Annotated in this window: 55 protein-coding genes, 1 tRNA gene and 1 pseudogene (1 of these 57 running past the window's edge); 37 read left to right on the plus strand and 20 right to left on the minus strand. The window is 68.2% G+C overall.

Features of this window, described 5'->3' with window-relative positions:
- Positions 1-111: 111 nt before the first annotated feature.
- The gene (locus tag ACIBVP_RS17865) at positions 112-1,128 is read right to left on the minus strand and encodes a LacI family DNA-binding transcriptional regulator (protein ID WP_396107227.1); all 1,017 of its coding nucleotides are present in this window, start codon (positions 1,126-1,128) and stop codon (positions 112-114) included.
- A 148-nt stretch (positions 1,129-1,276) separates the two neighbouring features.
- Between ACIBVP_RS17865 and ACIBVP_RS17870 the strand changes: the two genes are divergently transcribed.
- From ACIBVP_RS17870 to ACIBVP_RS17940, 15 genes are all read left to right on the plus strand, one after another.
- The gene (locus tag ACIBVP_RS17870; RefSeq protein WP_396107228.1) at positions 1,277-1,978 is read left to right on the plus strand and encodes a cupin domain-containing protein; all 702 of its coding nucleotides are present in this window, start codon (positions 1,277-1,279) and stop codon (positions 1,976-1,978) included.
- 359 nt (positions 1,979-2,337) lie between these two features.
- Positions 2,338-3,204: an ABC transporter permease gene (locus ACIBVP_RS17875; RefSeq protein ID WP_396107229.1), complete on the plus strand. Its 867-nt coding sequence runs from the start codon at positions 2,338-2,340 to the stop codon at positions 3,202-3,204.
- A 43-nt stretch (positions 3,205-3,247) separates the two neighbouring features.
- On the plus strand, positions 3,248-4,273 hold the full coding sequence (locus ACIBVP_RS17880; protein WP_396107230.1) for an ABC transporter substrate-binding protein: 1,026 nt from the start codon (positions 3,248-3,250) through the stop codon (positions 4,271-4,273).
- Positions 4,270-5,055 carry an ABC transporter ATP-binding protein gene (locus ACIBVP_RS17885; RefSeq protein ID WP_396107231.1) on the plus strand — a complete coding sequence of 262 codons (786 nt, stop codon included), beginning with the start codon at positions 4,270-4,272 and terminating at the stop codon, positions 5,053-5,055. Before ACIBVP_RS17880 ends, ACIBVP_RS17885 begins: the two co-directional genes overlap by 4 nt.
- Before the next feature lie 20 nt (positions 5,056-5,075).
- A complete protein-coding gene (locus ACIBVP_RS17890; RefSeq protein ID WP_396107232.1) occupies positions 5,076-6,224 on the plus strand; it encodes a Gfo/Idh/MocA family protein in 1,149 nt (382 codons plus the stop codon).
- Positions 6,221-7,366 carry a dihydrodipicolinate synthase family protein gene (locus ACIBVP_RS17895; RefSeq protein WP_396107233.1) on the plus strand — a complete coding sequence of 382 codons (1,146 nt, stop codon included), beginning with the start codon at positions 6,221-6,223 and terminating at the stop codon, positions 7,364-7,366. Before ACIBVP_RS17890 ends, ACIBVP_RS17895 begins: the two co-directional genes overlap by 4 nt.
- Positions 7,363-8,172, plus strand: coding sequence for a sugar phosphate isomerase/epimerase family protein (locus ACIBVP_RS17900; RefSeq protein ID WP_396107234.1), 810 nt, complete (start codon positions 7,363-7,365; stop codon positions 8,170-8,172). The genes ACIBVP_RS17895 and ACIBVP_RS17900 overlap by 4 nt, the downstream gene beginning before the upstream one ends.
- Positions 8,169-8,798, plus strand: coding sequence for a hypothetical protein (locus ACIBVP_RS17905; protein ID WP_396107235.1), 630 nt, complete (start codon positions 8,169-8,171; stop codon positions 8,796-8,798). Before ACIBVP_RS17900 ends, ACIBVP_RS17905 begins: the two co-directional genes overlap by 4 nt.
- On the plus strand, positions 8,795-9,406 hold the full coding sequence (locus ACIBVP_RS17910) for an ATP-binding cassette domain-containing protein (RefSeq protein ID WP_396107236.1): 612 nt from the start codon (positions 8,795-8,797) through the stop codon (positions 9,404-9,406). Before ACIBVP_RS17905 ends, ACIBVP_RS17910 begins: the two co-directional genes overlap by 4 nt.
- Positions 9,403-10,659, plus strand: a complete 1,257-nt coding sequence (locus ACIBVP_RS17915; RefSeq protein ID WP_396107237.1) for a hypothetical protein — start codon at positions 9,403-9,405, stop codon at positions 10,657-10,659. The genes ACIBVP_RS17910 and ACIBVP_RS17915 overlap by 4 nt, the downstream gene beginning before the upstream one ends.
- Positions 10,660-11,076: 417 nt before the next feature.
- Positions 11,077-12,864: a cytochrome c oxidase subunit I gene (gene ctaD, locus ACIBVP_RS17920; protein WP_396107238.1), complete on the plus strand. Its 1,788-nt coding sequence runs from the start codon at positions 11,077-11,079 to the stop codon at positions 12,862-12,864.
- Between the two features lie 16 nt (positions 12,865-12,880).
- Complete coding sequence (serB, locus tag ACIBVP_RS17925; RefSeq protein WP_396107239.1) at positions 12,881-14,110, plus strand: phosphoserine phosphatase SerB; 1,230 nt, start codon at positions 12,881-12,883, stop codon at positions 14,108-14,110.
- Positions 14,110-14,871, plus strand: a complete 762-nt coding sequence (locus ACIBVP_RS17930; RefSeq protein ID WP_396107377.1) for a peptidyl-tRNA hydrolase — start codon at positions 14,110-14,112, stop codon at positions 14,869-14,871. Before serB ends, ACIBVP_RS17930 begins: the two co-directional genes overlap by 1 nt.
- A gap of 42 nt (positions 14,872-14,913) precedes the next feature.
- Positions 14,914-15,279, plus strand: coding sequence for a DUF4333 domain-containing protein (locus ACIBVP_RS17935; protein ID WP_396107240.1), 366 nt, complete (start codon positions 14,914-14,916; stop codon positions 15,277-15,279).
- Positions 15,280-15,485: 206 nt separating this feature from the next.
- Positions 15,486-15,956, plus strand: a complete 471-nt coding sequence (locus tag ACIBVP_RS17940) for a carboxymuconolactone decarboxylase family protein (protein WP_396107241.1) — start codon at positions 15,486-15,488, stop codon at positions 15,954-15,956.
- Positions 15,957-16,001: 45 nt separating this feature from the next.
- Here ACIBVP_RS17940 and ACIBVP_RS17945 read toward each other — a convergent pair whose 3' ends face one another.
- The 7 genes from ACIBVP_RS17945 to ACIBVP_RS17975 form a co-directional block, all read right to left on the minus strand.
- Positions 16,002-18,968, minus strand: coding sequence for a family 16 glycoside hydrolase (locus ACIBVP_RS17945; protein ID WP_396107242.1), 2,967 nt, complete (start codon positions 18,966-18,968; stop codon positions 16,002-16,004).
- 194 nt (positions 18,969-19,162) lie between these two features.
- Complete coding sequence (locus ACIBVP_RS17950) at positions 19,163-19,606, minus strand: iron chaperone (RefSeq protein ID WP_396107243.1); 444 nt, start codon at positions 19,604-19,606, stop codon at positions 19,163-19,165.
- Positions 19,607-19,664: 58 nt separating this feature from the next.
- On the minus strand, positions 19,665-20,123 hold the full coding sequence (locus ACIBVP_RS17955) for a hypothetical protein (RefSeq protein WP_396107244.1): 459 nt from the start codon (positions 20,121-20,123) through the stop codon (positions 19,665-19,667).
- On the minus strand, positions 20,120-20,299 hold the full coding sequence (locus tag ACIBVP_RS17960) for a DUF397 domain-containing protein (RefSeq protein ID WP_396107245.1): 180 nt from the start codon (positions 20,297-20,299) through the stop codon (positions 20,120-20,122). The genes ACIBVP_RS17955 and ACIBVP_RS17960 overlap by 4 nt, the downstream gene beginning before the upstream one ends.
- Before the next feature lie 14 nt (positions 20,300-20,313).
- Positions 20,314-21,159 carry a helix-turn-helix domain-containing protein gene (locus ACIBVP_RS17965; RefSeq protein ID WP_396107246.1) on the minus strand — a complete coding sequence of 282 codons (846 nt, stop codon included), beginning with the start codon at positions 21,157-21,159 and terminating at the stop codon, positions 20,314-20,316.
- 53 nt (positions 21,160-21,212) lie between these two features.
- Positions 21,213-21,536, minus strand: coding sequence for a hypothetical protein (locus ACIBVP_RS17970; RefSeq protein WP_396107247.1), 324 nt, complete (start codon positions 21,534-21,536; stop codon positions 21,213-21,215).
- A gap of 12 nt (positions 21,537-21,548) precedes the next feature.
- Positions 21,549-23,582, minus strand: coding sequence for an ATP-dependent DNA helicase (locus tag ACIBVP_RS17975; protein ID WP_396107248.1), 2,034 nt, complete (start codon positions 23,580-23,582; stop codon positions 21,549-21,551).
- A gap of 127 nt (positions 23,583-23,709) precedes the next feature.
- Between ACIBVP_RS17975 and ACIBVP_RS17980 the strand changes: the two genes are divergently transcribed.
- Entirely contained in the window at positions 23,710-24,348 is a 639-nt protein-coding gene (locus ACIBVP_RS17980) for a hypothetical protein (RefSeq protein WP_396107249.1), read from the plus strand.
- Between the two features lie 24 nt (positions 24,349-24,372).
- On the opposite strand, the gene ACIBVP_RS17985 is transcribed toward ACIBVP_RS17980, so the two are convergent.
- The 3 genes from ACIBVP_RS17985 to ACIBVP_RS17995 are packed head-to-tail and all read right to left on the minus strand — an operon-like array spanning position 24,373 to position 26,598.
- Positions 24,373-24,696 (minus strand): DUF6204 family protein, encoded by a 324-nt coding sequence (locus tag ACIBVP_RS17985; protein ID WP_396107250.1) that lies wholly within the window; start codon positions 24,694-24,696, stop codon positions 24,373-24,375.
- A 58-nt stretch (positions 24,697-24,754) separates the two neighbouring features.
- Positions 24,755-25,318, minus strand: a complete 564-nt coding sequence (locus ACIBVP_RS17990) for an isochorismatase family protein (RefSeq protein WP_396107251.1) — start codon at positions 25,316-25,318, stop codon at positions 24,755-24,757.
- Entirely contained in the window at positions 25,315-26,598 is a 1,284-nt protein-coding gene (locus tag ACIBVP_RS17995; protein WP_396107252.1) for a nicotinate phosphoribosyltransferase, read from the minus strand. Before ACIBVP_RS17995 ends, ACIBVP_RS17990 begins: the two co-directional genes overlap by 4 nt.
- 45 nt (positions 26,599-26,643) lie before the next feature.
- On the opposite strand from ACIBVP_RS17995, the gene clpS reads away from it, so the two are divergent.
- From clpS to ACIBVP_RS18055, 12 genes are all read left to right on the plus strand, one after another.
- On the plus strand, positions 26,644-26,931 hold the full coding sequence (clpS, locus tag ACIBVP_RS18000; RefSeq protein WP_396107253.1) for an ATP-dependent Clp protease adapter ClpS: 288 nt from the start codon (positions 26,644-26,646) through the stop codon (positions 26,929-26,931).
- Positions 26,928-27,497 carry a DUF2017 domain-containing protein gene (locus tag ACIBVP_RS18005; protein ID WP_396107254.1) on the plus strand — a complete coding sequence of 190 codons (570 nt, stop codon included), beginning with the start codon at positions 26,928-26,930 and terminating at the stop codon, positions 27,495-27,497. Before clpS ends, ACIBVP_RS18005 begins: the two co-directional genes overlap by 4 nt.
- A complete protein-coding gene (locus ACIBVP_RS18010) occupies positions 27,490-28,515 on the plus strand; it encodes a P1 family peptidase (protein WP_396107255.1) in 1,026 nt (341 codons plus the stop codon). The genes ACIBVP_RS18005 and ACIBVP_RS18010 overlap by 8 nt, the downstream gene beginning before the upstream one ends.
- Positions 28,516-28,524: 9 nt before the next feature.
- Positions 28,525-28,962: a Mov34/MPN/PAD-1 family protein gene (locus ACIBVP_RS18015; RefSeq protein WP_396107256.1), complete on the plus strand. Its 438-nt coding sequence runs from the start codon at positions 28,525-28,527 to the stop codon at positions 28,960-28,962.
- 27 nt (positions 28,963-28,989) lie between these two features.
- Complete coding sequence (locus ACIBVP_RS18020; protein WP_396107257.1) at positions 28,990-29,262, plus strand: MoaD/ThiS family protein; 273 nt, start codon at positions 28,990-28,992, stop codon at positions 29,260-29,262.
- A gap of 2 nt (positions 29,263-29,264) precedes the next feature.
- Positions 29,265-30,215 carry a PLP-dependent cysteine synthase family protein gene (locus ACIBVP_RS18025; protein WP_396107258.1) on the plus strand — a complete coding sequence of 317 codons (951 nt, stop codon included), beginning with the start codon at positions 29,265-29,267 and terminating at the stop codon, positions 30,213-30,215.
- Between the two features lie 62 nt (positions 30,216-30,277).
- A complete protein-coding gene (locus ACIBVP_RS18030) occupies positions 30,278-30,742 on the plus strand; it encodes an SRPBCC family protein (protein ID WP_396107259.1) in 465 nt (154 codons plus the stop codon).
- Positions 30,739-31,449: an aspartate/glutamate racemase family protein gene (locus ACIBVP_RS18035; protein ID WP_396107260.1), complete on the plus strand. Its 711-nt coding sequence runs from the start codon at positions 30,739-30,741 to the stop codon at positions 31,447-31,449. Before ACIBVP_RS18030 ends, ACIBVP_RS18035 begins: the two co-directional genes overlap by 4 nt.
- Before the next feature lie 41 nt (positions 31,450-31,490).
- A complete protein-coding gene (locus ACIBVP_RS18040; protein WP_396107261.1) occupies positions 31,491-32,144 on the plus strand; it encodes a rhomboid family intramembrane serine protease in 654 nt (217 codons plus the stop codon).
- Positions 32,069-32,890 (plus strand): glutamate racemase, encoded by an 822-nt coding sequence (murI, locus tag ACIBVP_RS18045; RefSeq protein WP_396107262.1) that lies wholly within the window; start codon positions 32,069-32,071, stop codon positions 32,888-32,890. The genes ACIBVP_RS18040 and murI overlap by 76 nt, the downstream gene beginning before the upstream one ends.
- Before the next feature lie 11 nt (positions 32,891-32,901).
- Complete coding sequence (locus ACIBVP_RS18050) at positions 32,902-33,681, plus strand: MBL fold metallo-hydrolase (protein ID WP_396107263.1); 780 nt, start codon at positions 32,902-32,904, stop codon at positions 33,679-33,681.
- Between the two features lie 141 nt (positions 33,682-33,822).
- Positions 33,823-34,443 (plus strand): TetR/AcrR family transcriptional regulator, encoded by a 621-nt coding sequence (locus ACIBVP_RS18055; protein ID WP_396107264.1) that lies wholly within the window; start codon positions 33,823-33,825, stop codon positions 34,441-34,443.
- 18 nt (positions 34,444-34,461) lie between these two features.
- Here ACIBVP_RS18055 and ACIBVP_RS18060 read toward each other — a convergent pair.
- A pseudogene (locus ACIBVP_RS18060) lies at positions 34,462-35,466 on the minus strand (YbhN family protein); the annotation flags it as partial.
- Between the two features lie 113 nt (positions 35,467-35,579).
- On the opposite strand from ACIBVP_RS18060, the gene rph reads away from it, so the two are divergent.
- Both rph and rdgB read left to right on the plus strand, forming a co-directional pair.
- Complete coding sequence (rph, locus tag ACIBVP_RS18065; RefSeq protein WP_396107265.1) at positions 35,580-36,344, plus strand: ribonuclease PH; 765 nt, start codon at positions 35,580-35,582, stop codon at positions 36,342-36,344.
- Positions 36,341-36,952, plus strand: coding sequence for an RdgB/HAM1 family non-canonical purine NTP pyrophosphatase (gene rdgB, locus ACIBVP_RS18070; protein WP_396107266.1), 612 nt, complete (start codon positions 36,341-36,343; stop codon positions 36,950-36,952). Before rph ends, rdgB begins: the two co-directional genes overlap by 4 nt.
- A gap of 4 nt (positions 36,953-36,956) precedes the next feature.
- On the opposite strand, the gene ACIBVP_RS18075 is transcribed toward rdgB, so the two are convergent.
- The 4 genes from ACIBVP_RS18075 to ACIBVP_RS18090 form a co-directional block, all read right to left on the minus strand.
- Entirely contained in the window at positions 36,957-37,898 is a 942-nt protein-coding gene (locus ACIBVP_RS18075) for a hypothetical protein (RefSeq protein WP_396107267.1), read from the minus strand.
- 130 nt (positions 37,899-38,028) lie between these two features.
- Positions 38,029-38,496, minus strand: a complete 468-nt coding sequence (gene bcp / locus ACIBVP_RS18080) for a thioredoxin-dependent thiol peroxidase (RefSeq protein WP_396107268.1) — start codon at positions 38,494-38,496, stop codon at positions 38,029-38,031.
- 33 nt (positions 38,497-38,529) lie between these two features.
- Positions 38,530-38,772 (minus strand): hypothetical protein, encoded by a 243-nt coding sequence (locus ACIBVP_RS18085; RefSeq protein WP_396107269.1) that lies wholly within the window; start codon positions 38,770-38,772, stop codon positions 38,530-38,532.
- 431 nt (positions 38,773-39,203) lie between these two features.
- On the minus strand, positions 39,204-39,377 hold the full coding sequence (locus ACIBVP_RS18090; RefSeq protein ID WP_396107270.1) for a hypothetical protein: 174 nt from the start codon (positions 39,375-39,377) through the stop codon (positions 39,204-39,206).
- An 869-nt stretch (positions 39,378-40,246) separates the two neighbouring features.
- On the opposite strand from ACIBVP_RS18090, the gene ACIBVP_RS18095 reads away from it, so the two are divergent.
- Positions 40,247-40,320: transfer RNA gene (locus ACIBVP_RS18095), tRNA-Leu, on the plus strand.
- A gap of 88 nt (positions 40,321-40,408) precedes the next feature.
- Here ACIBVP_RS18095 and ACIBVP_RS18100 read toward each other — a convergent pair.
- On the minus strand, positions 40,409-40,828 hold the full coding sequence (locus tag ACIBVP_RS18100; protein ID WP_396107271.1) for a very short patch repair endonuclease: 420 nt from the start codon (positions 40,826-40,828) through the stop codon (positions 40,409-40,411).
- A gap of 172 nt (positions 40,829-41,000) precedes the next feature.
- On the opposite strand from ACIBVP_RS18100, the gene ACIBVP_RS18105 reads away from it, so the two are divergent.
- Together ACIBVP_RS18105 and ACIBVP_RS18110 are read left to right on the plus strand one after the other, a co-directional pair.
- Positions 41,001-41,972: a DNA cytosine methyltransferase gene (locus ACIBVP_RS18105; protein WP_396107378.1), complete on the plus strand. Its 972-nt coding sequence runs from the start codon at positions 41,001-41,003 to the stop codon at positions 41,970-41,972.
- Positions 41,973-42,000: 28 nt separating this feature from the next.
- Positions 42,001-43,095, plus strand: coding sequence for a DNA cytosine methyltransferase (locus ACIBVP_RS18110; protein WP_396107272.1), 1,095 nt, complete (start codon positions 42,001-42,003; stop codon positions 43,093-43,095).
- Between the two features lie 6 nt (positions 43,096-43,101).
- Here ACIBVP_RS18110 and ACIBVP_RS18115 read toward each other — a convergent pair whose 3' ends face one another.
- From ACIBVP_RS18115 to ACIBVP_RS18125, 3 genes are all read right to left on the minus strand, one after another.
- Entirely contained in the window at positions 43,102-43,884 is a 783-nt protein-coding gene (locus ACIBVP_RS18115; RefSeq protein WP_396107273.1) for a DUF6339 family protein, read from the minus strand.
- A 125-nt stretch (positions 43,885-44,009) separates the two neighbouring features.
- Positions 44,010-44,978, minus strand: coding sequence for a hypothetical protein (locus ACIBVP_RS18120; protein WP_396107274.1), 969 nt, complete (start codon positions 44,976-44,978; stop codon positions 44,010-44,012).
- Complete coding sequence (locus ACIBVP_RS18125; RefSeq protein ID WP_396107275.1) at positions 44,975-47,062, minus strand: helix-turn-helix transcriptional regulator; 2,088 nt, start codon at positions 47,060-47,062, stop codon at positions 44,975-44,977. The genes ACIBVP_RS18120 and ACIBVP_RS18125 overlap by 4 nt, the downstream gene beginning before the upstream one ends.
- Before the next feature lie 419 nt (positions 47,063-47,481).
- On the opposite strand from ACIBVP_RS18125, the gene ACIBVP_RS18130 reads away from it, so the two are divergent.
- The 4 genes in view from ACIBVP_RS18130 to drmB are tightly spaced (at most 10 nt apart) and all read left to right on the plus strand, a layout consistent with a single transcriptional unit that may run on beyond the window.
- On the plus strand, positions 47,482-52,296 hold the full coding sequence (locus ACIBVP_RS18130) for a DEAD/DEAH box helicase (RefSeq protein WP_396107276.1): 4,815 nt from the start codon (positions 47,482-47,484) through the stop codon (positions 52,294-52,296).
- Entirely contained in the window at positions 52,293-54,194 is a 1,902-nt protein-coding gene (locus tag ACIBVP_RS18135; protein ID WP_396107277.1) for a UvrD-helicase domain-containing protein, read from the plus strand. The genes ACIBVP_RS18130 and ACIBVP_RS18135 overlap by 4 nt, the downstream gene beginning before the upstream one ends.
- Positions 54,191-57,418, plus strand: a complete 3,228-nt coding sequence (locus tag ACIBVP_RS18140; RefSeq protein ID WP_396107278.1) for a helicase-related protein — start codon at positions 54,191-54,193, stop codon at positions 57,416-57,418. Before ACIBVP_RS18135 ends, ACIBVP_RS18140 begins: the two co-directional genes overlap by 4 nt.
- 10 nt (positions 57,419-57,428) lie before the next feature.
- A protein-coding gene (gene drmB / locus ACIBVP_RS18145) for a DrmB family protein (protein WP_396107279.1) crosses the window boundary here: on the plus strand, positions 57,429-57,671 show its 5' portion. It continues 1,608 nt past the right edge of the window; 243 of the gene's 1,851 nt are visible here — the first part of the coding sequence; the start codon lies at positions 57,429-57,431; its stop codon lies off the right edge, out of view.

Here is a 57,671-nt window from a genome sequence, read left to right on the forward strand (position 1 = left end):
CACCCCCCCGCGCCCGCGCGCGCCCCTACAATCTGGTCTGTGGCTTTCCGCCCAAACCCCCCCCCCCCCCACCCCCACAACTCGATATGTGCCAGAGCGCGACTCGCGGGGTTAGGGGCGGGGTGGGGCCAGGGATTCGCGGTGGATGACCTCCGCGGAGACCTCTTCCACTCGGGGGGCCTGGTGTGGGGCTTCCAGTGCCAGCGTGATCGCTCGTGCGCCGATCTCCACCAGCGGCAGGCGGACCGTGGTCAGCGGTGGGGTCACGTCACGGGCGATCGGCATGTCGTCGAAGCCCACGACCGACACGTCGCCCGGCACCGACAGGCCCCGTTCACGCAGGACCGACAGCGCGCCGATGGCCATGGAGTCGTTCAACGCGACGATCGCGGTCAGCCGCGGGTCCGCGTCCAGCAGGGCCGCGGTGGCCACCGCCCCGCCGTCACGGTCGAACTCCGCGTACGCGATCCGCTTCGACGGCAGCGCGCGGCGGTGCTCGCGGGCCGCACGGCGCAGCCCGGCCAGGCGGTCGGTCGTGGTCGTGAGCTGCTTCGGAGCCGCCACCACGCCGATGTGCTTGTGCCCGGCCTCGAAGACGGCGGCCCCGATCAGGTAGCCGCCCTCCTCGTTCGCGGGCATGACCGCGTCGCCCGCCAGCTTGTGCCTGCCGACCACCGACACCCGGCCGCCGGTCGCCATGTACGCGGACAGCTTCGCGTTCAGCGACTTCGTGAAGGCCGGGTCGTGGTAGCCGGAACCGGCCAGGATGATCGCCTCGACCTGGTGGGCACGCAGCAGCTCCACGTACTCCAGCTCACGGTCGGGGTCGCGGTACGAGTTGCAGATGATCACCAGCCTGCCCTGCTCGGACGCGACCCGTTGCAGGCCGCGGGTGATCTCCGCGAAGTAGGGGTCCGACACGTCGTGGACGATCACCCCCACTGTCGTCCGGTGGGAGCGCGCCAGCAGCTGCGCGTGCGCGTTCGGCACGTACTGCAGCTCCTGCACCGCGCGCAGCACACGCTCGCGCAGCTCCTCGGACACGATCTTGGGGCTTCCGTTCACGATCCGTGACACGGTCGCGGCAGAAACCCCGGCTTTGCGCGCGACATCGGCAAGCGTCGCCATGCCAGACCTCCGCCGTTGACACCTGTTCTTTGCCCGCCTAGCGTCAGCCTACAAGGGAAAGCCCTTTCCCTGCGGCTGGAGGGGCGATTACCGCCAGTGTCCATTGTGCGGCCCCGCGACAGCAAGGCCGCCACGCCGAGGGGTACCGATGCGTGATCCACTGCCGGGTGCGGTAGGCGTTTCGAAACTCTGCGTATACGACACGGTTACTCCCGACGGCCTCCACGGCGGCACGCCGCACCTGCACCTCTGCTGCACGGAGGCGTACGTGGTCGTCGCCGGCTCCGGCCGCGTGCAAACGCTCTCCGGCCAGGACGGCTTCGTCGAGCACGACCTGCGTCCCGGCACGGTCCTCTGGTTCACCCCCGGCACGATCCACCGCCTGGTCAACGACGGCGGCCTGGAGATCATCGTGCTGATGAGCAACACGGGCCTCCCAGAGGCGGGCGACGCGGTGCTCACCTTCCCGCTCGACGTCGTGCGCGACCCCGCGCGGTACGCCTCAGAGAGCGCTCTCCCGAACGGCGGCGCGCCGGGCACCGACGTCACCACGGCCTACCGCCGTCGTGACCTCGCCGTCCAGGGCTTCCACGGGCTGCGGGAGAGCGGTCTCCTCGACGAGTTCTACGAGGCGGCGATGAGGCTCAAGCAGCCGCTCCTCGACGACTGGCGCAAGCGCTGGGAGAGCGGCGCCCGGGAGGCCGCGGAGCAGACCGGTCGCCAGCTCGCCGCCCTGATCGAGAGCAACCCCGCTCACCTGCGTGAATCACGTGTGAGCAGCAAGCCCGGGCCGGACGAGGAAGGGCGCCTCGGCATGTGCGGACTCTTGAACACCTACCGTTACGATTGATCACAGGAAAGCCCTTGCCTCCGCCGGGTTTGGACAAATAGCATCCTGGGAAAGCGCTTGCCTGGCAGTGCGGCCCTCGGCGGGAGGACATCAGTGGGTTACCGGAGAGGCGTTCCCGCGTCAGCGACAGCCCTGGTCCACGACGTCCGGCTGATCGTTGGCGACACAGCGCGACCGCGTCACCCCGCGGCAGCGCGCACGATGACTGGCGGCGGGCAGACGTGGACCGAGGTGACCGCCCGGTCGTGGACCCAGGTAGCACGCACGAGTTGTTCCTGGTGGCAAGGAATCCCGGTACGACCGGCGACCTGTTCAACGTGGACTGGTTCGAATTCCAGCCGGAGGTATAGGTGTCAAGCATGGTGACCAACGAGACCCGGGCCGACCCGGCGCCACCGACGCCGGTGGTGGAGCCCGCGAAGCGGACCGGCATCGGCACGCGGCTGCTGCGCTTCCTGGACGCGATGTGGCGGCCGGTCGCGCTGCTCGCGCTCATCTTCGTGGCGTGGTGGGTGGTGACCGCGCAGGGTTGGGTGGCGAGCTACCTCGTGCCCACACCGGGGCAGGTGTGGGAGCGGACGGTGGAGGACTGGTCCTCGCTGATGTACCACTCGTACGTCACGCTGTACGAGACGGTCGTCGGCTTCCTGCTGGCGACGGTGCTCGGCCTCGCGACCGCCGTGGCGATCGCGTACTCGAGGACGCTGGAGAAAACGCTCTACCCGATCGTCCTGTTCGCGCAGGTGATCCCGAAGATCGCGATCGCGCCGCTGATCGTGGTGTGGTTCGGCAACGACCTCGCCCCGAAGATCATCCTGGCGGTCCTGATCGCGTTCTTCCCGGTGGTCGTCTCGGGGGTCGCGGGCCTCCGGTCGACAGATCCCGAGTTGCTGGAGCTGTCCGCCACGATGGGTGCGAGCCGGTGGCAGACGTTCCGCAAGATCCGCTTCCCGAACGCGCTGCCGCACCTCATGGCCGGCGAGAAGGTGGCGGTGACGCTCGCCGTGGTCGGTGCGGTGGTCGGCGAGTTCGTCGGCGCCAGCGAGGGCCTCGGCTACCAGCTGATGATCGCGAACGGCAACCTCGACGCGCCCCTGCTGTTCGCCGCGCTGATCCTCATGTCGCTCATCGGCATCCTCCTGTTCGTGATCGTCGAGGTGCTGGAGGCGCTGCTCATCCCGTGGCACGCCAGCCGCCGGTCCGCCACCCCGCTCACCACATCCTGAGCCGAGGGTCACTCCGCAAGCTACGTTCCGAAAGGCAAACCCAATGAAGCGTTTACTCACAGGCATAGCGGCAGCGGCGCTGCTGATCGCGGGATGCGCTCCGAGCGGCCAGGGCAGCGGTGGCTCCGGCGGGAACACGAACGCCCCCGCCGACGCCACCGAGGTCACCTTCACCCTCAACTGGGTGCCCTACGGTGAGCACGCGCCCTTCTACTACGGGATCCAGAAGGGCTACTACGCCGACGAGGGCATCGACCTGAAGATCGAGCCCGGCAGCGGCTCCGGCAACACGATCAAGGCAGTCGCGCAGGGTCAGACCATGTTCGGCTGGGCTGACACGCCGCCGCTGCTCAACGCGATCAGTTCCGGCATGCCGGTCAAGAGCGTCGGCGTGTTCCTGCAGAAGGGCCCGTCGTCCGTGGAGTTCCTGTCGGACAAGGGTTTCAAGTCCATCAAGGACCTCAAGGGCAAGCGCGTCGGCGGCACCCCGGGTGACGCGATGTACGCGACGTTCCCCGCGCTGCTCGCGGCGAACGGCATGAAGGAGTCCGACGTCACGGTCGTGAACATGGACGCCGCCAACAAGATCGCGCAGCTCGCCGAAGGCCAGGTCGACGCGATCATGGGCTTCTTCCACGACCAGGGCCCGACCATCGAGGCCCGCACCGGCAAGCAGGTCGACCACCTGCTGTTCGCCGACTCCGGGCTGAACCTGCTCGGCACCGGCATCGTGGTCAGCGAGGAAACCCTGTCGTCGCAGAAGGACCTGGTCGGCAAGTTCGTGCGTGCCACGCAGAAGTCGTGGGCGGAGGCCGTGAAGAACCCCGAGGACGCCGCGAAGGCGATGGCTGAGCTGGCCGAGAACGAGCCGCCGGAGGAGGTGCTCGTCAAGCAGCTCCAGCTCGCGGAACCGTTGCTGCAGCTGGACACCGCGGGCGCGCCGGGCGTCAACAGCGACGACCAGTGGGCCGACACGATCGGCATCATGGCCGACAACGCGGGCCTGAAGGACGCGGGCGAGCCGTCCCAGTACTGGGACGGTGCTCATGCCAAGGCTGACGGATCATGACGGCCGTCATGACCGGCACGGCGGTCGACGTCCAGAACCTCTCGGTGCGGTTCCGCTCCAAGCGGTCCACCACCACGGCCCTCGACGACGTGACCATGCGGGTCGAGGCGGGCGAGTTCATCTCGATCGTCGGTCCGTCCGGCTGCGGTAAGTCCACTTTGCTCAAAGTGGTCGCGGGACTGGTGAAACCGAGCGACGGCACCGTGTCACTGTTCGGTGCGGGGGTGAACGGTCCACAGCGGAACATCGGGTTCGCCTTCCAGCGCGCGGCACTCCTCGAGTGGCGGGGCGTGCGCAAGAACATCCTGCTGCAGGCCGAGATCCGCGGTCTCGACAGGGCGAAGGCGGCCCGCCGGGCCGACGAGCTGATCGAGCTGACCGGTCTCAAGGGTTTCGAGAAGGCGTTGCCGCACGAGCTTTCCGGTGGCATGCAGCAGCGGGTGGCGCTGTGCCGCGCGCTGCTGCACGAGCCGCCGGTCCTGCTCATGGACGAGCCGTTCGGCGCGCTGGACGCGCTCACGCGGGAGCAGCTCAACGCCGAGCTGAACAAGATCTGGCGCGAGACCGGCACGACGATCCTGCTGGTCACGCACTCCATCGCCGAGGCCGTGTTCCTCGGCACTCGGGTGGAGGTGATGAGCCCGCGCCCGGGCAGGCTGATGCGGACCCTCGAGGTCGACCTGCCGAGGGAACGGGACTACGCGCAGGTGATGACTGACCCGAGGTTCGGGACGCTCACCCGCGAGATCCGTCAACTACTGGGCGCGCACGAGTCGCACTAGTCCTCAACAGGAGTAATCACATGTCTCGTAGGTCGATCGGCATCGTGCTCAACGGCGTGACCGGACGCATGGGCTACCGCCAGCACCTGGTCCGCTCGATTCTGGCCATCCGCGACGACGGCGGCCTCCCGCTGCCGGACGGCACGGTGCTGTGGCCGGAGCCGGTGCTGGTCGGCCGCAACGAGCGCAAGCTCGCCGAGATCGCGGAACGGCACGGGTTGTCCGACTGGACGACGGATCTGCACGCGGCGCTCGCCCGCGACGATGTCGAGATCTACTTCGACGCGCTCACCACCCAGAAGCGCGAGAAGGCGATCAAGCAGGCGATCGACGCGGGCAAGCACATCTACACCGAGAAGCCCCTCGCCATGGACCTCGCCGGCGCGCTCGAACTCGCGCGTGCCGCCGAGACGGCGGGGGTGCGCAACGGGGTGGTGGCCGACAAGATCTTCCTTCCCGGGCTGCGGAAGCTGAAGCGGCTCGTGGACGGCGGGTTCTTCGGCCGGGTGCTGTCGGTCCGCGCCGAGTTCGGGTACTGGGTGTTCGAGGGCGACTGGCAGCGCGCGCAGCGTCCGTCGTGGAACTACCGGGCCGAGGACGGCGGCGGGGTCGTGCTGGACATGTTCCCGCACTGGCACTACGTGCTGGAGAACCTGTTCGGGCCGGTCCGCGCGGTGCAGGCGACGATCCGCACGCACATCCCGCGCCGCTGGGACGAGAACGGCGAGGAGTACGCGGCCACCGCCGACGACGCGGCGTACGCGATCTTCGAGCTGGACGACGGGGCGGTCGCGCAGTTCAACTCGTCCTGGTGTGTGCGGGTGTTCCGCGACGAGCTGGTCGAGTTCCAGGTGGACGGCACGCACGGGAGCGCCGTCGCCGGTCTGCGCCGCTGCCGCGCGCAGTCGCGTGCCGCGACGCCGATGCCGGTGTGGGACCCGGACGCGCCGCCGAACGTGGACGCGCGCGGTGACTGGGCCGAGGTGCCGGACAACGAGCACTTCGACAACGGGTTCCGCGTCCAGTGGGAGCGGTTCCTGCGCCACGTCGTCCTCGGAGAGCGTTTTCCGTGGGACTTCGCGGCCGCCGCACGCGGGGTGCAGCTTGCCGAGCTGGGCCTGCGGGCGGCGACCGAGGGCAGGCGCATCGAGATCCCGGAGCTGCCATGACCTCGCTCGTGCTCCCGGGCGGCGAGCGCCACGAGCTCCGTGGTGGAGCGCTCTCCGACACCGGCACGACCCCGTCGACCAGCCGGATCGCGTACGCGGCCGCGCACGTCGTCGCCGATCCGCTGGCGGAGAACGTGCCGGGTGCGCCCGCGGTGCTGGACTGGGACGCCACGCTGAGTTTCCGGCACCACCTGTGGCGGCACGGCCTCGGCGTCGCGGAGGCCATGGACACGGCGCAACGCGGCATGGGCCTGGACTACCCGGCCGTCCGCGAGCTGGTGCGCCGCAGCGCCGCCGAGGCCCGTTCGGTCGGCGGCCGGATCGTGGCGGGTGTCGCGACCGACCAGCTCGACGGTCCGGCGACCGTGCCGCAGGTGTTGGACGCGTACCGGGAACAGCTCGCGGACGTGCTGGCGGCGGGCGCGGTACCGGTGCTGATGTGCAGCAGGCACCTGGCCGCGGCGGCGTCCGGGCCCGAGGACTACATGTCGGTGTACTCCGCGCTGCTGTCCGAGGTGGACGATCCGGTCCTGCTGCACTGGCTCGGTCCCATGTTCGACCCGGCGCTGGCGGGCTACTGGGGGTCGACCGACCTCGACGAGGCCGCGGACACGGTGCTGTCCCTGCTCAAGGACCACGCGTCCACGGTGGACGGCATCAAGATGTCCTTGCTCGACGACGAGTTCGAGATCGCTCTCCGGCGCGGGTTGCCGTCGGGCGTGCGCATGTACACCGGCGACGACTTCAACTACCCGAGCCTCATCGCCGGTGACGAGCACGGCCACTCGGACGCGTTGCTGGGCGTGTTCGCCGCGCTGGCCCCGGTGGTCGGCCCGGCACTGCACAAGCTGGATCGCGGTGACGTGTCGGGCTTCCGCGCGGCGCTCGACCCGACCGTGCCGCTGGCGCGCCACCTGTTCGGCGCGCTGACGCAGTACTACAAGACGGGCGTCGTGTTCCTGTCGTGGCTCGCCGGCCACCAGGACCACTTCGTGATGGTCGGCGGGCTGCAGTCGGGCCGGTCGGTGGTGCACCTCGCGAAGCTGCTCGTGCTCGCGGACGAGGTGGGCCTGCTGCCCGATGCCGACCTGGCGGCCGCGCGGGCACGGTCGTTCTTCGCGACGGCGGGGGTGACGCAGTGAGAGCGCTCTCCTTCAACCAGGCCACCGCGAAGTACTGGCCGCTCGCGGACGTCGTCAAGGGCTGTGCGGCCGCGGACGTGCGGCACGTGGGCCTGTGGCGTGAGCCGGTGGCGGAGTACGGGCTCGGGAGAGCGCTCTCCCTGGTGCGGGACGCGGGCCTGAGCGTGACGTCGCTGTGCCGTGGCGGTTTCTTCGGCGCCGACGACTGGCACGACGACAACCGCCGCGCCCTCGACGAGGCGGCGGAACTCGGTGCCCCGGCCCTGGTCCTGGTGTGTGGCGGGCTGTTCGGGAGAACGCTCTCCGAAGCTCGTGCCAGGGTCGCGGCCGGGCTGGAGGCCCTGGCGCCGCACGCGTTGGACGTGGGCGTGACGTTGGCCGTGGAACCCATGCACCCGATGTTCTGCGCGGACCGGAGCGTGGTGGCGACGCTCGCCGGCGCACTGGACCTGTGCGCCCCGTTCCCGCCGGAGGCGGTTGGCATCACGCTCGACACCTACCACGTGTGGTGGGACGAGCAGGTCCTGCCGCTGATCGGCGCGAACGGCGACCGGATCGCGTGCTTCCAGCTGGCGGACTGGGTGGTCCCGCTGCCCGAGGACGTCCTCGTCGGCCGCGGCCTGCCGGGCACCGGACACGTCGACTTCGCCCCGCTGGTCGAGGCCGTGCTCGCGACGGGCTACGACCGCCCGATCGAGGTGGAGGTCTTCAACGCGGGCCTGTGGGCGCGCCCCGGCGAGGAGGTGCTCCGCGACACCGTCACCGCGTACACGTCGGTGATGGGCATGGCATCCTCGGCTGGGTGAGTTACCCCCACCAGGCACTTCCACGAGAGTTCCGGATGGCGGGCGGCGGCTTCGGCAAGATCGTGCTGCCGTTCGCGTTCCTGCTGGTCTTCTTCGCCGTCATCATGCTCCTGCTGGGTTCCGTGGTGGCCGGTCTGCCCGGCGGCATCATCGCCGCGGTGGTCGGCACCGGGGCGCTGGTCGGTGTCCTGTACGGGAAGTTCAACCGCATGAAGCAGGGCACCGTCGTGCGCTTCTCCGAGTACGGCGTGGAACTGAGCGACACGATGGGCTACCAGATCCGCCTCAACTGGCCGGACATCACGCGCATCGGTGAGGTCCGCAGCCAGATGGCGAACCCGAGCACCGTCGGTTTGCAGGGCGGGGTGCGGGTCAACGCCGGTGCCGTGAAGACGCAGGGCGTCATCGGCTGGGGCCACCGGGTGATCCCGGCGAAGGCGCCGGGCTGGATGCGGCAGAACCTCGCCATGGCACCGGTGAACCCGTACGACGGCCGTCCCGAGGTGGCCATTCCGCTGAGCGGCATCGACCCGAACTGGACGCAGGGCGCCATGGGGCAGTGGGTGCGGACGTACCGCCCGGACCTGCTCGGCGGCGGCCCGCAGTACGGCTACCCGCCTCGGTGACGGTCAAGGCCGCCGGGCTCGGCATGCACGTCGGCGAGCAGTGGCTGTTCCGCGAGCTGGACCTGGACGTCGCGGCGGGCGAGTGCCTCGTGCTCGCGGGCGACAACGGCAGCGGCAAGTCGACCGTCCTGCACCTGCTGTACGGCCTGCGTGCCCCGACCGAGGGCACGATCGAGGTCGCGGGCCGGGAACCGGACGAGCGGGCGGTCGCGTTCCGCCGTGCGGTGTCGGTCCTGCTCGACGACTCGGAGTTGTTCGTCGAGCTGTCGCCCCGGCAGCACCTGGAGCTGCTGGCCGGCTCGTTCGGTTCGCCCGACGACCCGGACGACTGGCTGGCCGCCGCGGGCCTGGCCGAACGTGCCGACGTGCACGCCTACCACCTGTCGGCGGGGCAGCGCCGTCGCCTGCTCCTGCTGGGCGCGGTGGCCCGTCCGCACGACGTGCTGCTGCTGGACGAGCCGGAGCGGGCGCTGGACGTGCGGGGCAAGGAGTGGCTGACCGACCTGGTCGACCGGGAACGGGCGCAGGGCCGGACGGTGGTGATGGCGACGCACCACCCGCCGCTGTCGGAGGTGGCGGACCAGGTGGTGCGCCTCGGCCGGCGGTGACGGCGTTCGCCCGCCGGTGGCTGTCCGGGGACGAACGCACGCTGGGCGTGTTCCTGGTGGTCGGTGTGCTCACGATGGCGTTCTTCCGCCTGGACGAGCTGCGGGCCGAACTCGGCACCGGCGCCGACCCGCTGTCGTTGCTGCTGGTGATCATGTCCGTCACCTGGTGGTCGCTGCTGCCCCGGTCGTTCGTGTGGCGCGATCCGGCGGACCTGACGTGGCGTGACTTCGCCGTCACCGACCGGGCGACGATCGTGTCGCGGCGGCTGGTCGGCCACTGGCTCGGGCGCGTGCTGGCACTGGGGTATCTGCTGGCGGTACTGGCCGCGGTGGTGGCGGCGCCCGTCGCGTGGGTGCTGGCCGGTGTGGCGTCGCTCGCCGGGGCGGCCTTCCTCGCGTTGGCGGTGGTGCGGACCTCCCCGGTGCGGCTGGAGTGGGTGACGCCGCTGGCACTGGCCGGCGCGGCGGTCGCCGTCGAACCGGGCCCGGTCGCGGTGTTCGTGCTGGCAGCGGCTCTGGCGGTGGCCGGCGCGATCCGGTTCCGGCCCGGCGTGCCGCCGATCGCGGACGCGGGCAGGCAGAAGCTGGTCGACGGGTGGCGGGACCGGGTGCTGCGGGTGAGCGGTGTCCAGTTCATGGACCTGGCGTTGCTGCTGCCCGCCGCCCGTCCGGCCCGCGGGCTCCGGCTGAGTGGCGGCCTGGCGCTGGCGTGGCTGGGCGTGCTGGGGCGCGCGCGGCACGTCCCGACAGCGGTGCTGCTGGCGGTGGCCGCGGTGGCGGTGCACCGGACGTTCCCGGCGCTGCCGGGTGTGGTGGTGTTCACAGTGTTCGGGTACGCGTCGCTCGTGCCGCTCGTCGCGGGGTTGGGGGAGCTGTGGCGTTCGCCGGGCAGGCGGCGGTGGGTGGGCCTGGGTGACGTGGCACTGCGGTGGCACCACCTCGTCGTGGCGACCGCGGTGGCGGCGGTGTGGGCCCTCGCGGTGTGGCCCGCGGGTGGCTGGGAGGCGAACGTGCTGGTCACGGTCCCCGTGCTGGCCGCGTGTGTGATCCGCACGATGACCCGCCGACCGCCCACGTACGACAACCTGGTCCCCGTGGACACCCCGGTGGGTGCGCTGCCCGTACGGCTGGTCCTGCAGACGGTCCGAGGTCCTGACCTGGGCGTACTGGCGCTGGCGATCATGGCGGGGACCCCGTGGTGGGCCGCACTGCTCGTCGCCGCTGCGGCGGTGGCGGTGGCGCTGCTGCGCTGAGAGTTCCTCGAGGACACCACGAGGCGCGCCACCAAAGAGCCACGGACCAGCGAAAACGCGAAGCCCGGCCCCCAGTACGTCACCTCAACCCCCACCCGATCCCGGGGGCCACCCGCCATGCCAGTCTACCAGTGGGGGCTGACAGGGGCGGCGTTGTCGATCTTGACTGTGGACAACCGGTGCGGCTGTGGACAACTCCGGGTGGTGGCGTGATCGGCGCAGGTGGAGCGGGCCGTGGAGGTGGCGACCGTCACCGCCGCTTGCGTACTGATCGACATGGCGGGATGGTGTGCCTGCGAACGCCGCCTGCGCTCGGCTTTTGCCCTCGCCAGCCCAACGGAGCCGGCCAGGAGCGCGCGGGCTACGATCGCTCCGAATCACGGTGAGGCGTGGTTGCAGACACGCAGGAGGCATGGAGTGACGGCAGTAGCCCCGAAGCCGATCGCAACGCGGCCGTACCCGGCGCGTCCGGCAGCCAAGGGTTCTTACCTGCTGCAGCTGTTCCGGGAGACCGATCCGAAGAAGATCGGCGTGATGTACCTCGTCACGGCGTTCGCGTTCTTCATGATCGGCGGCGCGATGGCGATGCTCATCCGCTCCGAGCTGGCGTTCCCCGGGCAGCAGTTCCTGTCGCAGGAGCAGTACAACCAGCTGTTCACCATGCACGGCACGATCATGCTGCTGCTGTACGCGACGCCGATCCTCTTCGGCTTCGCGAACTTCGTGCTGCCGATCCAGATCGGTGCGCCGGACGTGGCGTTCCCGCGGTTGAACGCGTTCTCGTACTGGCTGTTCCTGTTCGGCGGCCTGATCGTGATCTCCGGCTTCCTGACGCCGGGTGGCGCCGCCGACTTCGGCTGGTTCGCCTACACCCCGCTGTCGGACAAGATCCACTCGCCCGGTGTGGGCGGTGACCTGTGGATCGTCGGCCTGATCCTGTCCGGTCTCGGCACGATCCTCGGTGGCGTGAACATGCTGACCACCGTGGTCTGCCTGCGGGCGCCGGGCATGACGATGTTCCGGATGCCGATCTTCGTGTGGAACATCTTCATCACGTCGATCCTGATCCTGATCGCGTTCCCGATCCTGACCGCGGCCCTGTTCGGCCTGCTGGCGGACCGCCTGTTCGGCGCGCACGTGTTCGACCCGGCCAACGGTGGCGTGATCCTCTGGCAGCACCTCTTCTGGTTCTTCGGCCATCCCGAGGTCTACATCGTGGCGCTGCCGTTCTTCGGCATCGTCTCCGAGATCTTCCCGGTGTTCAGCCGCAAGCCGCTGTTCGGCTACCGCGGCCTGGTCTACGCGACCCTGGGCATCGCGGCGCTGTCCATCGCGGTGTGGGCGCACCACATGTACGCCACCGGCGCGGTCCTGCTGCCGTTCTTCTCCTTCATGACGTTCCTCATCGCGGTCCCGACCGGGGTGAAGTTCTTCAACTGGATCGGCACCATGTGGAAGGGGCAACTGACCTTCGAGACACCGATGCTGTTCAGCGTCGGCTTCCTGGTCACGTTCCTCTTCGGCGGTCTGACCGGCATCCTGCTGGCCGCGCCCGCCATCGACTTCCACGTGTCGGACACCTACTTCGTGGTCGCGCACTTCCACTACGTGCTCTACGGCACGATCGCGTTCGCCACGTTCGCGGGCATCTACTTCTGGTTCCCGAAGATCACCGGCCGGTTCCTCGACGAGAAGCTCGGCAAGCTGCACTTCTGGACCACGTTCATCGGCTTCCACGGCACGTTCCTCGTCCAGCACTGGCTGGGCAACGAGGGCATGCCGCGCCGCTACGCCGACTACCTGGCCAGCGACGGCTTCACCACGCTGAACGCGATCTCCACGATCGGTGCCTACATCCTGGGCGCGTCGACCCTGCCGTTCATCTGGAACGTGTTCAAGAGCTACCGGTACGGCGAGACCACCACGGCCGACGACCCGTGGGGCTACGGCAACTCGCTCGAGTGGGCGACGACGAGCCCGCCGCCGCGGCACAACTTCCTGGAGCTGCCGCGCATCCGGTCGGAGCGGCCCGCGTTCGACCTGCACTACCCGCACGCCGTCGACGACGCCCACCGCGACAAGTACGTGGGTGCCTTCAGCGGCAAGCACAAGGTGGCGGTCCCCGACGCGCCGTCGGAGCGGCTCTCCCACGCCATGGAGGACGAGCCGTCCGACAAGCCGGACAAGCCCGTCGACGACGCCTGACCGGACCTGACCGACAGTGACCCAGCCACCCACGAGCACGCCGGTCCTGATCACCGTCACAGGACCTGACAAGCCGGGGGTTTCCTCGGTCCTGTTCGCGGTGCTCACCCGGCACGGCGTCGAGATCCTGGACGTCGAGCAGGTCACGATCCGCGGCCAGCTGGTCCTCGGGGTCCTGGTCGGCACCGACCACGACCCGGAGGGCCTGCAGGAGGCGATCGAGCAGGCCATGGCGACCGTGACCATGCACGTCACGGTCGAGGTGGGCGCCGACTCGCAGTCCCCGGCCCGGCTCGGTTCGAGCCACGTGCTGGTGGTGCTCGGCAGGCCGATGCCGGCACGTGCGTTCGCCGAGGTCGCACGCAGGCTGGCGGCGCTGGACGCGAACATCGACGCCATCCGCCGTGTCGCCGACTACCCGGTCACCGGGCTCGAGCTGCGGGTGTCGGTCGCGCAGGACACGCGTGAGTCGGACGCCGAGCTGCGGTCCGCGCTCGCCGACGTCGCATCCCGCGTCGGCCTGGACATCGCGGTCGAACGCGAGGGCCTGACCCGGCGTGCGAAGCGGCTCGTGGTGTTCGACGTGGATTCGACGCTCATCCAGGGCGAGGTCATCGAGATGCTGGCGGCCCACGCCGGCTGCGAGGACGAGGTTCGCGAGATCACCGAGGCCGCGATGCGCGGCGAGCTGGACTTCGCGCAGTCCCTCGAACGGCGGGTCGCGTGCCTCGCCGGGCTGTCGGAGTCGGTTCTGGACGAGGTGGCGGCGTCCCTGCAGCTCATGCCGGGGGCCCGCACGACGGTCCGCACGCTCAAGCGGCTGGGGTTCCGCTGCGGGGTCGTGTCCGGCGGCTTCAGCCGGATCATCGAGCGGCTCGCCGACGACCTCGGCCTGGACTTCTACGTCGCGAACGAGATCGAGATCGTCGACGGCAAGATCACCGGCCGCGTGCTCGGCGACATCGTCGACCGTGCCGGCAAGGCGACCGCGCTGCGCAGGTTCGCCGCCCAGTTCGAGGTGCCGCTGGCCCAGTGCGTGGCGATCGGCGACGGCGCCAACGACATCGACATGCTGTCGGCGGCCGGGCTGGGTGTGGCGTTCAACGCGAAGCCCGCGCTGCGCGAGGTCGCCGACACGGCGCTGTCGCACCCGTACCTGGACGTGGTGCTGTTCGTGCTGGGCGTGACCCGCGCCGAGGTCGAGGCGGCGGACGCCGCCGACGGCCTGGCGTTGCCTCGCCCATGATCGGGGCGGTGCTCGACCCGCTGGCCGCGCGGTACACACAGTGGCTGGGCCTGCCCGCGACGGCCACCAACGACGTGACCGACGAGGACCCGGCCGAAGTGCGCGCCATGCCCGTGGTGCTGCGGATAGAACGCGTCGACCCACCGTCCCGTACGCCGCTGCTGGAGGCGGCGGCCGCGGCCGCCGTGGCGGTGTGCCTGGACCCCCGGGCCGAGGACGAGTGGCGGGAACCCCTGGTGTCGTGGATCGACGGCCGTATCCGCAAGGTGGCCCGCCGCGCCCGCGGCGCGCACTGGGACGCCGTGCAGGCACTGCCGGGCGTGACGATCACGGTCGACGGCGCGCAGGCACGCGCTCTCCTGCCCGGCAAGGTCGTCGAGATGCCGAAAGAGGTCACACGCCTGCAGATCTCCGGCAGCGAACTGCCGTCGGACGAGCCAGGCCCGCCGCCCGAGGACGTCCCGGTCCTGTGGCTGAACCCGGCGGTGACGATGACCGCGGGCAAGGCCGCCGCACAGGTCGGGCACGCGTCGATGCTGCTGGCCGCCGCGCTGCGCGCGGACGGCCAGGAGTCGTTCTTCGACGGCTGGAAGGACTTCCGCTGCGCGGTCCGCACACCTGACCAGCGGACGTGGGCGTCGCTGCACCCGGGCGACGACCCGCTGAACGCGTGGCGCCGCCGACGGGTGGTGGCGGTCCGGGACGCGGGATTTACGGAGGTCGACCCGGGCACGGTCACCGTGCTGGCCCAGTTGCCCTGAAACGTCGTGTTGGCACGGCGTGTGGTCGGCTATAAATCGTGTATGCCGACCTCCAGAAGCGTGGCCCGGACGCTGATCGCCGCTTCGGCGGTGGTGGTGGCCGCCAGCGTCGCGCTCGTCGCCGTGCGGTTCACGATCGCCGGAGTGCCGCTGACGATCCGGTACGAGACAACCCGCGACACGTCCTACTTCGCACCGGACGTGCTCGATGCCCTGCAGGAGAGGGGAGGCTCGTTCGTGGACCAACTCTCGTCCGTCGACTGCTCGTCGGACGAGAAGGTCATGAGCGGGATGGCCTTCCGGTGCGGGGTTGTCATGGACGGCGTGGACTACACCGTGCGGGTGCTGGTCGTCGATGTGGAGACCGGCGAGATTGAGGTCGGCGAGCTGTCCGACCGACCTCGGTAGCACGGAGCCGGGGTCGCCGATGATCGTGTTGTACGTGTCGACATCGCTCAGATCACCCGGCCTGCAGCCGCTACGACCCGATGGGCGGGAGTGCTCCGTCCACACACCGAAGGCATGAGTGTCGGGCGTCACGTCGCTGTCCTGTCACAAGAACCGTGTCGTCGGCATCTTGTGTGCGTCACTGCAACGCGACACAAGGGGACGTCATGCGGTTCAACATGTTCGAGAACGAGACCGGGGCGAAGGTCTTCAAGCGGCTCGCGAACTTCGCCACGGTGGTCGAGCAGTCGTCGCTGCCCAAGACCATCCAGGAGCTGGTTTCCTTGCGTGCCAGCCAGATCAACGGCTGCGGCTGGTGCATCGACCTCCACACCAAGGAAGCCGCGGCCGCCGGGGAGAGCGCTCTCCGTCTCCACCTCGTCGCCGCCTGGCGGGAGTCCTCCGTGTTCACCGAGGCCGAGCAGGCCGCGCTCGCGTTCGCCGAGGAGGGCACCCGGCTCGCCGACGCGTACGAGGGCGTGTCCGACGAGACCTGGGCCCAGGTGCGCAAGCATTACGACGACGACGAGCTCGCCGCGTTGATCACGGTGGTGTCGATGGTCAACGCCGCCAACCGGTTCGCCGTCATCACACACCAGAAGGGCGGCTCCTACGAGCGCGGCATGTTCGACGCCTGAGCGGGGGCCCCGGCCCGGAGAGCGCTCTCCGGGCCGGGACAACGGTTACAGCCGTTCGATCCAGATCTTGCGGAACTTCGGGTTCGCACCGGGATCGCCGTGGTCCTGCAACCGCAGGTGACCCGGGGCCGGGTTCTCCGCCTGACCGTTGCCGGTCTTGCCGTTGATGGCCACGTCGTTGTGCACCACCACGCCGTTCCACACGACGGTCACCCGTGCGTCGGCCACCTTCTTGCCGGTGCTGTCGTAGCGGGCCGCGCGGAAGACGATGTCGTACGTCTGCCACTCACCCGACGGCCGCGCCGCGTTCACGTCCGGCGGCTTCTTCAGGTAGATCGCGCCCGCCGTGTTGTTCTGCGGCGCCAGACCGTACGACTCCAGCACCTGGATCTCGTAGCGTTCCTGGATGTAGACACCGCTGTTGCCGCGTGCCTGCCCGGTGACCTCCGGCGGGTAGTGCGGCTGGTACCACTCGGCGTGCAACCGGAAGTCGCCGAACCTCTCCTTCGTGCGGATGTCACCGCCGAGCGACTCCATCGTGCCGTTCGCGACCGGCCACGTCGCCGGGCCGCCGGACGTCCTCTCCCACGCGTCGAGGTTCGTCCCGTCGAACAACGTGATCCGCTTCGTCGGTGTGACGGTGAGCTTGTCGAGGTTCACGTGCCCGATGTCGGTCTCCTCGTACACGTAGGAGATCGAGTTCGCGCCCTGGCGCAGGTGCACCGTCTCCACGTGGTCCGTCCACCTGTTCCAGGCGACCGTGCTGGCGAGCCAGATCTGTTTGACCTTCTCGCCGTTGACGTACAGGCTCATCGACCTGGGCGTGGGGCTCGGATCGGCGTTCTGCCCGTTCGCGTACCGCAGCTTGAGGTCGTGGCGACCGGCCCGGTCGGTGCGGACGCCGAACGTCGTGCTCGCGCCCGGTTCCCAGTTGCGGTCGACGAAACCGGCACCCGAGTAGCCCGTGTGGTTGGTGTTCCACCCCGTGCCGCCGGCCAGGCGCGCGGACTCCGCCTCGTACTCCGACGGCGCGGTCGTGCCGTCGGGCAGCCGGTTGAGCGTGTACCACGCCTCGGTGCTCCACAGTTCGTTGCCGGACGCCGAGGCGAACGGCCGCGGCGAGTGCACGTACACCACGTGACCCGGCTTGAGACCGGCCAGCTTCAACGTCACCTTCGTGCGGTCCTCGGACAGCGTCGCCGACGTGACCTCCAGGTTCTCCTGACCGATCTTCGGCCCGCCGTACTGCGGCGTCGCCACGTACCGCCACTGCTCCGCGTTGTACTTCGCGGCCAGGTCCCGCGCCGTGGCATCCGACAGCGGCTGGGTGTAGGTGATCTCGAAACCGCCGTCGATCGCGTGCATGGAGTGGATGTCGAACGTGCGGGCCTGGTCGAAGGACAGCTTCTGCAGACCGTACTTGAGCTTGCCCGCCTGACCCCAGTTCCCGGCCCAGCCGATGCCACCGGTGTAGATGGCGCCGTCGGGACCGAGGCTGATCCGGCTCACACCGGACTCCAGGCCCTGTGTCATGCGGAACACCGCGCCCTGGTACTCGCCGCCGACCTCCTCCAGGTACGCGCGCTGGAGGCCACCGTAGGTCACGTCACCGAACACCATCTGACCGGCGAACACGCCGTTCGGCAGCATGATCGGGTTGCTCGGCGAGTTGGAGATCTCGCCGTGCGGCAACCACAGCACCGGCTCGGTCACCGGCTGGTCGTCGTACGGGCCGTCCGGGTTCGTGTGGTGGTTGTAGAACGCGCCCTGCTTGATCCGCACCAGCTTGGACGTCGGCACGTACATGCCCTGGTTGTCGGTGACGAACAGGTCGCCACCGGGTCCCCAGCCGAGGCCGTTCGGCGTGCGCAGCCCGCCGGCCACATAGGACACCTCGCCGGTCCGCTTGTCGATCTTCAACGTGGAACCGCGGTTGGGCACGGGCTGCGGGTCGGCGGTCGCGCCACCCGGCACCATCGCGATGCCCGTGGTGACGTAGAAGTAGCCCTTCTCGTACAGCAGCCCGAACGCGAACTCGTGGTAGTTCCCGCCGAACGGCCAGGTCGCGATCGTGCGGTGCTCGTCGGCGACCTCATCGCCGTTCGAGTCGACGAGCGCGGTCAGACCGTCCTTCTCGGACACGTAGATCGTGCCGTCCACGTACTTGAGCCCCATCGGCTCCTGGAGTTCCGTGGCGATCTTCTTGTAGGTGACCTTCGACGGGTCGGTGTTGCCGGTGACGCCGTCGACGATGTACGCCTCGCCGAGCACGGACTCCCGGTCACCGCCCCAGGTGCTGATGGCCAGGCGGCCGTCAGGTAGCCAGTCCATGCCGGTCACCTGCGGCTCGAAGCCGTCGGGGCGCAGGTTCGTCAGCGTGTAGTCGGGGTGCACGTCGGCCAGTGGGAGGCCGTCGCCGGGTGTCTCGGTGACGCCCTCGCACTCCTTGCGGCCGGGTGAGGTCACGCGCGTGACCTCGGCGTCGGTGCTGAGCGCGCTGGTCGGCACGAGCGTGAACCCGTCCGTGCCTGGCGGCTGCCACTCCAGCTTGAGCGCCTGCCCGAACTCGCCGTCGAAGTGGTCGATGCGCAGCGCGTGCGCCCCGGCGGTGAGCGTGGTCGCCCCGTCCTTCGGGGTCGCGCCGTGCCTGCCGGGGTGGTCGACCACGGTCTCGCCGTCGAGCAGCAGCCGTGCGCCGTCGTCGCTGGTGATCCGGAAGTGGTACTCGCCGGGGTTGTCGGTGTGCAGGTAGCCGGTGACCTCGGTGACGAACTTGTCCGCGATGCCGAAGTCCGCGGAGGTGGACCAGTTGATCGTCGGCATCAGCTTGTCGACGTTGGGGGTCTGACCGGTCTTGAGCGTGCAGTAGTCGTCCAGGATCACCTGCACGTCGAACACCCGCATCGTCACGCCCGGTTCCTGGGGCGGGATGTCGGATTGTGCAGCGGTGGCCTGGACGGTGAGGAACGGGATCGTGGTGAGTGCGGCTAGCAAAGGCACGAACGGCCGCATGGAGGGCTACCTCCTCGGTGCGTGACGACTCTGTCGACACACAGAAGAAGACAGCTTTCGTCGTAAGTCAACAAAAGAAGAGCTGAAATATGTGAAAGTAGGGCCGTTTGGAGCACGTTTCGAACGAAAGCTAACCCATCTAGCCTAGGCAAGCGCTTTCCTCGTTATGAGCATAAGCCACCAGGGCCGGTGGGTCACCGCACGGCCTTCTGCACGAGGGCGACGATGCGTGCCTCCACCTCGGGCGTGATCTCGAGCAGCGCGAAGGCCGTCGGCCACATCTCGCCGTCGTCCAGGGTGGCGGCCGCCTCGAAGCCGAGGGTGGCGTAGCGGACCTTGAACTTCCCGGCGGGCTGGAAGAAGACGACGTTCTTGCCGTCCAGCGCGTACGCGGGCATGCCGTACCAGAGCTTCGGCGCGAGCATCGGGGCGTGCGTGGTGACGATCTCGTGGACGCGTTCGGCGAGGGCGCGGTCGGCGTCATCCATCTCCGCGATCTTGGCGAGGAGGTCCTGCTTGGCCGCCGCCGCCTTGTCCGCCTTCGACCCTCGGCGCCGCGTCGTCTTCTTCATCTCGGCGGCGTGTTCCTTCATCGCTGCCCGCTCTTCCGCGGTGAAGCCTTCGTAGGTGTCGCTCATGTGGACAACGCTAAGGCAGCCCGCTGACCAGCGCTTCTCGATTCCTGACCGGTCTTTCTCAACAGGTGTCGGCGTCGTCGGTGCGGATCGCGATCAGGGAGTCGAGGTGGCGGGTGGGCAGCCGGTCGATCAGGTGGTGCGGCGGGAGCAGCTCGAGCCAGCGGAGGAACCACGCCGAGACGGCGTAGACGTGCAGGGTGAAGTGCCGGCCGTCGGTCTCCTCGCCGACGATCACGTCCTCGGCGACCCAGCCGAGGTCGTCGAAGCGCAGCTCGACCGCGAAGTACATGGTGGTCGCGTCGGGCGGCTGGATGAACAGGGCGGCGTGCCCCTCGGCGGGGACCGGCCCGGTGCCGACGTAGTCCGCGCAGCGGGGCACCCGGGCGACGGGGTCGAACGAGACCTGTGTGGACCGGGCCACGGGGAGCGGATGACCGGTGACCGCGTGTTCCCTGACGACCAGCACCACCGCCGCGCAGACGGCGAGCACGGCGACGAGCAGGACCGTTCTGGTCACTTCACGGCGGTCAGCAGGGCCTTCCACGCGGAGCCGGGGAGGTTCAGGACGGGGCCCTCGGCGTTCTTGGAGTCCCGCATGGCGGTCGCGTCCCCGAGTAGGGCGACCTCGACGCAGTTGTCGTTCCCGCCCCCGGTGCCACTGCTGAAGCTGCTTCTACGCCAACGCGCGTTCACAGTTGCGCCTCTTCTCAGCTCGACCACAGTTCGTCGGCCACCCGCTCGATCAGCGCGACCGAATCACCGGGGTCCAGCGCCAACGACCGGAGGTGGGAGAACCGTAGTCTAGCTGGTTCGACGTACTCGGATCTGTCTTGCCGCTCGTCGCCGAGAGCGTGCAGGGCGTAGCTCATGCTGGGCTGTTCGGCCTCGGGGAAGTCCAGCACGGTGAACGGGCCGACGAGGGCTTCGTTCGAGATCACGTCGGCGGGCAGGACCCGCAGGGCGACCGTCGGCAACTCGTTGATCAAGCCCAGGTGCAGCAGTTGGTTGCGCATGACCGATGGTCCGCCGACGGGGTAGCGGAGGGCGGACTCGTGTATGACGGCATCCAGCACGAGTGGGTGCTCCTCGTCGATGAGGCGTTCCTGCCGGTTCATCCGGACGGCGAGCATGTTGGAGATCCAGTCCTCATTGCGCGACTCCCGGCCGGACATGAAGAGAGCCAGGGCGTAGTCGGCGGTCTGGAGCAGCCCGGGCACGAAGGAGAGTTCGTAGGTGCTCGCCCGGGTGGCGGCCGTTTCCAACGCGACGAACGCCTTGTCCGACACGCCGTACTGGCGCCACCAGCCCGGGGCTCGGGCCTGACGGACCAGGTCGAGAACGTCGTCCATGCGTTCGTCGTAGACGTCTATCATCGAGCGGAGCAGGTGGACGTTCACGCCGCTCGATCCGTTCTCGAAACGGCTCAGTGCGCTCCTGGTGATCTCCAGCAGTGCCGCCGCCTGGACCACGGTCAGGCCGGCGTGATTTCGCGCCAGGCGAATGCGGCGGCCGACCTCTCGGCGCAGCACGACCGGACTGATGTGTGTTGCCACACGACAAGACTCCCCGCGCGCGTGCGCTGGCGGGATCTCACCACCCGATCGGGCTACTTCTTTCGTTGCCACACCACGAAAAGGCCGTCCTCGACGGTCGTCATGGCTTCGATGAAGGCGTCGTTGTCGAAATCTGGCAGCGATTGCAGACGGCTCATCAGGTCGTCGGCCGAGGGGTGGCCCGCCGGGACCGCGCAACCGCCGCCGCCTTCCGCGACCAGAAGGAAGAACACGTCTTCCTTCCACGGGCCTTCCGGGGTGGTCCTGATCGCGACCTCCGACAGCTTCGCCCAGGTCACCGACTCCTCGGTGCCGTCGGCAAGTTGCCGCCGGACGCCGTCGTCGTCGACCGTGATGCCGGTGTCAGCAGTGGACACGCAATCTCCTTCTCAGTTCGCCGCGGTGTTCAGGCGGCCGAGCGCCGCCCTGACCACCTCGGGGTCGCTCGTCGTCCAGTAGCTCGGCAGTGACGAGCGCAGGAAGCCGCCGTAGCGCGCGGTGGCCAGGCGGGGGTCGAGGATCGCGATGACGCCGCGATCGTCCGTGCTGCGCAGCAGGCGGCCCGTGCCCTGCGCCAGCAGCAGCGCGGCGTGGGTGGCCGCGACCGACAGGAAACCGTTGCCGCCCCGCGCTTCCACGGCGCGCTGCCGTGCCGACGCGAGCGGGTCGTCGGGGCGGGGGAACGGGATGCGGTCGACGATCACCAGCTGCAGCGACGGGCCCGGCACGTCCACGCCCTGCCACAGCGACAGCGTGCCGAACAAGCAGGTGGCCTCGTCCTCCGCGAACTTGCGCACCAGCAGCGCCGTCGAGTCCTCGCCCTGGCACAGGATCTCCAGGTTCGTCCGCCTGCGCAGCTCCTCCGTGGCCTGCTTCGCGGCCCGCATCGACGAGAACAGGCCGAGGGTGCGGCCGCCGGCCGACTCCATCAGCTCCCTGATCTCGTCCAGGTACGCGGGCGGCAGCCCGTCCCGGCCCGGCGGCGGCAGGTGTTTCGCCAGGTAGAGGATGCCCTTGCGGGCGTGGTCGAACGGCGACCCCACGTCCAGTGACGTCCACTTCGGACCGTCGATGGACTTCTCCGTCGCCGCGCCAGGAAGCTGCTCGCTCGGGCCGCTTTCCGGCGGCAGGCCCCACGAACGCGCCATGGAGTCGAAGTTGCCGCCCAGGGTCAGGGTGGCGGACGTGAGCACGGTCGTGGTCTGGGCGAACAGCCGTTCGCGCAGCAGCCCGGACACCGCCAGCGGCGCCACCTTGATGGTCGGCGGGCGGGGCGGGCCGTTGCCGCTGTCACCGGTCCGCCACACGACGTCGCGCCGTTGGCCGACCTCGCCGTCCCACGCGTCGAGCAGCCGGACCACCGTGTCGTGCACTTCCTCCAGCTGCGACAGGGCGAGCTTGCGCATGGTCTGCACGTCCACGTCGCCCGACTTCTCGTTGCCCAGCCCGGTGATGCACGCGTGCGCGGCGTCCCGCAGCGCGACCAGCGTGCCCGACAGCGGTCTCGGCATCTCGTCCAGCCGCCCGACCGGCAGGTCCTCCATGATCAGCGCGAGCCCGTCGCCCGCCTCCATCAGCCGGTCGGCGACCTCCTGGTCGACGACCCGGCTCGCGCGGCGGGCGGCCGCGTGGACGACGCCGGAGGTCAGCTCGGCGGTCGCGACGGACGTGACCCGGTCGACCAGGTCGTGGGCCTCGTCGACGATCACCAGGTCGTGCTCGGGCAGCACCTGGTAGCCCTGCAGGGCGTCGATGGCCATCAGCGCGTGGTTGGTGACGATCAGATCCGACCGCCCGGCCTCCTCACGTGCCTTCTCGGCGAAACAGTCGGCGCCCATCGGGCAGCGGGCCTTGCCGAGACACTCCCGCGCCGACACCGACACCGACCGCCAAGCCTGCTCGGACACGCCGGGCACCAGCTCGTCACGGTCGCCGGTCTCGGTGTCCGACACCCACTCGTGCAGGCGCTTCACCTCGCGGCCGATCCGCGACACCTCGAACGGGTCGAACAGCGCGGCGTCGTCCGCGTCGTCCTCCACGCCGCTGTCCAGCTTGTTCAGGCACAGGTAGTTGCGGCGGCCCTTGAGGATCGCGAACGTCGGCTTGCGGCCCAGCGGCTTGGACAGCGCCTTCTCCAGCCGAGGCAGGTCACGGTCGACGAGCTGGCGCTGCAGCGCGATCGTCGAGGTCGAGACGACGACCGTCGACTCGGTGGCCACCGCGTGCCGCAGCGCCGGGACCAGGTACGCGAGCGACTTGCCGGTGCCGGTGCCCGCCTGCACGGCCACGTGGTCGCCGGTGCGGATCGCCCGGCCCACCGCCTCGGCCATCGCGACCTGGCCAGGGCGCTCCTTACCGCCGACCGCCTCGACCGCGATCGAGAGCAGCTCGTTCACTCCTGGCAGGTCGGTGGAAGACGGCACGAGCAGACCGTACCTCCGACCCCCGACAGTCCCGTGCAGCCACCCGGGTACCTCGACCGGGTTGTCTGTGTGCACTACCGGGTGGCGGCCCTGGCCCGCCGCGTCGGTGCCGGGATTTCCTCGTGCCATGACACTCCGAAGAACACTCAGCGTGGCGGTCCTGACCGTGACGGGCCTGGTGCTCGCGGTCGCTCCCGCGCAGGCGGGCCCGGGCGACGCGGTCGCGGAGGGCTGGGCGGGCGCGGTCACCATCGGTGACGTGACGGTCGAGCCGATCGCCCCGTGCAGCACGGAGGGGGAACTCGCGGGCCATTCGGGTGAGGTGTCCGTGCCGAACGTGGTGACCTATGCGTCCGGCGACAGCACGTGCACCATCGACGAGGCGGGCGAGATCGCCACGGCGACCGTGACCGGCGGCCGGTTCCGCTTCGACGCGCTGCGGCAGTACGGCGGCCCCAGGATCCGCCTGACCGGCTACGGCGCGAAGTGTGCGACGACGGCTGCGGGCAGCAACTCGTCGATCCAGTTCTCCGGGCTGTCCGGCGTGACCGTGCCCGCGCAGCTGCCGTCGAACCACGTGGTCACCGTTCCCGGCGGCCCGGACGGCAAGCCGAAGGCGACCGTGACCTTCAACGAGGTGGTGCTCCCCAGCCCGGCGGACGGCAGTCTGACCGTGCACCTGATGCACATCCGCATGTTCCCGCAGGGCGGCCCGATCTCCGGTGACGCGTACGTGGGCACGGTGCACTGCGCACCCGTGCCCTGACGTCGGCAGGCGGCGCCGGTGGCACTACCGGCGCCGCTTCACCTTGACGGTGTCCATGTCGGTGGCGGACGCCTTCAGGTCGCGGAAGTCCACCCCCAGGTCCTCCACCGCACGCGCGGCGAGCGCCTTGCCCCGGTCGCACCCGGCCCGCTCGTCCTTCTCCTTGAGCTGCACGCGGAAGGAGAAGAAGTCGAGCGCGTGGTCGTAGGCCAGCGACCCGTCCTCGGTGAACCCGGCCGTCAGCATGTCGTGCTGCCCGGCGGCCTTGTTGAGGCGCGCGCGCCCCGCGTCGTCGAGGTCGGTGAAGCGGCCGCGCACCAGCACGCGGTAGGTGTGCTCTTCGGTCACCGGCCCAGGTTGCCAGCGGACGGCCGGGCCGGCCACTCAATTGCGCCGGCCGAGCAGGTCAGCCGACGCGTGGGGTGCCGGTCAGCGTCACGCCCGCGTCGCCGAGCTGGGTCAGTGCGGTGTCCACAGTGGAGGCGGCCACCCCGGCCGTCAGGTCGAGCAGCACCCGGGCGCGGAAACCGTTCGCCACGGCGTCGAGCGCGGTCGCCCGCACGCAGTGGTCCGTCGCGATCCCCACCACGTCCACTTCGGACACGTGGTGCGCACGCAGCCAGTCCGCGAGGGACGTCCCGTCCGGGGCGTGTCCCTCGAAGCCGGAGTACGCCGCCGCGTGGGCGCCCTTCGAGAACACCGTCTGGATCCCGCCCACGTCCAGCGACGGGTGGAACGACGCGCCCGGCGTGTCCGCGCGGCAGTGCGCGGGCCACGTGTCGACGAAGTTCGGCTGCGACGAGAAGTGCGCACCCGGGTCGATGTGGTAGTCCCGCGTGGCGACCACCTGGTCGTAGTCGCCGTACAGGGCGGGGATCGCGGCCGCCACGGCCGCGCCACCCGTCACCGCCAGCGAGCCGCCCTCGCAGAAGTCGTTCTGCACGTCCACGACGATGAGCGCTGTCATCACTTCTCCACGTACACGGTCGGGATCGCGGGCTCGCCGTGGGACAGCTTGAGGCCCTCCCACGGAAGGCTCACCAACCCGTCACGCACGCGTTGCCTGCTCGTCTCCAGACTGGGCGGGTCACCCACCGGTTGTCCACCCCGCAGCAGCGGCACCTGCAGCTGCCGGTCGTGCGGGTCCTCCTCGACCGGCGCGCCGACCACGTACACGACCTCCTCCAGGGCCGTGCCCGTCGGCTTGTGCCGTCGCAGCGCCGCCTTGCGCCCGGCCTTGGACTGCTTGTGGGAGCTGCGTTTCGCGACCGGCCTGCCGTCCACTTCGACCAGCTTGTAGACCATCCCGGCGGTCGGTGAGCCGGAACCGGTCACCAGGGACGTGCCGACGCCGTACGCGTCCACCGGCTCGGCGCGGAGCGCGGCGATCGCGTACTCGTCGAGGTCACCGGAAACCACGATCCGGGTGTTCTTGGCGCCCAGCGAGTCCAGCTGCTGGCGGGCCTGCCGTGCCAGCACACCGACGTCGCCGGAGTCGATGCGGATCGCGCCGAGCCCGGTGCCCGCCACCTCGATCGCCGTCTCGATGCCACGGGTGATGTCGTAGGTGTCGACCAGCAACGTCGTGTCCGTGCCCAGTGCCCGCACCTGCGCGGTGAACGCGGCGTGTTCGCTGTCGTGCAGCAGCGTGAACGCGTGCGCGCACGTGCCCGCGGTCGGGATGCCGTACCGGCGCTTCGCCTCCAGGTTGGACGTCGTCGCGAAGCCGGCCAGGTACGCGGCCCTGGCCGACGCGACGGCCGCCTCCTCGTGCGTGCGCCGCCCGCCCATCTCGATGATGGGCCGCCCGTTCGCGGCGCTCACCATGCGTGCACCGGCGGACACGATCGCGCTGTCGTGGTTGAGGATCGACAGCACCAGCGTCTCCAGCACCACCGCCTCCGCGAACGTGCCACGCACCGTGAACAGCGGTGACCCGGGGAAGTACAGCTCGCCCTCGGCGTAGCCGTCGACGTCGCCCGAGAAGCGGTAGTCCGCGAGCCAGTCCAAACTGGCCTGGTCGAGCACGCCGGACAGCTGCGCCAGCTCGGCCTCGCCGAACGTGAACCTGCTGATCGCGTCCACCACGCGTGCGGTGCCGCCGACCACGCCGTAGCGTCGCCCGTTGGGCAGCCTGCGCGCGAACGTCTCGAACACGCACGCCCGCTCGGCGGTGCCGTCGGCGAGGGCCGCGGCGAGCATGGTCAGCTCGTAGTGGTCCGTGAGCAACGCGGTGCTGGTACCGGTCATGAGCAGTCAGCGTAGACATGCCACCATGGATTTATGTCGGTTTCCATGTCGACACCCGTCGAGCGGGTCGAACCGGTCACGGCGGAGTTCACGGCCGAGGACAAGCCGTGGCAGACCATCGTGTGGAACGACCCCGTGAACCTCATGTCGTACGTGACGTACGTGTTCCAGAAGCTGTTCGGCTACTCCCGTGACCAGGCGACCAAGCTCATGCTTGACGTGCACCACAAGGGGCGGGCGATCGTGTCCTCCGGTTCCAAGGAGAAGGTGGAGGGCGACGTCGCGAAGCTGCACGCGGCGGGCCTCTGGGCGACCATGCAGCACGAGTCGTGATCCCCTGGGAGCGGGCCGGCGACACCGTCACCACCAAGGTCGACCGGCAGGAAGCGGCCGTGTTGCGTGGCCTCGTCGGCCACATGGAGGAGACGCTCCGGTCCAGGCAGTCCGCGGCACCGCAGGACGAGCTGGCGGAGCTCACCGGCATCCGCACTGGCCCGACCACCGCGCCGGACGACCCGATCCTGTCCCGCCTGCTGCCGGACTTCCACCGGCTCGACACCGAGGACGCCCAGCAGCAGGACCGTGACTCGGCCGCCGCGCTGCGGTCGCTGCACGAGCCGGAGCTGCTGGACCACAAGACCGGGGTCGCGGGTGTGCTGCTGGACACGTGCCCGCCCGGCGGGGGCCTGGTGACGTTGTCGCCCGAGCAGGCCGACGCGTGGCTGTCCGCGCTCAACGACGTGCGCCTGGCCCTCGGCACCACGCTCGGCGTCACCGAGGACATGCCCGACGAGCTGGCCGACGGCGACCCGCGCGCCCCGCACCTCGGCGTCTACCACTGGCTGACCTGGATGCAGGAGAGCCTGGTCACGGCGCTGTCCGGCGGCGCGGATGACTGACAACGCCATCACCGACGTCGACGGGGTGCTCGTCGGGCACCACCAGCGGCTCGGTGACGGCTGGGCGACCGGCACCACGGTCGTGCTCCTGCCACCTGGCACGACCGGCGCGGTCGACGGCCGCGGCGGTGCGCCGGGCACCCGCGAGACCGACCTGCTGGTGCCGGAGAACCTGGTGCGGCAGGTTGACGCCGTGTGCCTGTCCGGCGGCTCGGCGTACGGGCTCGCCGCCGCCGACGGGGTGATGCGCTGGCTGTCCGAACGCAACCGCGGCCTGCGGGTGGGGCAGGCCGAGCACGAGGTCGTGCCGATCGTCCCCGGTGCCGTGCTGTTCGACCTGCCGCGCGGCGAGTGGGGCAACCGGCCGGACGCGTCGTTCGGCTACGCGGCGTGCGAGAACGCGGCCGTCGAGTTCGCGGTCGGCACGGTCGGTGCGGGCACGGGCGCCAAGGTCGGGCAGCTCAAGGGCGGCATCGGCACCGCGTCCGTGCGGGTCGACGGGTTCACGGTCGGCGCACTCGCCGCGGTCAACGCGGCGGGGGACGCCGTGGACATGGCGACCGGGGTGCCGTACGCGGCGGACCACGAGGTCGCGGGCGAGTTCGGCGTGGTGTGGCCGAACGCGCCCGGCGTGCTGCCGGACGTGCCCGCGACCGACCTGAACACCACGGTCGGCGTGGTCGCCGTGGACGCCGACCTCACGAAGACCGAGTGCCGCCGCCTCGCGGTCGCCGCGCAGGACGGCCTGGCCCGCGCGGTTCGGCCCGCGCACACCATGTTCGACGGGGACACCGTGTTCGCGGTCGCCACCGGGTCCCGCTCGCTGGGGATCGCCGACGGCCCGTTCGGTCCGGTCGCACGGGCGGCCGCGCTGGACCGCCTGTGCACGGCGGCGGCGGAGGTGTTCGCGCGCGCCATGGTGCACGGCATGCTGGCCGCCACGGCGGTGCCCGGCCTGCCCGCGTACCGGGACGTGTGGCCCGTCTCATCCAGTGGGAGCACGGCGTCCGGCCAGTAAGATCGGGGTGTGCTTCGGATACGCCGTGACCTGGTCGACGCGATCATCGCGCACGCTCGTCGGGACCACCCGGACGAGGCGTGCGGTGTCATCGCCGGACCCGACGGGTCGGACCGGCCGGAGCGGTTCATCCCCATGCTGAACGCGGCGCGCTCGCCGACGTTCTACGAGTTCGACTCGGCCGACCTGCTCAAGCTGTACCGGGAGATGGACGCGAACGACGAGGTGCCGGTGGTGATCTACCACTCGCACACCGCGACCGAGGCGTACCCGTCGCGGACCGACGTGTCCTACGCGTCCGAGCCCTACGCCCACTACGTGCTGGTCTCCACGCGTGACGAGGTCGACGAGTTCCGGTCGTTCCGGATCGTCGAGGGCGAGATCAGCGAGGAGCAGGTCGAGGTCGTCGCGGAATACACGTCGTCGGCACAGACGTTTTCTGAGTAAGTCCCTTTCCTCAAGCGGAGGTTCCACATGGCGGTCACCGTCTCCATCCCGACCATCCTGCGCACCCACACCGGTGGCGAGAAGACGGTCGAGGCGAGCGGCACCACTCTGGCCGAGGTGATCGACAACCTCGAGTCGAACCACGGTGGCATCAAGGGCCGCCTGGTCAAGGAGGGCACGCTGCACCGCTTCGTGAACATCTACGTCAACGACGAGGACGTGCGGTTCTCGGGCGGTCTCGAGGCGGCCGTGTCCGACGGCGACAACGTGACCATCCTGCCCGCCGTCGCCGGCGGCTGACGTTGGCCCGCTACGACTCCCTGCTCGACGCCCTCGGCGACACGCCGCTGGTGGGTCTGCCGCGCCTGTCCCCGTCGGCGGACGTGCGGCTGTGGGCGAAGCTCGAGGACCGCAACCCGACCGGTTCGGTGAAGGACCGCGTCGCGCTGCGGATGATCGAGAAGGCGGAGGAGGACGGGGTCCTGCGGCCGGGCTGCACGATCCTGGAGCCGACGTCGGGCAACACCGGTATCTCGCTGGCCATGGCCGCGAAGCTCAAGGGCTACGGCCTGGTGTGCGTGATGCCGGAGAACACCTCGGAGGAGCGGCGGCAGCTGCTGCAGGCGTACGGGGCGCGGATCGTGAACTCGCCCGCCGCGGGCGGCTCGAACGAGGCCGTGCGGCGGGCGAAGGAGCTCGCGAAGCAGAACCCGGACTGGATCATGCTGTACCAGTACGGGAACCCGAACAACGCCGGTGCGCACTACCACGGCACGGGGCCGGAGATCCTGCGTGACCTGCCGTCCGTCACGCACTTCGTGGCCGGTCTCGGCACCACGGGCACGCTGGTCGGCGCGGGCCGGTACCTGCGCGAACACAAGCCGGACGTGCAGGTGATCGCGGCCGAGCCGCGGTACGGCGAGCTGGTGTACGGCCTGCGGAACCTGGACGAGGGGTTCGTGCCGGAGCTGTACGACCCGGAGGTGCTGACGGGCCGGTACTCGGTGGGTTCGTACGACGCGCTGCGACGGACCAGGGAGCTGCTGGAGAGCGAGGGCATCTTCGCGGGCATCTCGACGGGGGCGATCCTGCACGCGGCGCTGGCGGCGGCCGACAAGGCGGTCCGTGCCGGGGCGTCCGCGGACGTGGTCTTCATCGTCGCGGACGGTGGCTGGAAGTACCTGTCGACCGGTGCCTACAGCGGCTCGGTCGACGAGGCCGCAGCGCGACTGGACGGCCACCTCTGGGCCTGACCGACCCCGTTCTGAAAGCGCCTTTCAGGACATTGGCGCACCGGGGGCTAGCATCCTCCGGCGTGAGCGCCATCGAGGTCGTGCGCGAGGCCGAGGTTCCGGCCGGCGCGGAGCAGGTGTGGGCCATCGTCTCGGACGCGGGCCGCGCCGGGGACTGGTTCGACTTCGCCGACCGCACCGAGGTCGTCGATGGGGCGGGTGCGGGCCAGTTGCGCACGCAGTACGGGCACTGGGGTCGCCGCCACTCCGAGGTCGACCAGGAGATCACCGAGTACGAGCCCGGCAAGGTCCTGGCCTGGCGGCACGTCGCCGAACGGATCGACGGCAAACCCGCGCCGAAGTTCGCCGTCCGCACCGAGTTCCGCATCGAGCTGGACGGCGGCGCCGACACCACCACGGTCCGGCTGCGCTCCATCCAGGTGCCCGGCGGCCCGCTGAAGGGCTGGCTGATGCGCCGCATCGGCACCAAGGACATCGAACGCAACATGGAACGCTCGCTCGAACGCCTCACCGGGCTGCTGTCATGAAGGTCATCGGCCTCCTCGGCGGCATGAGCTGGGAGTCCTCGATCGAGTACTACCGGATCGTCAACGAACGCGTGCGCGAACGCGCGGGCGGCCTGCACTCCGCACACTGCGTCATGTACTCGGTCGACTTCGCCGAGATCGAACGGCTGCAGGTCAGCGGCGACTGGGCGGAGGCGGGCGACCGCCTGGCCGAGGCCGCGGCCGCGCTCGCGATGGCGGGCGCCGACTTCGTCGTGTTGTGCACCAACACCATGCACAAGGTCGCCGACCAGATCACCGTCCTGCCGCTCCTGCACCTCGGCGACGCGACCGCCGACGCCGTGCAGAAGGCCGGCGTCACCGGCGTCGGCCTGCTCGGCACGGCGTTCACCATGGAGCAGGACTTCTACCGCGACCGTCTCGCCGCGCACGGCCTCGACGTGCTGGTCCCGGACGAGGACGACCGGGCCGAGGTGCACCGGATCATCTACGAGGAACTGGTCGTCGGCGTGGTCCGCGACGACTCCCGCGACACCTACCGCAAGGTCATCCAGCGCCTCGTCGACCGCGGCGCCGAGGGCGTCATCCTCGGCTGCACCGAGATCGAGCTGCTCGTCGGTCAGGACGACAGCCCGGTGCCGGTCTTCCCGACCACCCGCCTGCACGCCGAGCTGGCCGCCGACCACGCGCTGGGACTCGCGCCGATACCAGGGTCTTCTCAGGGTTGAATCGGACGCGGGAACCGCGATTCCCACGTAACCTCGATCACGTGAGCACTCTGCCCGCGCCGGCGTCGAAACCGAAGAACCCGGTCAACCGCATCCTGCCGCCACGGCCGCTGCAGGCGTTGATCGTCATCGGCTCGTTCACCGTGCTGCTGTACCTCATCGAGATCGTCGACGCCGCCATGTCCGGCAGGCTCGACCAGTTCGGCATCCAGCCACGCACCGTGGGCGGGCTCGACGGCATCCTGTGGGCGCCGCTACTGCACCACGGCTGGGAGCACCTGTTCTCCAACACGCTGCCGGTCCTGCTGTTCGGCTTCCTCGCGATGTCCAACGGCGTCGGGCAGTGGGTGGCTGTGACGCTCACCATCTGGCTCTTCAGCGGCGTCGGCGTGTGGCTCGTCGGCGGCGACGGCACGACCGTCGGCGCGTCCGGTCTCGCGTTCGGCTGGCTCGCGTTCCTGCTGGTCCGGGGCTTGTTCAACCGCGCGTTCGGGCAGATCCTGGTGGCCGTGGTCCTGTTCCTGTACTGGGGCGGCACGCTGCTCGGTGTCCTGCCGGGCAACCCCGGGGTGTCGTGGCAGGGCCACCTGTTCGGCGCGATCGGCGGCATACTCGCGGCGTGGCTGGTAGCAGTGGCGAACAAGGCAAACAAAGCGACCCGATCGGAATCTTCGACTCCGGCGTCGGCGGACTGACCGTCGCACGCGCCATCGCGGACCAGCTGCCCGCCGAGCGGCTGCGGTACGTCGGCGACACCGCGCACAGCCCGTACGGCCCGCTGTCGGTCGCGCAGGTCCGCCGCCACGCGCTGGCGGTGGCCGACGACCTGGTCGAGAGCGGCGTGAAACTGCTGGTCATCGCGTGCAACACGGCGTCGGCGGCGTGCCTGCACGACGCGCGGGAGCGCTACGGCATCCCGGTCGTCGAGGTCGTCGTCCCGGCTGTCCGGCGCGCGGTGGCGACGACACGCAACCGTCGCGTCGGCGTCATCGGCACCGCCGGGACGGTGCGGTCCCGTGCCTACGACGACGCGTTCGGCGCCGTGCCGGACCTGACGGTCACCAGCGCGGCGTGCCCGCGGTTCGTCGACTTCGTGGAGCGCGGCATCACGTCCGGCAGGCAGGTGCTGGGGCTCGCGCAGGCGTACCTGGAGCCGCTGCAACAGGCGGACGTCGACACGGTCGTTCTTGGCTGCACGCACTACCCACTGCTCACGGGCGTCTTGCAGATCGTCATGGGGCCCGACGTGACGCTGGTGTCCAGCGCGGAGGAAACCGCGAAGGACGTGGTCCGTGTGCTGACGGAAACGGACCTGCTCGCCGAACCCGGCACCGATCCCCGGCACGAGCTGGTGGCGACCGGCGATCCCGACTCGTTCGCCCGGTTGGCCAGGCGATTTCTTGGTCCGGACCTCGGTGCTTTCGCGGCCACCCGTGTGTAAGGGTGTGACTTGTGCTGTTGACCGTGCTCGGCTGCTCCGGCAGTGCCCCGGGGCCCCGCTCGCCGTCGTCCGGCTACCTGCTCGAGGCCGACGGTTTCGCGCTCGGTGTGGAGCTGGGCAACGGCACGCTCGCCGAACTGCAGGCCGTGCGGGATCCGTTCACGCTGGACGGGCTCGTGTTCTCGCACCTGCATCCCGACCACTGCGCGGACTTCTCGGCGCTGACGGTCCTGCGGCGCTGGCACCCGGCGCCGCCCGTCGACCCGTACGTGAACCGGCTGCCGGTGCACGCGCCGAAGGAGGCACCGACCCGGTTCGCCGCCGCGTACGCCCCGGACCGCGCCGAGCTGGAGGACGAGCTCCTGACGGACGTCTACGACTTCCACCCGTTGGCCCCGGGGGTGCGGGAGATCGGCCCGTTCTCGGTGACGGTGGCGCAGGTGTCCCACCCGTGTGAGGCGTACGGCTTCCGGTTCACGCACAGTGGTGTCTCACTCGCCTACACAGGTGACACGGGCGTGTGCGACACCCTGGATGGGCTTGTCGCGGGCGTGGACGTGCTACTGGGTGAAGCATCGTGGACCCATCGCGACAACCACCCGTCCGGCGTGCACATGTCCGGCCTGGAACTGGGGGAGCTGGCCACGCGCGCGGGCGCCAAACGGCTGCTGATCACGCACGTGGCGCCGTGGACGGACCCCGAGGTGGTGCTGGCGGAAGCCCGCACGACGTACACGGGCCCCGTGGAGCTGGTGGTCAAGGGCGCGGAGTACCCCATCGCACCGCGGTGACCACGCCCGTCACTCCCCGTGCGGTCTCTCCGCCATCTGGCTGGTCCGCCGCCATCATGATCTTGGCCTGGCAATTGCCGGGTAGACTTCTCCTCGGTCCGCAGGGCGCGGGCCGGGGGAGGGACGACGCGAAGGAACGCCGTGTCCCAGGTCGCCGAGCGGAAACCGGTCCGCCGTCATGTCGACAAGTTCGCCGTCCGGAGAGCCCAGCTCGCCGACTCGGCGCTCCACACGCTCTCGAAACTCGGCTACGCGGGCACCAGCCTCCGTGACATCGCGCAGAACTCCGAGTTCTCCCACGGCGTCCTGCACTACTACTTCCGCGACAAGGTCGACCTGATCACCTACTGCGTGCGCCAGTACAAGGCCGCCGCCGTCGCGCGGTACGACCAGGTCGTCGCCATCGCCAGCACCCCGGACGAGCTGCGCCGCCGGTGGATCGACGCGATGGTCACCACGCTGCGCCAGGACGCGCCCATGCACCGCCTGTGGTACGACCTGCGCAACCAGAGCATGTTCGTCGACTCGTTCCGCGAGGACGTCCGCGCCATCGAGGTGAGCCTCGAGCGGATGATCGGCAGGCTCGTCGACCAGTACGCCCAGCTGTCCGGGCTAGGCCTCGCGGTGTCGACGCGGCTGGCGTACGCGCTGGTGGACGGCGTGTTCCAGCACGCGCTGCTGCGGCACATCGCCGGTGACGACCGCGCGGTCGCCGAGCTGCCCGACCACCTCGGGCTCGTCCTCGACCGCGTGCTGGTGTGACGGCCTGCGCAGCACCAGCCAGCACAGCAGCCCCACCGGGATGATCAGCCAGCACGACAGCAACCGGTAGACCAGCACGGTCGCCGCCGCCGCGGCGTTGTCCGCGCCCGCGGACGCCAGCCCGGCGAGCAGGCTGACCTCGATCACGCCGATCCCGCCCGGCGTCAGCGGCACCTGCCGGACGATCTGCACGGTCAGGTACACCGCGCCGATCTCCCACAGCGTCACCGGCAGGCTGAACGCGCGGGTCACGGCGTACAGGCAGAGCAGGTCGGTGAGCCAGTTCGCGAGCGCGGCGCCGAGCGCGAGCGTCCAGTGCCGCCCACCGACGTCGCGTGAGCTGGTGATCGCGTCCGTCACGGGACGCAGCAGCACCGCGAGCCGCGGCCAGCGCGACCCGACCGGGCGGTGCGTGCGGGGGTGGGCCGGGTGGATGTGCCAGCTCGACTGCCACGCGAACAGCCCGACGAACGCGATCAACACGACCGAGATCGCCACGCTCACCGACGCGAGGCCCGGTTCCCGCTGCCAGACGACACCGAGGTGCACCGCACCCGCGGCAAGAGCACCCGTCGCGTACAGCAGTGCCAGTGCGGCGAACGACAGCAGGCCGGACAGCACCATGACGGTCGCGGCCGTGCGGTTGCTCGCGCCGTCGGTGCGGAACTGGCGGAACGCGTACGCGGCCGAGATGGCGGAGCCCGCGGGCAGGCTGATCGCGATGGCCGAGCGGCTGTAGGCCAGGGCGAGCGCGCGGTGGCGCGGCATCCGCACGCCGAACGCGGTGAGCAGGCGGCGCTGCTGGCGGGCGAACATGGCCATGGAGACGAACTCGGCGACCACCGCGACGGCGAGCCAGCCGGTGTCGGCGCCCGCGACGGCGTTGCCGACCGCCGTGAGGCTCGGCAGTTTGCCCTGCAGGGAGAAGGCGGCCACGACCAGGAGCAGCACCACCGCGGCCGCCTTGAGCGCGCCGACCAGCACCGGGTGTCTCCGCTTGGTCCGTTGATCCCCCTCGGACATGGCCGCCTCCGATTTCAACTCACGTTGAATGGTCCTCCGCGTGGGCTCCGTGGTCAATCCGAAACAGGAGGCCGAACGGGGTAACGTCGGCCACAGTGCATATTGTTGCCACCGTGGCACGTAGCGATGGCAGGAACGACGACCAGCTCAGGGACATCAAGCTCACCCGTGGTTTTCAGGTCTGGCCGGCCGGCTCGGTGCTGGTCGAGTTCGGCAAGACCAGAGTGCTGTGCGCGGCGAGCGTGACGGAGGGCGTGCCGCGCTGGCGCAAGGGCTCCGGCCTCGGGTGGGTCACCGCGGAGTACGCGATGCTGCCGTCCGCGACCAACACGCGTGGTGACCGGGAGTCGGTCAAGGGCCGGGTCGGCGGCCGCACCCACGAGATCAGCCGCCTCATCGGCCGCTCGCTGCGGGCGTGCATCGACCTGGCCGCGCTCGGCGAGAACACGATCGTGATCGACTGCGACGTCATCCAGGCCGACGGCGGCACCCGCACCGCGGCCATCACCGGCGGGTACGTCGCGCTGGCCGACGCCGTCACCTGGCTCGGCGCCGCCGGCCGTCTCGCCGACCCGCAGCCGCTGTCGTGCGCGGTGCAGGCGGTGAGCGTTGGGGTGGTCGACGGCCGCGTGCGGCTGGATCTGCCATACGAGGAGGATGCCCGCGCGGAGGTCGACATGAACGTCGTCGCCACCGACGCGGGCACCATCATCGAGGTCCAGGGCACCGGCGAGGGCGCCACGTTCACCCGATCCACGCTCGACCGGATGCTCGACCTGGCGCTCGCGGGCTGCGCGGAGATCAACGCGCTGCAGACCACCGCGCTCGCCGAGCCCTATCCCGGTGAGCTGCCGACGCCGAAGGCGGTCCGCTCGTGAGCAGTCAACTGCTGGTCGCTTCCCGGAACGCGAAGAAGCTCCACGAGATGCGGCGCATCATCGAGCGTGCGGGCATCGAGGGCGTGACGGTCGTCGGCCTCGACGAGGTCCCCCCGTTCGAGGAGACGCCGGAGACCGGCGCGACGTTCGAGGACAACGCCGTCGTCAAGGCCCGTGACGCGGTGGCCGCGACCGGCCTGCCCTCGGTGGCCGACGACTCGGGCATCGCGGTCGACGCGCTGAACGGCATGCCGGGCGTCCTGTCCGCGCGGTGGGCCGGCAGCGCCCGCTCCGACCAGGCGAACCTCGAACTCGTGCTGGAGCAGCTCGCGGACGTGCCCGACGAGCGCCTCGGCGCCCAGTTCGTGTGCGCTGCCGCGCTCGTGCTCACCGACGGCACGGAGATCGTCGTGCGCGGCGTGTGGCCGGGCACGCTCGTGCGCAAGGCCCGTGGCACCAACGGTTTCGGCTACGACCCGATCTTCGTGCCGGAGGGCGAGACGCGGACGTCGGCGGAGCTGCTGACCGAGGAGAAGGACGCGATCTCCCACCGCGGCCGCGCGCTGTCGCTGCTGCTGCCCCACCTGCGCAGCCTCGGCGACCGGTAACCGCTCACGCGGCGGGCAGCTCGCCGTCGAGCTCGCTCGCCGCGGCGGTGACCGAGTCCGCGCTCGTTCGCCACCCGGACCCCAGCGGGTGCTCGGTCAGCAGGATCACGACGTAGCGCCAGCCCTCGCCGACGAGGCCGGTGCTGTGCAGCACCATCGCGTGGTCGTTGTTGCCCCAGCCCTGCTTGACGGCCCACTGCGCGGCCAGCCCGTCGGGGATGCCGAAGTACTGGTCGAAACCGTCGGCCGCGTACTGCGGCGCGTACGCGAGCGCGTCCACGACGAGCGCCCGGTCCGCCGCCGGCATGCGTTCCATGACGTACCGGTACATGCGGACCATGTCGTCCGGGGTCACCTTGACCTCACCCCACTTCCCGGCGAGCTCGGGTGGCTCGGTGCCCTGCAGCCCGACCAGCGTCACGACCCTCGGGATGAGGTCCGGCCCGCCGCTGACCCACAGCGCGCTCGCGATGTCGTCGTCGCTCTTCGACAGCATTCCCGTGATCTGCCGGCGTTCCGACTCGCTCGCGCCGCGGTCCAGGAGGTCGATCGCGATCATCAACTTGACCAGCGACGCGGACCGGAACTGCCGGTCGGCGTCGACCGACAGCACCGTCGTGCCCGAGACCCTGTCGTAGACCACGGCTCCCAGCGTCGTGTTCGGCTCCACCGCCGTGACCGCGGCCAGCACCGGCTCCGGGTCGAGTTCCGGCTTGCCGGCGGCCCTCGAGTCCGGAGTCGTCGGTGTCACCGTCTGCCGTGGCGTCGGCGTCGGCGGTGACGGCGGTGGCAGTGGTGCCGCGCTCGGCCCGGGGGCGGGTGCCGCCAGGATCACGTGCTCGCCGACAGTCGCGGTCGGGCGCGCACCACAGGCGCTGCCGGTCACCACCGTGGTGGCGGCGAGCACAGCGAGGAGCGCGACGCGGCGGGCAGCGTAGTTGAGCATGCCCTGAATACGCCGCCTGAGTCGGCAAAGTTGACCCGGTTGGGCGACAACTTTTCGCACGTCTGTGACGTACGCGCGAAGGACCTGTCAGGTTGCCCGCGATTCTGTTTCAGTCGAGTATCGGGAGGAATCAGACTTTCAGATCCCTCCTCAGCTTCGCGACGTGACCGGTCGCGCGCACGTTGTACATGGCCTTCTCGATCTTTCCGTCCGGGTCGACGACGAACGTGGAGCGGATCACACCCATGACCGTGCGCCCGTAGTTCTGCTTCTCGCCGAACGCGCCCCACGCGGTCAGGACCTCGCGGCTGGTGTCCGACAGCAAGGGGAAGGTGAGCCCTTCGTCGGCCACGAACTTGGCGAGCTTCTCCGGTTTGTCGGGCGAGATCCCCACCACGGCGAAGCCGGCGTCGTTCAGTTCGGCGAGGTTGTCGCGGAAGTCGCAGGCCTGCTTGGTGCAGCCCGGCGTGCCGGCGGCGGGGTAGAAGTAGACGACGACGTGCTTGCCGCGGAAGTCGGACAGCGACACCTCGTTGCCGTCCGCGTCCGGGAGCCGGAAGTCGGGGGCGGCGTCACCCTCTGCGAGTCGGTTGCTCATGTCGGGGACGTTATCCCGTGGCGCCGACAGTCGTCAGATGGTGCCGTCGAAGATGGGGATGGCGGCCGCGGCGGACGAGGCGGCACGCACGGCGACCCGCACCGTGCACGGTTTGCGGGGTACCTCGAAGGCGATCGCGAACCGCACTGTCTCGTCCGGTCGCACTTCTTCCATGGCGCCGACGACACCGGTGTAGCCCTGCGTGGAGTCGATGACCTGGTCGGTAGGAACACCGTCCGCAGTCGCCACGAACGACAGCTGAGCAGGTCGGTACACCGTGTCACTCCCGTTGTCGATCACCAGATCGAAGGCAACCGCTCGCGCCGCACGTGGATAAGCAGTGGCTGTCGGTGTGAACGACGTGGGCTCCGACACCGAAAGGGTGACCCCCTCACCGAGTGACCGCACACGCTCACCGGAGGAGAGCGTGGACCGCTCCGCGGCCACGGACGGGTCGGGTGCGCTCAAGGACTGACGGGCGGTGCCGTCGTTCGCAGCGTGACCAGCGCCGCAGGCCGTCAGCAGCAGGAGGCATGCCGCGACCGCAAGTCTGACCACAGGCACGAAGGATCCCTTTCCGGGAGAAGCAGGTACGTCTGAATGCACTATGCCGGTGCGGCAGCTGGTGCAGGGGTCAATTGCCGGAGCTGGTGTCGTGCCGTGGCCGAGCTGTGACCAGAGCGGCACCCGGAGTGATCGACGCCACGTCAGGCAGCGAGCGCGAAGAAGAGGATGAACACCGCGACAGTGACCATGAACGCGGCGATGAGCCACCCGAAGTCCCGCCACGGCGAGATGGCCTTGTTGTCCTCGCCGGGCACGTAGACGCCACGCTCCTCGAACCGGTCGACGAGACGCACGAAGACGCGCGGCAGACGCATACGGAGATGGTGTCACGCGACGGGCCCGCTGGCGTAGCAGGGCTTGCGGACACCGTCGTCGTAGTCGGGTCTCGATCTGCAGGACGTTGTCGTCCGGAAACAGCAAGGCGCCCCCGTTGTTCACCCGGGTGTCCGGACAGGCGCCGCCACTGCCGTTTCCGACGAGAATCGCCGCCCCGTTTGTTATCGTCGACCTTCCGCACGTCGTCCCGATGTCGGCGGGTCCCCATAGGCATGGCTGTCGGCGGAAGTCCGAAGTACGCGGAGCACAACGGGTCGTCTTCGTAAGCCATGAAGTAGGTGCCGTTGGACGGCCGCCGCACCCAGGCATACGGGACCGCACGAAGAAGTCGTTGGGCGCGACGGTGTCACGCTTGCCGGTCCTTCAGATCTGTCTCACGAGCGGGCCTGGACTGTCTTCTGGTCGGGGTTCGGCTCGGCCGAGTCGTCGGCCCGGTGCGCGACCGGGTGTCCCCGTCGGCGGCCATACTCAACTCGGGTTCCCAGGCGTTGTACTCGTTGCACGAGTCAGCAAATGTCGGAACGGAAGTCCGAGACCGTGGTCCCGGGACTTGCTAGCGCCGCCGCGTGACCCACCGCTTTCCGGGGCACAACCTCCCATTCGGTGGCGCCCAGAGCAAGTGCCGTCCGGCAGGTCCGGCGCTCGCGGTGGTCGAACAAAGTGCCTCAGCATTGAGCCGCGCCCGGCACCGCACACTCAAGCTGCACGACCCGAGCGGATATGCACTGTGGTCCCTGGACCGTGATCACACGGTCACTTTCGGTGAGAACTTGACGAGTAAGACGGGTGAGGGATGTCGTTGATTTGCCCACCGCACGTCCAGCTACCCTGTGACCGCACCACCCCGGGGGCCGTAGCCCAACAGGCAGAGGCACTGGATTTAGGTTCCAGCCAGTGAGGGTTCGACTCCCTTCGGCCCCACGATTCTCATGGGCATGGCCGCCTGACGACATGGATGAGCCGTTCAGTTGGTCTCGACCGCTCAGGACTCCTCAAGCGGAGAACTCCTCTATGAGGCCCTCCGGCTTGTCACGGTCTCGCATATTTTCGCCGTTGCCGCATCGATTGTCTCATGTTCCCAGATTCGGACGGAAACCCAACCGGCCTTCGAAAGTCGTCTGTCGGTGTCGGCGTCGCGGTGCTGGTTGGTCTCTATTTTCTTTCGCCAGAAATCGGCATTGCTCTTGGGCCAGGTGCCGTGCTCAGGGCAACCATGCCAGAAGCACCCGTCCACGAAGACCGCGACGCGTGCCGAGCTGAAGACGATATCGGCGACTCTGCGTATGTCCTTCACCGGACGGCGATGGATTCGGTAGCGAAACCCCTGCGCATACAACGCTTTGCGAAGCGCGACTTCGATGCCTGTGTCGCGGGACCTTTGCCGACTCATCCGCTTGCGGACGGCCGCAGTGGTCTCGAGGTGTTCCACGGCCTACATTGTTGCATCGGGCGCACCCTCGGTGGTGTACCCCCTGAACCGATGTCGTCGACAGAGGCATAGTCGATCATGCCCGTTGCTCCTCGGGAGGTGAGAGGATGGCGGAATGGGAACCGCGGGCGGCGAAGGCGGGCAGGGAGTGCGAGGGCAACGGTTGACCTTCGTGGACGTCTGCTCTGGTGCGGGCGGACTGGCGTTGGGGCTCGAGCAAGCCGGATTCGAGCCGGTTCTGCTGTTGGATATCCTCGAAGTGGCATGCGAGTCGTTGAAGTTGAATCGTCCTGAGTGGGACGTTCGCCAACTCGAGCTGCGTGCGTTCAACCCAGTCGACGAGCAACAGGTGTACGACGTTGACCTACTGTCGGCTGGCCTGCCGCGAGTGCAGGCTGCTGCTGTGGGCAGGTCGCGAGGCAGCGCCGAGGAAGTCGAGCTGCTCGAAGCGACGATCATGCTCATGCACGGGATGCGTCCCAGAGCATTGCTCATCGAGAACCTCGCCGATCTGGTCGAGAAGGACAGGTTTCGGTCGGCCCGTGACTTCGTCGAAGCGGAGCTCGAGCACCTCGGTTACCGCTACACCTGGTTCGTGGTCAATGCTGCGGACTACGGGGTGCCGCAGGACAGGCGTCAAGGGATGTTGGTCGCCCTCGAGGGGGATCTCATGGATAACTTCGCCCAGCCGCCACGCATCATGGAGCCGCCCGTTACAGTGGGTGATGCGCTGGGGGAATCGATGGCAGCGCGTGGCTGGACGCAGGCACACGAGTGGGCGCTGCACGCTGACCGCATCGCGCCGACACTTGTGGGTGGATCTTGGAGCCGCGGAGGAGGCGATCTCGGACCCAGCGGCACCAAGAAGGCGTGGCAAAGAATGGGTGTCAACGGCGGCTCTATAGCCGACGAGGTGCCGGGGCCCGAGTACTCCTGGCGGCCCGATCTGGCGCAGGCCGACCTGGTGCGGCTGACTGTTGATCAGGCGGCACGTCTGCAGGGGTTCCCGCCGGACTGGAAGTTCGTAGGGAGGAAGACGGCCAGATACCGCCAGGTCGGGAACGCATCCCCGCCTCCGGTCGGACGTGCCGTCGGCGAGGCGTTGCGCTCGGCCCTCACAACGCCCCGCGCCTCCCCGGTGTAGGGAGTACATCGCTATAGAATGCCCAGCCATGATCCCCCGGCAGCAGGAGTTTGACTTCGGCAAGCGTCTGCACCTCGTGGATCTGTTTGCCGGACCGGGTGGCCTCGACGTGGCAGCCCGATGGCTCGGCGTCGTCGCCGACGGTATCGAGTGGGATGTCGGGGCCTGTGCGACGCGTAGGTCGGCAGGCCTGCGCACTCGTCAGGCCGATGTTCGAGATCTCGGGCCCGAAGACTTCCCGGAAGCGACTATCCTCACCGGCGGCCCGCCCTGCCAGACCTACACAGTGGCGGGCACGGGCGCTGGTCGACGAGCACTCGATCAGGTGCTTGGGTTCGTCGAGGTGATGGCGGAGGGCAAGGATGTCCGCGCCGACCTCGCGGATCTCGACGACGAGCGGACCGGTCTGGTCCTGGAGCCTCTGCGGTGGACGCTTCGAGCCGACAACACGGGCAACCCGTATCAGGCCATCGTCCTGGAACAGGTTCCTGCGGTACTGCCTGTGTGGGAAGCGATGAGCGCTGTGCTCGACGACGTGGGTTACAAGACAGTCTGCGGCATCCTTCGCACCGAGCAGTTCGGCGTACCGCAGACCCGTAAGCGGGCGATTCTGATCGCCCACCGAGAGCACCGGCCGAGCCTGCCTCTCCCCACGCATCGGCCGTACCGGAAGGGTGTTGCACGCTCGGAGGGGCATCAGGATCTTCTGCCGTGGGAGACCATGGGCAACGCACTGGAACGATCCGACGAATTCGTGGTGATCTCCAACTACGGGACGGGAGGCGATCCCAAGGCCCGGGGGAGGCGCCGCTCGGATGAACCTGCCGCCACTGTGACCGGGAAGATCTCCCGCAACCGTCTGGAGACACTGGCCGGCGCCGATCTCCCCAGGCTCGAGCCGAGCGACGCGGGCCGTCTTCAGACATTCCCCCGGGACTATCCTTGGGCCGGGAAGGACGTGTCACAACAGATCGGCAACGCCATCCCGCCACGGCTCGCTGCCTATGTGCTCGCCTCGGCGCTCGATCTAAAGGTCGACGACGCGTTGCTGGACGAAGCCGTTCGGGGTACTTGGGCAGGATTCGACGACAGTCGACCGGTTGCTATCAAGCGCACCGATTAGTTCCTGTCATTCCTCGTCCAGGTTTTCGTCGTCGACAGTACGTCGTTTCCGTTCCCGAATCGGCGCATCGACCAACATGCGTTCGAACAGCGGCAGCAAGGACTGCACAGCAGGCTCTGCTACGGCTCCGTCGTCCGGTCCGTCGGGAAGTCGGTCCAGAGGTACGGCCGGAGCTCCCTCTGCCGCCCTGATCCAGTCATGCAACGCGTCGGGTTCGGGCCCGGGGTCTGGGGCGAGAACCTCGTACACGAGCGTGCTGCCCGCCGAGTTGATCGCTGACGACAAGGCGTTCACCTTGTCGCCTGGTCGAGCCACCTGCTCTTCGAGCAGTCGATCCGTGATCCGGAGGATGGCCATGGCTGTGGGTCGGTGGTCCACGACGTCCAGCCGCATGGTGGTGTTGAGGATGTCCTGGACTCGGCAGGCGGTGTGGACAGGTCGATAGTCCTCTCCATTGCGGAACAGCTCCGCGGCCCACCACAAGCGCGCAAACGCCTGGGTATGGTGTTGCCCGCTGAATCGAGCCGCAGGCGCGATCTCCTTGCCTCGATGCCGCCACACGACGTAATCCGGCGCCACGAGCAGCGCGATAAAGTTCCAAAGACTGCTGTCGGCTGCCTCTGCTCGGCTCACCCGCAGCGTGGCGTGGATCCGGGGTGCGAGCCACGCGTCCGCGTCGGTTCGTCTGCCGTCGAACCGACGAATGGCTTCGTCGAGCAATTCGCGTAGAGGTTCGGTCCGCCACCGCGCCTGGTCGGGCAGTTCGGTGGCAGCCTTGCGCAGGGCCACTTGCGGAGGCCCTTCGTCCCCGGTCTGGATGCCGCGACTCATGTGTGCGGCGACGGCGGAAGTCGGCAGCAAACCGACTGCCGCGGGCGGCTCCGGCCTGGTGCCAGTGCGTGTCATGGGTCCTCTCATGTCTCTGCGCGGTGCACGGAACGCACGGCGGTGGTCAACCTCTTGGTCACCTGGCTGCGTTTGCCCGCGGCGTACTGCATCAACGTCTGAAGTTCGGACCAGCTGAACCCCTTGATCCGCCGTTGGTCGATCTCGTAAAGGGCGTCGGTGGGGGACAGACTCGGGAACACGTCGGGGAGCATCGACCTGAGTACGGATCCACGCCATCCCCCCGGCATCTGCGGAGTGTCGTCCTCATCGCGGTCGAGGTCACTGATGGCCGCTTGGAACATGGCGATCCAGGCTTCCTGAGCGATCTGGCTGCTGACCGTCTCCCGCAGGACCTTCTCGCCAACGGATCCTCCGGAGCTGTGCAGGACATCGACGAACCCTTCGACAGCCGACGTGTTCAGGAAGACCGTGGGGATCTCCCCCGAAGTGTCGATGATCCACGGCGCGTCCTTGAACGGGCGCAGCGACGTGTCGGGTCCGTCGCGGAAGTCGACCTCGACGATATCGATCTTGCGTTGCCGTGCCGGCATAGAGGCCTTCAGGTCGACGAACCAGTCACGGCTGGTCGTGCCGATCAGTCGGCCGAGCACGCCGTCGACCGTGGCGACGACGGCGAGGCTCAGTGTGGCCCTGCTCAGGTGATTGATCCGGGCCAGATCCACAGAGCCCCGGAATTCGGTTTCGGAGTGGGCTGTGAGCGGTGCGGTGAACCGGACATTGGTGGCCTTCTCGGTCAGTATGGCGAGGCATCGGACGTCCTTCCACAGCGGGTCTTCCATCTCCTGCGCAGGTAACCGCGTTTCGAGGCGGACTGTCGCGATGTCCCAGTCCTCATAATCGGCCTGGTGAAGCGCAACAGTCCGTTCCGACTGCGAGATACGCGCGTACGGCAATGGTCGTCCGTCCACGTCGACCGCCGTGACATCGAGCGTTATGTCGCCATAGATCGTCCGGTACGGGAAGACAGGAATCATGCGCTCCCACCCCTGGTCTTCTGGATGTCGACAACGAGACGGGCGAATCCACCTCTGACCGGATGTGTCGTCGGATCGGTCACGCCCGTGAATGAGGCCGAACGTACTCCAGGCTCGATCAACAGGTTCCCGTTCTCGATCCTGCAGTTCTCAGCAGCTGCTAACCGTCGCCACGAGACGTCCGGCCTGCTGCCTGAGCGGACGTCGAACTTGGCGACCGGAGTGAGCAGCCATGGGTCCTCCACCTCCGGCAGCTTCAACGCGACGGTCACGTTCCAGGCACCGTCCTCCGTCACGTACGCATTGACGTTCCGGACCACCGGAACTGGCTGCGCTCGGCGCGGACCGTTCGGCCCGGTCGCATCGAGTCGCAACAGTTCCCGAAGAATCGCGGGACCATTGCCTCTGCTGCTTTCCCGTTTGCCCACCAGGCTCCGAACGGCGTCGTCGATCGCCCGCTGGAATTCACGGATCCTCGACAAGGCACCGCGGACATAGGTAGAGGTCAGTTCTTCGGTACGGTCCCACCGGTTGTGCTCGGGAGGCTCGGAAGCGCGCAGGAAGGCCTCGGCGAGGTCGACGTCGTCGCCGTTCATCCCTGTCGCGTAACCCGCGAGCAGAACGGCTTGGAACGCCATCGCGCCCAGCAGCAGCTCGCGGGGCCGGTGCTCGCGCACAGTCATCCGGTTGCCTCGCATCAGGATGACCCGGTTCGTACGCTGTTCGGAATCATCGGCGGGGGTGAGTAGTAGTACGGCGCCGTGTTCCCGTGTTGCGCCGGATCGGCCGGAAGCGGCCTTCCGTGGTGGAACGACGAGTGGAACGCGAGCTTGTGCCACCTGCTTGCCTTCGGTCAGCTGCTCGACGGTCTCGCCGTCGAGGTAGGCCTTGAGCGCCCGACTGAGTGCCGGGTGGTGCTCGTGCGGATCGATACGTTTCTCCGGGATCACCACTTGGTCGTTGTACAGCGCGGTGACGCTTGCCTCCAGCATCGGTTCCTGCCCGCGGCCGCTGACCATGGCCGCCCAGAAGTTGTCGGCGAGCGCGCGCACAAGCCTGTCGTGCATATCCGACAACTCGTCCGCGACTCCTGACGCATCGTGGGCTCCTACGATGAGGAACGACGTACCCGGATCATCCCCTTCACGCTCCAGATGCAGGTCTTGCACGGTCTGCTCGCCTGCCCACCAGGATCGGGAAACGCCGCGGTGCTCCGGCTCGGTATCGGGTTCACCGAACCATGCGGGACCTGCGAAGGCTGCACCGTTGATCGCGTGCCAAGGCAGGTCGAGCCTTCCGATCACTCGGCGTCGGGTCCGTCCCTCGAATGGTTCGGAGAGCGTCGAATTGATCAGCACCAGACCGAACTGGCTGGTCGCCCACAGTGTGGCCTTGCCCAGACCGTACGAACCGCCTGCGCGGCCGCTCGCCTGCTTCTTGAAACTGTCGAGCTGACGTCGAACGACCGCCGCGAACTGACCGTCGCGGTATTCGGGACCGATGAGGCCGGAGGCGTTGTAATCCTCCACGCGCAGCAGACGGAGGGACCTGCCTGCTGCGAGCTCGTCCAACGCAGCCCGGAGACTGCGTGACACCTTCTGGTCGGTGTTCGCCGCCTGGGCATAGTGCGCGTCGAGATCGCGCCATTGCAGGTTTTCCAGGAACGAATCCCGACGATCTCCGGTCAGGTCCTGCAACACGTATCGGACACGCACCGCCCGGTTGTGGTCGAGTCGCTCGTCCAGTGAATTCTGGGTCGCTTCCTTGGCAAGCACGGAGAGGTCCGCATCGAATGCGAACGCTGCGGCATTACCGTATTCCCGTCCGCCGTCGGCGTGTGCGGGGCGGTGATACCAACGGCGCGGAAGGTTCGTGTCCAGGTCCGCTGCAAGGTTGTAGACAGCGGCGGGTTCCGTGTCGAAGACCATCGCTATCGCACGTTTGGTCTCCTCACGAGGTTCGGAACGGCCCGTGATCCACGCTGACACCGCTGCCCGTGTCAGCTGCAGGCGCTCCGCCAACTGCGCTTGCGTCATGCCTGCCCTGCGTAGCTGACGAGCCAGCCATGGACCGAACTCGTCCATCTGCCGTTCACGTGTCACAGACGACCTCTTCGAGCGCGTATGTCTTGCCTGATGGGAGCCCTTGTCAACAAGGTATCAGCAGATATTTGACAAGTCCACACTTGTCAAATATCTGCTGACTTGCGATGATTGGTAACGCCGCGGGGTCAGGTGACGAATTCATCGGGCAGATGGTCGAGTCACCGAGAGTGACATCGATCTGTCCCTTGCGCCGACCGGATGAGGACGCGCCAGGTGTACACAGGCCGGAATCGGAAGGCTCTCGCTCGCGCAACTACAACACATACAACGGAAAGGCAACATGTCTCTGCTGGGCGAAACCGGCAGCGAACGGTTGCCTCCATGACTCGTACAAGGACTCCGACGCACGTACCGGAACGAACCGGACGACGGTGTCGGTCTCGCCTTTGGGGGAGCGAATGATCGTGGACACCTCCAGCAGCCCGGTCCTCGACAAGATCGCGGCACTTACCGAGCGCGCACTCGGTACGTATGCGTTCAACCCGGACCGCGTTGAGGAGGACGCCAACGGGGAACGGCGTATCCACCAGGGTGGGTACGGGGACCGGCAGATCTTCGAACTCGTGCAGAACGCGGCGGACGAGATGCGGGCGCCCGAGCACCGGAACGGTCGGATCCACGTCGTACTTACCGAGAAACACCTGTACTGCGCCAACGAAGGTGCGCCCATGACTCCCGAAGGCGCGGACACCATCCTCCGAATGGGCGTGTCCAGGAAGCGCAGCGGTCAAATCGGTCGGTTCGGCGTTGGCGTCAAGTCGGTGCTGTCCGTGACCAGGGCGCCCCAGTTCTTCAGTGAGACCGGTGCGTTCGGGTTCGATGCCGATTGGTCGGCCGAACGCATCCTCGACGCGGTGAACAAGGGGCGTGCCGACAGGGGGGAGCCGTCGTTGGCGTCGATCGACCATACGCCAGTGCTCCGATTGGCGCGGCAGCTCGACACGGCGGCGGAACGCAGGATCGACTCGATCCTGGACGAGATGTTGCGGTGGGCGACGACGGTCGTGAGGTTGCCCTTGGCGCCGGGCGCGGCCACTGCGCTCTCCATGGACATCCACCAGTCGTCCAAGGCCAAGGCGGAGCGTCCCGGACGCGAGTTCCCGCATCTGTTCCAGGTGTTCTCGCACCACGTCGGCACCGTCCTGTTGGAAGACCGACGACAGATGCCCAGTCTTCGCCGGGAGCTCACGGTCCTCAACGAAGGAGCACAACGCAGCATCCGTGAGACGCGGAGCGGTGCGAAGGCGGTGTCCGAGGACTACCGCGTCTTCGTGCGCGCCTACGAACTCGACGACGAGATCCGCAGAAATGCCGGGGAGTTGCACAGCCGGGCGACGATCGACATCTCATGGGCCGTGCCGGAGTACCGGGTCACAACCAACGCCCAGGGGCAGCGGATCTTCAATGTGCCCAATGAGCGCGGTACCTTCTGGTCCTACTTCCCCACGAAGTATCCGACGACACTCAGCGGTGTCCTCAACGCGGCATGGAAGACGAACGAGGACAGGCAGAACCTGCTCGACAACAGCCCGCTCAACTCGGAGTTGCTTCGGCAGGCGGCGAACCTGGTGGTCGGTTCCTTGGGCGAGCTGGTCGTCGACGAGGATCCGGCCGCATACCTGTCCCTGCTTCCTGGGCGGACGAAGGAGTCGCCCAACTGGGCTTGCTCGTACCTCACGGCGCGCGTCTGGCAGGAAGCCGCGAACCGCCCGTCGCTGCCGGACCAGGACGGCGTCCTCCGGCGACCACGGGACCTGCACGTTCACCCGGAGAAGCTATCGCGTGCCTCGTTGGCGCTCTGGCAGAGTCACCCGGGGCGACCGCGCGACTGGATCCACCACTCCGTCGACGCCGGCCCCGTACGTCGTGGCAAGGTCGGCCACATCCTCGATGCTGCCGACTGCCGTCCGGAGACCCTTCGGACCTGGCTCGAGGCTTTGGTGGCCGACCGGAGTCCGGCGGCTTCCGCCACAGCGCTCCGCATCCTTGCGCACCTCATCGACGACGAACTGGCACATGATCCGGCTGGCGCTGCGGAAGTCCGCGGGGCACGGATTCTCCTGACCGAGCAGCATGGTTTCGTCCCACCGATCGCGGGAAGCGTATTCCGGCGGACCGTCGAGGACGGACTACGGGACGATCTCGTCTACGTACACCCGGAGATAGCAGGTGACATCTCCATGTTGCGATTCCTGGATCGGCTCGGGATTCGTGACGCGGACGCCGAAGGGCGCTTCCACAGTGTGCTCGACCAGGGTGGATTCGACGGCTATTCGCCGCAGGAGTGGACGAGGTTCTGGGAGCTGCTTCGCAGCGCGGGACGTACTTCCCAAGTCCCCGCGATCAAGCGCAAAATGCCGTCGCCGGGCACCACGCTCATGGTTCGCACCGTGACGGGTGGCTGGCGTCCTCTCGTGGAGTGTCTCCTTCCCGGGCCGGTAGTACCGGTCGACGGCGAACGTGATGGTGACGTCGCGATCGATGTCCGATTCCACGGTGACGACCGAGGGGTATTGCTTGAGTTCGGCGTTACCGACGCACCGACCCGAGGACATCGACCGGACACCGAACCATGGTTCGAGGAGTATCACAAAGCCATCCATGACGCTTACGTCCGGAAGCTTGATCCCGCTGATCACCGTCCGGCCCAGAAAACGGTGAAGGTGGAGGGCGCGCCGATCGCCGGGCCCATGACGATCTTCCTCAGTTTGTCCTCCGAAGGACGTGCCGCATTTCTCGCTGCTATGCCCGATGAAGGTCTGGTCGAAAGCTGGACGCGACAGATAGGGAAGTCGGCTGCAACCCGCGTGGCCGTGGTCTCACCGATCCGTTGGCTGCTGCGCAAGTACGGGTCGATCGTCACGTCGAAGGGCATCGTTCCTGTTCGCGATGCGGTAGCGCCCGAACTCGGCGAGTATCGGGACGTACTCCCGGTCGCGGACATCAGCCCCCGGAAGGCAGCACGTCTCCGACTGCCCAGAACTGTCGACGAAGTGCGACCCGAGCAGTGGTCCGAGCTGCTTGAGCGCGTCAAGAACAGCGAGGACGACAGTTTCATCGGGCGTACCTACGCACTGCTCGTTCGTGTGGGTTGCAGCCTGTTGAGCGACGAGGCCGAAACCCGGTGTCGCGTCGGAAACCGGTGGGAGATGCGCCCGGACGGCGATATCGCGATCGCCTTCGACCGGCAGGAGTTCCACGAGCTGGTGAAGGAGTGCCAGCCAGCCCTCCTGATCGATAGGGAAGATGATCGCGAGGCCGCGGAAGCGATGATCTCGGACTGGGGCATGCGCCCGGTGACCGACGTCATCGAGAAGCAGGTGCGTCCGGTCCTGAGCGGTCCTCCTGTACTGCTCACCGACGAATACCCGCCTCTGAGGCAACGATTCGGATCGCGAGTGAGTGGCCTGTACCTCCAGCGGTGCACTGAACTCGAGGAGGTCGTGCGCACTCCGAACGGAACCCGTACCACCCCGCTTCGCAGTGTGTTGCAGGACAGGAACACTGTGCTCGTCCCTCATGATCTGTCGTACGAGCAGGTCCTGGTGGTGGCCGACGCGGAGTTCGACTGGCAACTCGGTTCCGCCGGTTGTCGGGCCCTGCTCGAGCAGCATCGCCGCCAGCAACAGGACCTGGAGCTGCGTGCGCGGCTGGACGCAGTCCGGCGTGCTGACACAATAACGGAGAAGATCGCGCTGCTCGTCGACGAGGACGAGCTCCGTAAAGGTCTGCCCGTCGGCCTCGTGGACAGCGAGATCGCCGAGACCGGTCGTCAGCCCGACCCCGTCAGGTTGGCGGAGATGGCCTACAACGCGCACGGTGACGACGTTCTCCGGGTCCACCAGAAAGACATTCAGGCGAAATTCCACTCTGCCCCTGCGAGGTTTGACGGAGAACAGGCCGCGTTGAGGTTCGTCACCTCACTCGACCTGCCCGATTCATTCGCAGGGTCACGTATTCCGGCACCGCCCGCCAGGGTCGAAGCGAAGGGCCCGGTCGAGTTTCCGCGTCTGCATGCCTACCAGGAGCGCATCGCGACAAAGCTCGCCGAGATGTTGCGTGACCCGACTCCCCGGCGAGCGATGCTCAGCCTGCCGACGGGGGCGGGCAAGACCCGTGTGGCGGCCGAGGGGGTCATCCGCTGGATCCGTGACTCGGGAACCCCGAGGGGGCCCATCCTGTGGATCGCGCAAACCGGCGAGCTGTGTGAACAAGCCGTCCAGTCCTGGACGTTCGTGTGGGAGAAGGTCGGTCCCAAGTCGTCGCTCGTGATCGACCGCCTCTGGCACACGAACTCGGCGACCCCTGTCAAGGACCGTCCGCACCTGGTCGTGGCGACCGACGCGAAGCTCGAGTCCGTACTGGGCGAGGACGCCTACGCTTGGTTGCGACAGGCAGCGTTGGTCATCGTGGACGAGGCCCACGTCGCGATCTCCAAGAGTTACACAGCAATACTCGAGAAGTTGGGTCTCACCTTCCGTGAATCGACAAGGCATCTGGTCGGTCTCACCGCCACCCCGTTCCGCAACAGCGAGGAGCTGACGGAGCGACTGGTCGCGCGTTTCGGCAGGGAACGACTCGACGAGGGGATCTTCGATCGGGAACCCATTCCTGCCCTGCAGGAACTCGGAGTGCTCTCCGCTGTCGAGCACCGAGAGCTCCGGGGAGCGGATCTCCAACTCAACCCGGACGAGCTCGCGGGATTGAACGGCCTCGGTGGGTTCCTGCCGAAGGCCGCCGAGCAGAGACTGGCAGAAGACCATGCCCGCAACAAAGTGCTCATCGATGAGATCTCCGCGCTCCCGGACGACTGGCCCGTGCTGGTGTTCGCCACCTCGGTGCATCACGCCAAATTCCTGGCCGCAAAGCTGGGAGACCGCGGGATCCGAGCGGCGGCGATCGACTCTTCGACGCCTCTGCCGGAACGTCGACGTCGCATCGACGAGTTCCGATCGGGTCGCATCAAGGTCATCACGAACTACGGTGTGTTGTCCCAGGGATTCGACGCACCAGCGACAAGAGCTGTCGTCATCGCCCGTCCCGTGTACAGCGCCAACAGCTATCAACAGATGATCGGGCGTGGCTTGCGCGGCAGGCTCAATGGCGGGGAGGACGGCTGTCTCATCCTCGATATGCGGGACAACATCACCAACTTCCCCGGTGCCCTCGCCTTCACCAACTTCGACCACCTCTGGCGGAAGGACAGGTGGTGATCATCGCCGACGAGACCCTCGTCACCCTGACCGCTGCCCAACGGAGTGTCGTGGAGCTGCCGTGGCACGCGAAGTCGCTGGTGACAGCAGGTGCGGGAGCAGGCAAGACGACCACGCTGGTTCACCGTCTCGAATATCTGATGCGGAACGAGGAGATCGAAGCGGCGGAGGTACTCGTTCTCAGTTTCTCCCGCACGGCCGTCCGAGAGCTGCGCGACCGTCTGGATCGGACATCGACCTCCGCGCGACGGATCCGTGCCCAGACTTTTGACAGCTGGGCGTCGTCTGTGTTGTACGAAGAGGATCCACAGCGGACCGATCTGGTGGGCGTCGGCTACGACCAGCGAGTGGAGATGGCGACCCAAGCGATCGCACGTGGTGTGATTGAGGACTCCGAACGCGGTGCTCCACGACACGTGATCGTCGACGAGGTCCAGGACCTCGTGGGGGTTCGCCGTGACATGATCGAAGCCCTACTCGATCAGTTCGTCGAGGCCGGATTCACGGTAGTGGGTGACGTCGCTCAGTCCATCTACGGGTTTCAGATCGACGACCTTGAGGACAGAGCCGGTGAGACCGCGAGATTCTTGGACTGGGTGCGGACCTCCTTCGCGGACGATCTCGTGGAGTTGTCACTGAACGACAATTTCCGGGCTCGGACGGCGGAAGCCAGGACGGCACTGAGGATGGGACCGCGGCTCCAGAGTATGCGGGCTGACGACGAGGCTGTCGATCTGTACAGGGAGCTGCACGCACTCTTAATGTCGATGGCACCGTTCGGTTCCCTGGACGACTTGTTCGTGCAGGACTCGTTGCGAGATTACATGGGCACGACGGGAATCCTCTGCCAGGACAACGGACAGGTTTTGCACCTGTCGCGAGAACTCGATCGGTTGATGATCCCTTACCGCATCCGGCGGTCGCCACGCGAGCGATCGTCACCTGCGTGGCTTGCCGCCCTGTTGTCCGCGGTTCCGGTCGGAAGGATCACTGAGGAGCGCTTCGACAGCGCGGTCGCGGGACTCGATCCGGGATCGGAGCGGCCGCCCGCCTGGACCTGGCGTTCGTTGCGGCGCGTCGCGGGTGCTCCTCGCAATCAGCTGGATCTGTCGGCACTTCGACGAGTGATCGCGGAACGCCGGATACCGGATGACCTCGCCGCGCCGCCCGGCCACCCACTGGTGCTTTCGACGGTCCACCGGGCGAAGGGGACGGAGTTCGACCGGGTCATTGTCGTCGAACCCGACGATCCGTGCGTCAGGCACGGTCGGTCCGACCTCCAGGCTGATGTCAGGCTCCTGTACGTCGCGATGACAAGGCCGCGTGACGACCTCTACCGAATGGTTCGTCCGAACAACTGGATCTACCGCTTGGGCAAGCATCTCCCGATGCCGGTTGATCGGTGGTACACCACCGGATCACGCCAATGGATGCGAACCGGGATCGAGATTACCGAGTTCGATGTCGCTCAGGACCGACCCGCGGAGTCGGTGGCCCACGTGCCGACCGCCCGAGAGCTTCAGGAACACCTGCGAGATCACGTTCGCGAGGGGGACCAGGTGGATCTGCGGAAGCTGCACGACCTACCGATGTCGGCAGAGGAGTCACCGGAATACGGCGTGTTCCGCGGAGATATCCGTATCGGTGACGTCTCGGAGCGGTTCCGGCGGGACCTGCGGCGCGTTCTCGCTCGCAGAAGGAACGCCCCCGTCGACAGATGGCCGTATGCGATCACGGGTGTGCGCGTCGAGGGTGTCGAGACCATCGCAGGGACACTCGGCACAGGTCGACTGGCAGGCCTGGGTGACAGCGACACGTGGCTGACGCCCCGCCTGTGCGGTATGGGCCGCATCGAATGGTCTGAGGACGACTCCATGGAAGGACCGATCGACTCGTGAATCCCTCCCTTCGTTCCGCGCACTACCGGCTCCGCACCGATCTCCGGAAAGCCCTGAGGGACGACTTGCTCGGCCCGCATGCCGGCGCGGATGAGGTGCTTGCGAAGGATGCTCCGATCACCGCCTACCCGATCGGTGTCCTTTTTCCCCAGCGGGTGAGTGGAGACGTGCCGGGCCTGGCTGAGCTGGATGGCGACGACTCGGTCCCGGAGGTCGGTGGCCGCGACGAGGGCGATGAGGACGGTGCGGATCTCGGTATCGCGCTCTCGAACCTGCGTCGGCCTTCGTCGATGGGCATGACATTCTCGGTCGACCTCCGAGAGTGCGGACGTATCTCGGTGGAGATCCGGAGTGCACGCTACGTCCCGGAGGACGAGGCAGGAAGGCCGATCATGGCCACCCGCAGCGAGGCACGGAGTATTGAGGACCAGCGGGAGCGGTGGCGTCGCGTGGCGATCATCTGCCCACCCCTGCCGATCGATGTGGCCATGCCTGGCATGCGTCGGGTGGACGACCTCGAGTCGGGGCTGGAACTACGTGTGCTCGTCCGGCCCCCTGTCGACAATGTGGTCACTGTCACGCTGACGTTGGTGAACACGCTCACGTGCGGTGAACACGATCTGCAGGATGCCTACTGCTTCTTCCAGTCGGAACTCACGGCATTCGGCCCGGACGACACGTATCCTTTCGTCGAGCGGCGCGCTGCTCTTGGAGCCGTCGACGACGAACAGGCTTTGAGTAGACTCCTCTACCGTCACGCACCGTCGTTCGCCACGGGGCACGGCTGCTCGGTGGCGTGGGATTGGGATACTCCGGCTCTGTACGAGCCGATGCCACGCGCCGCGGCGGTGGCGAGCGTTCGCACCGAGTTCGTACCGACACATGAGGTGCTGCTCACAGACTCCAACAGGGACATCGACGACGGTGCACTTGGCATGCTCGGGTTGAGCCGTGCTCCGGCGGAGCAGGTCGTCGAGAAGCTCGGGCGCCTGCTGGCCGGATACGAGGAATGGATCGATGTCCGTGAGCGGGACGTCGCATCCATCGACACGGAACTCGTCGACGTGGCCGAAAGGCAGATAAACGAGCAGTGCCGCATCGCCTTGGCTCGGATGCACAGAGGACTCAAGCTCCTCGCCGATACCGACCAGCCGGAGGTCCTGCAGGCGTTTCGCCTGGCCAACGAGGCAATGGCAACCCAACGTGCGCGAGTCCAGTGGGTGAAGGACGGCCGCAAGGGCACGCCGGACACGGACGGCGGCCGATGGCGTCCTTTCCAGATCGCCTTCATACTCCAGTGTCTCGCCGGCATCGTGGATCCGACGGATGAGGATCGGACGATCGCCGATCTCCTGTGGTTTCCCACCGGTGGTGGGAAGACTGAAGCCTATCTAGGGCTCGTCGCCTTCACCGTCTTCCTGCGGCGCCTACGTGACGGTGCCGACGGACACGGTGTTACCGTTTTGATGCGGTACACCCTGCGTCTGTTGACGTTGCAGCAGTTCGAACGGGCGGCCGCACTGATCTGCGCCATGGAGGGCATCCGGGCCGGTCGTGCGTCCGAACTCGGATCGACCCGGATCTCGATCGGTATGTGGGTGGGTATGTCTGCCACTCCGAACCGTCTGAAGGATGCGGATGAGGCGCTCCGCAAGCTGCGCAACAATCCGAACGAGCGCTTGAGTAGGAAGAACCCGGTCCAACTACACGCTTGTCCGTGGTGCGGCACCAGACTCACCGCCAACGACTACACGGTGCTCGACACGGATTCCCGCATGTTGGTGTTGTGCCCGGACAGAGCCTGCGCGTACCACATAGAACCCGGACTGCCCATTCACCTGGTCGATGAGGCCGTCTACGACGCGCATCCGACGTTGGTCATCGCGACGGTCGACAAGTTCGCATCCTTGCCTTGGCGACCCGCCACGAAGGCGTTGTTCAACCGCGACCTGGAGAGGGTCAAACCGCCCGAGTTGATCGTGCAGGACGAGTTGCACCTGATCTCCGGTCCGCTGGGCACCATGACGGGCCTCTACGAAACAGCGGTGGACGTCCTCGCGGAACGTCCCAAGGTCGTCGCCTCCACGGCTACCATTCGACGGGCGTCCCAGCAGGTGACCGCCTTGTTTGGTCGTCGGGTTGCCCAGTTTCCTCCTGCTGGGATCGACGGTCGCGACTCCTACTTCGCAGTCGAGACCCCGCGGGGCGACAAGGCGTCCCGACGATACGTCGGTCTGATGGCGCCGAGCACCAGTCAGACCACGTTGCTCGTCAGGACCTATGCGGCGTTGCTGCACCAGGCAGCGCGCGCACGGGAGGCAGGGGCAGAACCGGCGGTCGTCGACCCCTATTGGACGCTCGTCGGTTACTTCAACAGCCTTCGGTTACTCTCCGCCGCCGAACTTCAAGTCCTCGACGACGTGCAGGGGCGACTCGACATGGCCGCCGAACGCGACGGGGTGGGTAAGCGCGCGACTCCGTCCGTGCAGGATCTGAGCAGCAGGGCCGATTCGAGCGAGATCCCGGCGTTGCTCAGGTCGATCGAACGTGCGCTGCCCGACGAGGACGTCCTGGACGTCCTGTTGGCGACGAACATGATCTCGGTGGGTGTGGACATCGACCGTTTGGGTCTGATGGCGGTGATGGGGCAACCGCAGACGACGGCGGAGTACATCCAGGCAACAAGCCGGGTCGGTAGGCGTCACCCCGGCCTGGTTGCGGTCATGCTCAACTCGACCCGATCGAGGGACCGATCCCACTACGAGAGCTTCCCGACCTTCCACTCGGCCCTCTACCGCCAGGTGGAGTCGACGAGTGTGACGCCGTTCTCTGCGCGAGCACGCGACAGGGGATTGCATGCCGTCGTGGTCGCACTCACGCGGCTGTTGATTCCCGCAGCCGAAGCCAACGATGACGCGGCGGGAATCGCCGACTTCACCGAGCGGCTGAACTCGGTGGTTCTCCCGGCCATCCTCGATCGGGTCGGTGCGGTGGGCAGCTCGGAGCGGGAGGAAGTCGCGGACCAGATCAAGAGCTTCGTGACGTGGTGGCAGGACATGGCACACGACCACCCGGAGCTCGTCTACGAGGCGAGGAAGCGGGATACCAGGAAAGCGCTGCTGAGCGGGTTCGATGAAGAGGATGTCGACGGCGGTGGGCAACAGACCCTGTGGAGCCTGCGGGACGTCGACGCCGAATCCGTTCTGTTCCAGAGCCATCGGTAGGAGTGCCAAGATGGGTTACACAGCAGGCAATCGTCGACGTGACGGCGCGGTTCGAGCGCGCGCCGCTCGCAAACTGGGTACGGTCCGCAGGTCGCAGCTCGTCACGACCTATGGTGTCGGTTCGCTCATCGCGATCGACAACGAGTCCTTTATCGTTTCCGGACTCGACTCCTGGGATGTGTCAGACGCACCCGAGATCCATGAGCGGCGGCTCGCGAGCATGCTCGGGGTCGAGTTCTTCCGTCTCCCACCT

Origin of the sequence: Actinophytocola sp. NPDC049390 (assembly GCF_044466355.1) — a bacterium.
Lineage (GTDB): Bacteria > Actinomycetota > Actinomycetes > Mycobacteriales > Pseudonocardiaceae > Actinophytocola.

Coding starts and splice junctions, on each gene's coding strand:
- ACIBVP_RS17880 (WP_396107230.1), top strand. CDS start 3,248: ATGAAGCGTTTACTCACAGGCATAGCGGCAGCGGCGCTGCTGATCGCG.
- ACIBVP_RS18090 (WP_396107270.1), bottom strand. CDS start 39,377: ATGCGTCTGCCGCGCGTCTTCGTGCGTCTCGTCGACCGGTTCGAGGAG.
- bcp (WP_396107268.1), bottom strand. CDS start 38,496: ATGAGCAACCGACTCGCAGAGGGTGACGCCGCCCCCGACTTCCGGCTC.
- ACIBVP_RS17945 (WP_396107242.1), bottom strand. CDS start 18,968: ATGCGGCCGTTCGTGCCTTTGCTAGCCGCACTCACCACGATCCCGTTC.
- clpS (WP_396107253.1), top strand. CDS start 26,644: ATGTCGACACCCGTCGAGCGGGTCGAACCGGTCACGGCGGAGTTCACG.
- ACIBVP_RS18110 (WP_396107272.1), top strand. CDS start 42,001: ATGATCCCCCGGCAGCAGGAGTTTGACTTCGGCAAGCGTCTGCACCTC.
- ACIBVP_RS17995 (WP_396107252.1), bottom strand. CDS start 26,598: ATGACCGGTACCAGCACCGCGTTGCTCACGGACCACTACGAGCTGACC.
- ACIBVP_RS18130 (WP_396107276.1), top strand. CDS start 47,482: ATGATCGTGGACACCTCCAGCAGCCCGGTCCTCGACAAGATCGCGGCA.
- ACIBVP_RS17950 (WP_396107243.1), bottom strand. CDS start 19,606: ATGAGCGACACCTACGAAGGCTTCACCGCGGAAGAGCGGGCAGCGATG.
- ACIBVP_RS17885 (WP_396107231.1), top strand. CDS start 4,270: ATGACGGCCGTCATGACCGGCACGGCGGTCGACGTCCAGAACCTCTCG.
- ACIBVP_RS17895 (WP_396107233.1), top strand. CDS start 6,221: ATGACCTCGCTCGTGCTCCCGGGCGGCGAGCGCCACGAGCTCCGTGGT.
- ACIBVP_RS17980 (WP_396107249.1), top strand. CDS start 23,710: ATGACACTCCGAAGAACACTCAGCGTGGCGGTCCTGACCGTGACGGGC.
- ACIBVP_RS18075 (WP_396107267.1), bottom strand. CDS start 37,898: ATGCTCAACTACGCTGCCCGCCGCGTCGCGCTCCTCGCTGTGCTCGCC.
- ACIBVP_RS18120 (WP_396107274.1), bottom strand. CDS start 44,978: ATGATTCCTGTCTTCCCGTACCGGACGATCTATGGCGACATAACGCTC.
- ACIBVP_RS17865 (WP_396107227.1), bottom strand. CDS start 1,128: ATGGCGACGCTTGCCGATGTCGCGCGCAAAGCCGGGGTTTCTGCCGCG.
- ACIBVP_RS18035 (WP_396107260.1), top strand. CDS start 30,739: ATGAAGGTCATCGGCCTCCTCGGCGGCATGAGCTGGGAGTCCTCGATC.
- ACIBVP_RS17890 (WP_396107232.1), top strand. CDS start 5,076: ATGTCTCGTAGGTCGATCGGCATCGTGCTCAACGGCGTGACCGGACGC.
- ACIBVP_RS17940 (WP_396107241.1), top strand. CDS start 15,486: ATGCGGTTCAACATGTTCGAGAACGAGACCGGGGCGAAGGTCTTCAAG.
- ACIBVP_RS18125 (WP_396107275.1), bottom strand. CDS start 47,062: ATGGACGAGTTCGGTCCATGGCTGGCTCGTCAGCTACGCAGGGCAGGC.
- ACIBVP_RS17870 (WP_396107228.1), top strand. CDS start 1,277: ATGCGTGATCCACTGCCGGGTGCGGTAGGCGTTTCGAAACTCTGCGTA.
- ACIBVP_RS18010 (WP_396107255.1), top strand. CDS start 27,490: ATGACTGACAACGCCATCACCGACGTCGACGGGGTGCTCGTCGGGCAC.
- ACIBVP_RS17935 (WP_396107240.1), top strand. CDS start 14,914: ATGCCGACCTCCAGAAGCGTGGCCCGGACGCTGATCGCCGCTTCGGCG.
- ACIBVP_RS18020 (WP_396107257.1), top strand. CDS start 28,990: ATGGCGGTCACCGTCTCCATCCCGACCATCCTGCGCACCCACACCGGT.
- ACIBVP_RS17875 (WP_396107229.1), top strand. CDS start 2,338: ATGGTGACCAACGAGACCCGGGCCGACCCGGCGCCACCGACGCCGGTG.